Consider the following 57,241-nt stretch of genomic DNA (forward strand, 5'->3'; position numbering starts at 1 on the left):
CGATATCCTTGCCGGGGTAATCCAGACTGCTCAGGAAATGCCGCATACAGGCCAACCGCGCCCGCTTCTTGTCGTTCGACTTGATCACCGTCCACGGCGCATCGGCGGTGTCTGTATAGAAAAACATCGCCTCCTTGGCCTCGGTGTAATCATCCCATTTGTTCAGGCTCGCCTTGTCGATCGGGCTCAGTTTCCACTGCTTGAGTGGGTCCTCCGCGCGGCTGTCAAACCGCCGCTTCTGCTCGTCCTGCGTGACCGAGAACCAGTATTTATAAAGCCGAATACCCGACCGCACCAACATCCGCTCAAGGTCGGGGGTCTGGCGCATGAACTCAAGGTATTCATTGGGCTCGCAAAACCCCATCACCCGCTCGACACCGGCGCGATTATACCACGACCGGTCGTACAAAACGATCTCACCCGCGGTTGGCAGATGGTCGATATAGCGCTGGAAATACCACTGCCCGCGCTCTTCGTCGGTGGGCTTGTTCAAGGCCACCACTCGGGCCGAACGCGGGTTCAGGTGCTCGGTAAAGCGCTTGATCGTGCCGCCCTTGCCGGCGGCATCCCGCCCCTCGAACAGCATAACAAACTTCTGGCCGCTCTCTTGCGACCACAGTTGCACCTTTAACAATTCCGCCTGCAACTGCGCCTTTTGCTCTTCGTAACTCGCCCGGCCCAACTTGTCGCTGTAAGGGTAATCACCGTTCTCAAACCCGCGGCTCACCTCCTCCTGCGCCGACACGCCAGAGGGGAGGCCAGAGGCCTCAGGCGACACAGCCCGCGTCTCCGGGCGAAGGCCAGCAGACCCCTCTTTGGCTGCGGCGGTGGTGTTTGACTTGGTCGCGGGTGCGGTGGCCATGGGCATCTCCTGTGCTTTGATGTTGCACCACCCTTACCACCCCATGCCGCCCCCCGTCTTTGATCGGTATCAATCCGCCAGCCGCTCGTCTCGGCACTTTTCTTCGCCATCAGACTGCTGTAGCTCGCATTATGTTACGTTATAACATGTCTGAATCAACGAAAGGCACATCATGACCAAATTCAACGCACGCGCCGCCGCCCTGCTTGTCGCATCCGGCCTCGCACTGTCGACCGCGCCCGCCATCGCCCAAACCGCAGCCAGCAGCGACACCAAAACCCACAAACACAGCCACGACACCAGCGAACAAGCCAAACAAATCTACAAAGGCTACTTCGAAGACGCCCAAATCGCCCCCCGCGCCCTCACCGACTGGGCCGGCGACTGGCAGTCGATCTACCCGCTGCTCAAAAACGGCGATCTTGACGAGGTCTGGGCCCACAAAGCCGAACACAGCGACAAAACCGCCGAGCAATACCGCGCCTATTACGATATCGGCTATAAAACCGATGTTGACCGCATCATGATCGACGCCACGTCTGTGACCTTCTTCAGACCCACCGGCGCGGTCTCGGCGAATTACGAAAGCGATGGCTACGAGATCCTGAACTACAAAAAAGGCAACCGTGGCGTCCGCTTCAGCTTCCGCAAAACCGGAGGCGACGCCGCCGCGCCCATGTTCATCCAGTTCAGCGACCACCACATCGCGCCCAAAAAAGTCGGCCACTACCACATCTATTGGGGCAATGACCGCGACGCCGTTCTGGCCGAGCTGACAAACTGGCCGACCTACTTCCCGACCAATATGTCGGCCCATGACATCGCCCACGACATGATCGCGCACTAAGCGCGCCACCTGAGGCAAACAAGCTCCTTCGGCGGGGACAGCCCTTCGCGGCTCGCCCCCGCCCCAGCCGGGTACAGGCGCCCCTCTTTCCGGCCCCGCGCGTTTCCGGCCCCACGCGCTCCCTTTACCTTCATCTGACTGAAAATATCCCGGGGGGCGTGGGGGGCTGGCCCCCCACCTGTACCTGTGGCGTGGGGGGCTGGCCCCCACCTTTAACTGTGGTGTGGGGGGCTTTCCCCCGTTTTGAACTGTCAAATGGGGGAGTCGCCCACCCACGAATACAATGCGTCACGCGAAGCTGCCCCACCCCACTCTTCCACTGCGATCTAGAGGGCTGCCCCACCACCCCTACCCGCGCCCCCGCTTCTCCCCGCGACATTCACCCGATGCACAGCCCCCCCAATCGCGCCAACACCCAAAAAAAACCCGCGCCACCACAGCCTCCCCTGCACCACACGCCGCCCCCATACACCGGCACCGCAATCAGCCCCGCAAACGCCCCGCAACGCCACGTCCCGCTTGCCTCTCTGCACGCCACCCCGCACCATGGTCGCTATGCAAAGCCATCACATCCAAATCTCCGGTCAACCGTTCCACTACCTCACATGGGGCACCCCCTCGAACCCGCCGCTCCTTATGCTGCACGGGTTCCCGGAATATTCCGGCGCTTGGGACGAACTCGCCAGCCGCCTGACCGACCGCTACTACTGCATCGCCCCCGACCAACGCGGCTATGGTCAAAGCTGGGCCCCCGCTGATCCCGGCGAATACACCGCGCCTCGGCTGATCGGCGACATGGCCGAACTGATCGACAGCCTCGGCCTCGGCCCGCTTGATGTGCTCGGCCATGACTGGGGCTCGGCGGTGGCCTATGGGCTGGCGATGATGACGCCCGATCTGGTCAAGCGCCTGATCGTGGTGAACGGCGTCCACCCGGCGCCCTTCCAACGCGAACTCGCCCGTGGAGGCGCGCAATCCGAGGCCTCGCAATACATCCTCTTCCTGCGCCGCGACGGCTCCGAAGACATCCTCGCCGAGGATGATTTCGCCAAGCTGATGGCGCTGTTTTCCGCCAAGATGGACCTCGGCTGGATGACCCCGCCCAAGCTTGTAGCCTACAAACACGAATGGTCCCGCCCGGGCCGGTTGCGCGGCATGATCAACTGGTATCGCGCCGACAAGCTGCGCGTCGCCAGCCCCGGCTCGCCGATCACCGGCCTGCCCCCCTTTCCAACCGAACGCTTCACCGTGCAACAGCCCCACCTGCTGATCTGGGCCGAAGGCGACACCGCCCTGCTGCCCGAAACCACCCACGGGCTCGAGGACTACGCCCCCAATCTCACCCGCGTCACCCTGCCCTCGGGCGATCACTGGGTCTGCCACCAGCACCCGGATGATGTGGCCAATGCAATCCTGTCATGGCAAGATAGCTGACCACACATCACCCTCGGAGCCCACCACATGACCCATCCTCGCGCTGCCGCTGTCCTAATGCTTGCCTTCGTGGCCCTCGTCGCGCTCAACACCCGACCCGCACAGGCGCTGACGCAATACCATTGTGTCGTGGAAAACTTCATCGGCTTTAACGACGACACCATCTTCAAGGCCAATAACAAGCGCAAAACCTTCACCCTCCTCGTCAAGCGCGACGAAGTCATCGCCTTCGTCAAATCGCGCGAGTTTCGCGACTACGAGAACACCTATCGCATCACCCGGCGCGGCCTGCTCAACATCTTCGCCATCGGCGATCAGAAAAGCTCCCTCAACACGCTCGCCATGCCCGCCAAACCGCGCAATTCGCTCAACCACAAAGGCTACTTCAAGGCCACGATCGCCACTCAGGCCAACCACTACCTCAACACATGGCTGTTGCGCTGCACCGATTAACGCGCGCACGCCCGTTGGGGCGCGGTCTCCAGGGGCGCGGCCTTCAACCCACCCCCCCTCCACAACATCTTCCCCCCGCCCGTCTCTCTGCCATAATGTCCGCCAAACAAGCAAAATGAGCAGCACATGGCCGACGATCTCCTCTCCCCCGCCTCCGGTGGTGACTACAACGCCGACAGCATCGAAGTCCTCGAAGGCTTGGAACCCGTGCGCAAACGCCCCGGCATGTATATCGGCGGCACCGATGAACGCGCGCTCCACCACATGGTCGCCGAAGTGCTCGACAACTCGATGGACGAAGCCGTCGCCGGCTATGCCAACCGGATCGAGGTTGAACTGCTCGAAGACTACTCCGTCACCATCCGCGACAACGGCCGCGGCATCCCGGTCGATCCGCACCCGAAATTCCCCGACAAATCCGCGCTCGAAGTGATCCTCTGCACGCTGCACGCGGGCGGTAAATTCTCGGGCAAAGCCTATCAAACCTCCGGCGGCCTGCACGGCGTTGGCGCCTCTGTGGTCAATGCCCTGTCGGATTCGATGGTGGTGCAGGTTGCGCGCGACAAGAAGGTGTTCGAACAACGCTTCTCGCGCGGCCTCCCCCTCGGCCCCGTCGCCGAGATCGGCCAGACCCAAAACCGCCGCGGTACCACCGTCACCTTCCACGCAGACGAGCAGATCTTCGGCCACCACCGCTTCAAACCGGCCCGCCTGTTCAAATCCATCCGCTCCAAGGCCTACCTCTTCTCGGGCGTCGAAATCCGCTGGAAATCCGCCATCGACGACGGCGAAACCCCGACCGAGGCCACCTTCCACTTCCCCGGTGGCCTCGCCGACTACCTGCGCGAAACGCTTGGATCGGCCTCGACCTATGCCGAAACGCCCTTCGCAGGCACCGTCGACTTCCAAGAGAAATTCCAAACGCCGGGCAAGGTCGAATGGGCGATCAACTGGACCCCATCGCGCGATGGCTTCATCCAAAGCTACTGTAACACCGTTCCCACCCCCGAAGGCGGCACCCACGTGGCGGGCTTCTGGGCCGCGATCCTCAAAGGCATCAAAGCCTATGGCGAGCTGGCCTCGAACAAAAAGGCCGCCCAGATCACCCGCGAAGACCTCACGTCAGGCGGCTGCGCGCTGGTGTCATGCTTCATTTCCGAACCCGAATTCGTTGGCCAGACCAAAGACCGCCTCGCCACGGTCGAGGCCCAACGCCTCGTTGAGAACGCGGTGCGCGACCACTTCGACAACTGGCTCGCGGGCAATACCAAATCCGCCGGCGCAATCCTCGACTTCCTCGTGCTCCGCGCCGAAGAACGCCTCCGCCGCCGTGAAGAAAAAGAGACCGCGCGCAAAAGCGCCACCAAGAAGCTCCGCCTCCCCGGCAAGCTCACCGATTGTTCCTCCAACGCCCGCGACGGCACCGAGCTTTTCATCGTCGAGGGCGACTCGGCCGGCGGCTCTGCCAAAATGGCCCGTGACCGCAAAACCCAGGCGCTCCTACCCCTGCGCGGTAAAATCCTCAACGTGCTGGGCGCGGCCTCCTCCAAACTTGGCTCCAACGCCGAGATTTCGGACCTCACCCAAGCGATCGGCACCGGCCTCGGGACCAAGTTCAACCTCGAAGATCTGCGCTATGACAAGATCATCATCATGACCGATGCTGATGTTGACGGCGCCCATATCGCCGCGCTTCTGATGACCTTCTTCTTCACCCAGATGCGCCCGATGATCGACGCCGGGCATTTGTATCTCGCCTGCCCGCCTTTGTATCGCCTGACCCAAGGCGCCAAACGCGTCTATGTCGCCGATGATGTGGCCAAGGAAGAGGTGCTGAAAAACGGTCTCGGCGGCAAAGGCAAGATCGACGTGCAACGCTTCAAAGGCTTGGGTGAAATGGACGCCAAGGATTTGAAAGAAACCACGATGGACCCGAAATCACGCACGCTCATTCGGGTGACCATCGACGAGGACGAACCCGGAGAGACCGGCGATCTGGTCGAGCGTCTGATGGGCAAAAAGCCGGAACTGCGCTTTCAGTATATTCAGGAGAATGCGAGGTTTGTGGAGGAGTTGGATGTTTAGATGAAAACGAAATGGATATCGTTAAAGAGACTGAAAATTCACGAATTTGAAACCACCGTTCGCAGAACGCATCCTGATGAACGACAATGGCTTAGGTTACTCGGCGTTCTTGGAGAACTAGAAAACAAAGCAATTACTCAAGTCGGAAAATCTGCCACCAGTCTATTTATTGCATATTTGCTTCTAACCTCGCTTCGCACTGAAAACGCCCTATCGGTTTCAGTCTATGAAATTGAGGCATCGGTTCCCGTTGCGTATTTTCTTTCAGCTATAGGTCTATTGATCCTAATGTTTGCAATGAGAATTAATCACTTGTCAGTTGTTATGTCCCTGAGGATCAAACACGGAAACAAAATTATACTTCCTGGTTTTTCTGTTGAGGTCCTAAGGATGCTAAAAGCCCAGTCCGACAATGCTATGGGAATACCACTATTTTTGAATAGTTTTATAAAAGAGAAATTCCCCATTTCTAGATTGCTAAGCTTGGCTTTGATGGTGACAATGCTCTCTATTTCAGTTCCATATTTTGTTTTCATCGGCTATGTTTTGTTGGAACAATGCGCCATCACAATCGACAGTAAATTCAGCTTTCTTGAAAGAGCATCATGTGGCTTTGGCGCAATTACAGTCGTCATCGCATCCCTCTACATTTTGCTTTTCCACCTTCCGCTACCAATTAAGAAGAACACTCATTCTATTCGGTGGGGTGTATTGCACAACCTTGCCCCAATCGGAGGGCACCCTAGAATTAGAGAGTGGCTTGATGAAGACCAATAGGATTCAAATGAGAAACTCGTTCAATGATTGCTCAGCCCGGGCAGCTTGCTGACCGGGCCGCGCCCGACCCTCCCCCGGGAGGGCGCATTCGCAACCCTCCACCACGCACCACCGTCGCCGACGTAGCACCGCCCCACCCCCAAACACCCGCCCCAAGCGCCCACCCAGGGTCGGGCGCGCCCCTCCGTTGCATACCTCCTCACTGAAAAACCAACCGCCACCCCAAGGGCCAGCGCCTGCCCGTGGGTTGGCGCCTCCAACGCCAATGACCCGCACTTTATCCCCGCCAAATCCGCACATCCCATCAATCATGCACCTATCCTCACCAAAGCGCCTGTATTAACCCGACAGGCGATTTTTCAACGAAAAATCTGCCGAGAGGGGACCGCCGGAACGGGCAGGCGCTGGCCCGGCGGCGCAAGCGCCTTGATTCCGGGCTAGGTGCACCATTTCCCCCCACCGAACGCCCAGTTAACCTAACAAACCGTTAACCCGCGCCCCCATCCACCCGGCAGCCGAAAGTCAGCCGGATGTCAGCCGGGAGTCACCCCCTCAAAAAACCTCCCCCAAACCCGCATTAACCCTCTCGCACGTTGGCGTAACCTCTCCTAAACTCTCCCAATGACTCGCCTCCTGCTCGCCACCCTCCTGATCCTCGCCGCCTGTGGACGCCCCCTGTCCACAAACGAAAAAGCCTTTGCAGATCAACTCTTTGGCGGCACCGCCGACACCAAAATCGCCCGGTTCCACAATGGCGCGGTCATCGGCAAGGTCACCTATAAACGCCAAAAACGCCCCCGCCTCGCCTGTCGCGAGCGGATCTGGCCCGAACCGAAAGAAGAAATCGTCACCGTCGGCCCCGCCGCCGTTGCCATCCACAACAAGGTGTTCTTCTCCAAGCCCTTCTTCTCAAAGGATTATCTGGAGTCCTACCCCAAAGCGATGAACCTCTTCGCCGCCATGCTCTTTGCCCATGAAATGACCCACGTCTGGCAATGGCAAAACCGCGCCAAAACCGGCTATTCCCCGATCAAAGCCGCCAATGAGCACAAGTTCGGAGAAGACCCCTATCTCTATGATATTTCTACGAAAACATCGTTCTACGACTATGGTTACGAGCAACAGGCCAGCATTGTCGAGGAATACGTCTGCTGCGCCACGCTCGACCCCGAAGCCCCCCGCACCGCCCGCCTCCGCGCCCTGCTAAAAGGCGCGTTTCCCATCGCCAAACTGCGCCTCCCCAAGGAGGTCTACATCCCGTGGGAGGGCGTCAAAATCGCCGGAATTTGTCGGTAGTTACAAGAGCTTGGCAACCTCAGCCATGAAATGCTCACCGCGTTTCTCAAAGCTGTCATACTGGTCAAACGACGCCGCCGCAGGGGCCAGCAAAACCACCTCTCCCGCCTCGGCCTCCGCCGCCGCCTTCGCCACAGCCGCCTCCATAGTCCCGCAAACCTCGGCCTCAACCCCTTGAAGTTGCAGCGCAAAATTCGCAGCCTCGCGCCCGATGACATAGGCCTTCACGACCGAGCCGGTTGCCTCCAACAGCCCGCCAAGCCCGCCTTCCTTTTCCAACCCGCCGCAAATCCAGCGGATTTTACCAAATGCTTTCAAGGCCTTGGCCGCCGAATCCACGTTGGTCGCCTTGCTGTCGTTGACAAACCGTACACCAGCCCGCTCTCCCACCACTTGCGAGCGGTGCGGCAACCCGCCAAAGCTTTGAAATCCTTGCTCAATATCCCGCGGACCCAAGCCCAGCGTCCGGCACACCGCATAGGCGGCACAGGCGTTCTGATGGTTGTGCGCCCCCGGCAGCCCCGCCACCGCGCGCAGATCAATCGACGCCACCTGCCGCCCCTTGCGCCACTCCGCCAAAAATCCTTTCTTGGCAAAGACATACCACCCCGGCCCGGCCAGTTTCCGCTCGACCGAAACCGCGATCACCCGGTCATCGGCGGCCCCTTCGGCCATCTGATTGGCAAGGTAACGCCCCTCGTCCTCATCCACCCCGATCACACAGCGATCTGGCCCGCCTTCGGAAAACAGCCGCCGCTTGGCCGCGAAATAGCCGCCCATACCGCCGTGCCGGTCCAGATGATCGGGCGAAAGGTTTGTAAAAACAGCAACATCCGGCGTTAACGCCCGCGCAAGGTCGGTCTGGTAAGACGACAGTTCCAGCACCACGATCCCGCCGTCTCCCGGCGGATCAATGTCCAGAACGCCACGGCCGATGTTTCCGGCCAACTGCGCCTCTTTCCCTGCGTTTTCAAGCAGATGATGGATCAAAGCCGATGTGGTTGATTTGCCGTTCGATCCCGTCACCGCAACCACCCGCGGCATCACGTCATACCCGTTCCACCCCGCCCCGCCGAGCGAGCGGAAAAACAGGCCGATGTCGTTGTCCACCGGCACTCCGGCGTCCCATGCGGCCATCACAACCCGGTTCGCTTGCGGGTAAAGATGCGGGATACCGGGGCTCACGATGAGCGCGGAAACCCCCTCGAACGCGCCCGCCTTCATCAGGTCAACGCATTGAAATCCTTCGGCTTCCGCCACGGCGCGCGCCTGTGCATTGTCGTCCCAACAGAGCGCCTCTGCGCCGCCCTCTCGCAGCGCCCGCGCCGCCGACAGGCCCGACCGCCCCAGTCCCAGAATGGCAACCGTCCGGCCCTCAAATCCACGCGCAACAATCATTGCATTCTCCCCAGGGCGACGCCCGCAAACGCGGGCAACCGGCTCACCGAACCTTCAAAGTTGCCAGCCCGATCATGGCCAGAATAAGCGAGATAATCCAAAAGCGGATCACAATCTGCGGCTCGGCCCAGCCCTTCTTTTCATAGTGGTGATGGATCGGAGCCATCAAAAACACGCGCTTGCCCGTGCGCTTGAAATACAGCACCTGAATGATCACGCTCATCGCTTCCAGCACGAACAAACCGCCGACAATCGCCAGCACGATCTCGTGCTTGGTGGCCACCGCAATCGCGCCCAGAGCACCCCCAAGCGCAAGCGATCCGGTGTCGCCCATAAACACCGCCGCCGGCGGCGCATTGTACCAAAGAAAGCCGAGCCCCCCGCCAAACAACCCGGCGGTAAAGATCAAAATCTCGCCCGTCCCGGCCACGTAATGCACATCAAGGTATTCGGTGAAATCGACCCGCCCGACCGCATAGGAAATTACCCCCAGCGTGCCTGCGGCGATCATCACCGGCATAATCGCCAAGCCGTCCAGCCCGTCGGTCAGGTTCACAGCATTCGCCGCGCCAACGATCACGATGATCCCGAACGGTATGAACAACACCCCGAGGTTCACTAACGTATCCTTGAACACCGGCAACGCCAGACGATATTGCAACGCCTCCGGGTGGTATTGCGCGGCCCAATAGGCGGCGATGCCGGATATGATAAGTCCAAGCAATAACCGTATCTTACCGGAAACGCCGGCGGTGTTCTGCTTGCTCACCTTGGCATAATCATCGGCAAATCCGATCGCGGCAAAGCTCATCGTCACGAACAGAACCAGCCAGACAAACGGGTTGTCCAGCCGCGCCCAAAGCAGGGTCGAGGTCAGCAAAGCGCCAACAATCAACAACCCGCCCATCGTTGGCGTGCCAGCCTTTTCGAAATGGCTCTCCGGTCCGTCATCGCGGATCGGTTGCCCCTTGCCCTGACGGCGGCGCAGCACGTTGATCAACGGTTGGCCAAAGATGAACCCGAAAAGCAGAGCCGTCATGAACGCCCCGCCGGCCCGGAAGGTGATATAGCGAAACAGGTTAAAGATATCGCCGCCATCCGAAAGCAAGGTCAACCAATACAGCATCTACTCGTCCTTTTGTTCTTTTGGCGCCGGATGACCCATTTTGCGGATCGCGTCAACAACTAGGCTCACCTTCGACCCCTTTGACCCTTTGACCAGCACGATATCCCCCGGATGCACCAAGCGACGCACAAGGGCGACCATCTCGGGCGCGGTCTCAACCCATTCACCGCGTTTTTGCGGGTCCAGCACCTCATAAAGATGCTGCATGCGTGGGCCAACCAAATGCAGCTTGTGAATGTCCTTGATCCACTCAAGCGCGGCCAGAGCGGCGTGATCCGCCATCTCGCTCGCGCCCAGCTCAAGCATATCGCCCAGAATGGCGATCCTGCGGCCCCGGCGCTCATCCCCCGGCGTCGCGGCGGCCAGAACTTCCAGCGAAACAGCCATCGACGTCGGATTGGCGTTGAACGCATCGTCAATCAGCGCCAGCTCCGCCTCGGTCTGATCGTCGAGCACCACACGCTCGCGGCTGCCCCGTCCGGCGGGCGGCTGCCAATCGGCAATACCCACCGCCGCCAGCCCAAGGTCCGCGCCCAAAGCCGTTGCGGCCGCCAAGGCGCCAAGGCCATTCATCGCAAAATGCCGCCCCGGCGAGGACAGTTTGAACAACAGCGCCTCCCCGGCGGCGTCGGCCTCGCAAATTGTCGTCTCATCCGCAAGCGTCACGCGTTTGAGGGCGAAATCCCCCTTCCCCGCGCGCGGTCCCGTCCCAAACAGAACCGGTCGCGCGCCCATCTCATGCGCCTTGTCCTGCAAAATCGCCGTGGTTTCGATGTCTGCGTTGATCACCGCCACGCCGCCGGGTTCAAGCCCCTCAAAAATCGCCGCCTTCTCGTGGGCGATGCCTTCGATGCTCTCGAACGCCTCCATATGCGCCGGGGCCACTGTCGTGACCATCGCCACATGCGGGCGCGCCAGCCGTGTCAGCGGTGCAATCTCTCCGGGGTTGCTCATGCCGATCTCGATCACGGCATACTCCGTGTCCTGTGGCATACGCGCCAACGTCAAAGGCACGCCCCAATGGTTGTTATAGCTGGCCTCGGCCGCGTGGGTTTTGCCCTGCCGCCCCAATAGGATACGCAGCATTTCCTTGGTTGAGGTCTTGCCCACCGATCCGGTCACCGCCACCACTTTGGCCTGCGTGCGCTCACGCGCCGCGCGCGCCAAAGCCTCCAGCGCCGGCAGCACATCGTCAACGATCAACAGGGGCGCATCGTCGCTCACGCCCTCGGGCACGCGCGACACCATCGCCGCGCCCGCGCCCGCCGCCAGGGCTTGCGCGACAAACTCATGCCCGTCGCGCAGGTCTTTCAGCGCTACAAACAAATCGCCCGGCTGAATGGTGCGCGTATCAATCGACACGCCCGTCACGGCCCATTTGCCAATACCGCGCCCGCCGGTTGCGGCCTCGGCCTCGGCTTGGGTCCACAGGCTCATGCCAGCCCCCTTCCAATGCCGCCACCGCCACGCTGGCCTGTTCGGCATCGTCAAACGGCAGCACATCATCGCCGACAATCTGCCCGCTTTCATGCCCTTTCCCGGCAATCAACAGCGCATCACCCGGCCCAAGCAAATCCACCCCGCGCAGGATCGCCTCGGCGCGATCGCCCACGTTGTTCGCCTCGGGACAACCCTCCATAACGGCGGCCCGGATCGCGGCCGGCCCTCGCTCCTCGGGTTGTCATCGGTCACAATCACCACGTCGGCATTCTCTGCCGCTGCCTTGCCCATCAAGGGCCGTTTGCTCGCATCCCGATCACCACCCGCACCAACAATGGCAATGATCCGCCCCGCCACATGCGGGCGCATCGCCTTGAGCGCGGTCGCCACCGCATCCGGCGTATGCGCATAATCCACAAACACCGCCGCGCCATTGTTGCGCTTTGCGGCCAACTGCATCCGCCCTCGCACACCGCTCAGACGTCCGAGCGTTTTGAACACCTCGTCAGCAGGCTCTCCCGCGCCAATGACAAGCCCCGCCGCGAGCAAAACATTCTCGGCCTGAAACCCGCCGATCAACGGCAACTCTGCGCGATACCCTACCGACTGATAGGTGAAAAACACCTCTTGCCCGGTGGCCGTGAACCGCTGCGCCGTCAGGTGGATATCCGCGCCTTCGGTCCGCCCCACAGCGATCACCTCTTGCCCGCGCCCGGCAGCAATTGCCGCCATATCCGGCCCGCGCGGATCGTCGATGTTTATCACCGCCACGCCATCCTCTGGCAATACACGCGAGAACAACCCCGCCTTGGCCTCGAAATAGGCGTCGAAATCCTCGTGATAGTCCAGATGATCCTGCGTGAAATTGGTAAACCCGGCGGCTTGCAAAAGCACACCGTCCATACGCTTCTGCGCCAGCCCGTGCGAAGAGGCCTCCATCGCCGCATGTGTCACATGCGCATCGAACGCCGCCGCCAGAATTCGGTGCAGCGTAATCGGCTCCGGCGTTGTGTGGGCAAGAGGCGCACTCCACGCCCCCTCAACCCCGGTCGTGCCAATGTTCACCGCATCCAGATCCAGATCCAGCTCGGTCCAGATCATGCGCGCGAAACTTGCCACCGATGTCTTGCCGTTGGTGCCGGTCACGGCAACCATCGTCTGCGGCTGATGCTTGAACCACAGCGCGGCGGTATAGGCCAAAACCTGCCGTGGGTCCTCGCTGATCACCAATGCGGCGTCACTTGCGTCCAACACATCCTTGGCGATCCGCATGCCCGCCACATCCGTCAGGACCGCACCCGCCCCCATCCGCAGCGCATATTGGATAAACTCCGCCCCATGCACCCGCGTGCCGGGCAGCGCGGCAAACAAAAACCCCTCTTTCACCTCGCGGCTGTCCACCGCCAGACCTGTGATTTTTGTTTCGCGTCCCTGAAGGGCGGTCAGGCCCAAATCCGAAAGCGTCGTCCCCTGCCCAACCATTTGCTCATGCCCTTTGCGGCTAAAAGCGTTGCAGGAGAAACTTGCGACGCATGTTTATCCCCGAAACGCCCACAACATTGATATCGCTTACAGCGTTTCGGGCCCCCTGTATCAAGGTCAAAACCGAAACGCTTTAATTCGATGTGAGCGTTATACCAGCCAATTGTCCCGGCTCAACCTGTGGTCTGAGCCCAAGAAGCGGCGCAACGCGGTTGATCATTTCCGCCGCCACCGGCACAGCCGTCCACCCCGCCGTGCGCCGGGTTTCGCCCAACACATAGGTCTCCGGCTCGTCCAGCGTCACGATCAGCACGTATTTCGGATCATGCGCCGGGAAAACGGCGGCAAAGGTCGCGATCAACTTGTTTTTGTAATAGCCGCCACGCGGCTTGGGCTTGTCCGCCGATCCGGTCTTGCCGCCCACGGCATATCCCGGCACTTCGCCAAAGCTCGCCGTGCCTTCGGTCACCACCCGGCGCAACATATCAAGCGAGGCCGCCGAGACCTGCTTGCTCATCACCCGTGGCCCGTATTGCGGGCCGCTCTGTTTAAGCAACGTTGGCTTGACCCGCGTGCCGCCATTGGCCACCGCGGCATAGGCAGCAGCCAGATGCATCGGGCTCACCGAAATGCCGTGACCATAAGAGATCGTCATCGTCGAAATCTCGGACCAATTCGGCGGCAACAGCGGGGTCGACCCTTTGGCCTCGACAATCTCCACCGGCGTGCGCTCCATCAGACCCAGCTTGGTCAGAAACTCTTTCTGGCGCTTCGCCCCGATCATCTGGGCCAGCCGTGCGGTGCCGATGTTCGAGCTTTTCACGATGATCTTCGCAACCGACAACTCTTTGCCATAGTTATGAAAATCGCAGATCCTGTGGCGGCCCCATTTCAACGGGCCGCGAATGTCGATCATTGTCGACGGGTTCACAAGGCCCAGCTCCATCGCCTGCGCCGTGGTGAAAATCTTGAAGGTCGAGCCCAGCTCGTACACCCCTTGCACCGCGCGGTTGAACAGCGGGCTGTCGTCCGGCGCGCCTTCGGTTGGCGGGCGCGGGCGGGCGTTGGGGTCGAAATCCGGCAGGCTCACAACCGAGATCACCTCGCCGGTGTGGACATCCATCAAAACCGCCGCCGCGCCCTTGGCATTCATCAAGCGCATGCCGCCATAAAGCACCCGCTCGGCCGCGGCCTGCACCGTCACATCCAGCGAAAGCTGTAGCGGCTTGCCGTCCTTGGCCGGGTCGCGCAAATAGTCGTCAAACACCTTCTCGACGCCCGCAACCCCGATCACCTCGGCGGCATCCACGCCTTCCTTGCCAAACGACGCGCCACCCATCACATGCGCGGCCAGCTTGCCATTCGGGTAAAGCCGCATCTCGCGCGGCCCAAACAACAGCCCCGGATCGCCGATGTCATGCACCGCCTGCTTCTGCTCCGGGCTGATCTTCTTCTTGATCCAGACGAATTTGCGCTTGCCAGTGAAGTCCTTGATCAGCCGTTTTTCATCAAGATCGGGGAAAATCTTGACCAAATCCTTGGCTACCTGCTTCGGCTCGATCATCTGCTTGGGGTGGGCATACAAGCTGTGCGTTTCGAAATTGGTGGCCAGAATGCGCCCCTTGCGGTCCACAATATCGGCCCGCTGCGTGACAATCGCGGCGCCGCCGGCGCGGGCGCGCGGCTCTGCCGGCTCCGAACTCGCCATAAGCCCCATGCGGGCGCCGATCACCACATAAGCACAGAGAAACACCACCCCCAGCACCAACAAACGCCCCTCGGCGCGTTGCCGGGCGCGGTCGCGCATGTCCTCGTGCCGGGCGCGGGTGTTCTCGCGCTCGATTATATCGGGGTTTTCGCCCTTGGCGCGGGCATCCAAAATTCGCGCCAGCGGGCGCAGCGGCGTGCGGATCATTGGTCGCCTCCATCGCTGGACACTTCAACCGACTTGTCAATTTTCAACGCTTGATCAACGGGATAGGACACTTGATCAATCCGCCCGAACTGCTCCGGTGCCAGCGGCAACAGCTGCAAGCGCCCGAAGTTGAGATCGGCCAATTCGCGCAGCCGCTCTGGCCGGTTCAAATACGCCCACTCGGCCCGCAGAACGCCCAGACGTCCGCGCTTCAACCCGATCTCACGTTGCAAGGTTTCGGTTTCGTTCAACGCTTCCTGCGTGCGGTAATTCTCGTGATAGGCCCAAAAGGCCAGCCCGATGACCGATAACGCGGTCAATACATACAAAAGGCTTTTCATCGCCCCTTACTCCCCAATTGCGGCATGCCAATTGCCTTGCGATCCACCGGTTCGGGCGCGGCGTCTGTCCGTGTCCCCACCCTCAGCTTCGCGCTCCGGCTACGCGGATTTTCGGCCAATTCCTGATCATCGGGGCCAATGGCCTTGCGCGATGTCACTTCGAACTGCGCCGTGCGGGTGATTTCGGGCGCATAGCGGCTGCCCCCGCCGCCCCCGACCTTCTGCGCGAAAAAGCGTTTCACCATCCGGTCTTCGATCGAATGGAATGTCACCACGGCCAGCTTCCCTCCGGGTTTCAGCGCCCTCTCGGCGGCCTCCAGCCCGGCGACCAGCTCGCCATATTCGTCATTCACCGCAATGCGGATCGCCTGAAAACTCCGCGTCGCTGGATGGCTCTGCCCCGGTTTCGGCCGCGGCAGGGATTTCTCAATGATCTCAGTCAGCTGCAGCGTCGTCTCGATCCGCGCCTCGTCCCGCGCCCGCACGATATTGCGCGCAATCCGGCGGCTCGCCCGCTCTTCCCCGTAATGATAGAGTATATCCGCCAACGCGCCCTCTTCAGCCTCGTTGACAATATCCGCGGCACTCGGCCCGTCTTGGCTCATCCGCATATCCAGCGGCCCGTCGCTCATAAACGAAAACCCGCGCCCCGCCTGATCGAGCTGCATCGAGCTTACCCCAAGATCAAGCACGACCCCGTCCAGCCCCTGCGCCACCTCGTCCAGCTTGGAAAACACCCCCTGAACCAGCTCAAGCCGCGCACCATATGCGCCGGCCCAGCCCTCAGCCATCTTGAAAACATCCGGGTCGCGGTCCACGCCGATCACCTTATCGGCCCCCGCCTCCAACAGCCCCCGCGCATAGCCACCTGCCCCGAACGTCCCGTCCAGCCAGACACCCGTCACCGGGGCCACCGCCTTCAAAAGCGGGCGCAGCAGAACAGGGATATGAGGAGCTTCGGTCTTGGGCGCATTGGCAGCCGCCGCCATCACGCATCCCCTCCCGGTGCTTTGCGCGCCTTATCAAGGAAGATCAGCGGGTCATAATCCTCGGGCAGCTCATCCAGCCACGCCTCGGTTTTCGCCAACTCGTCCTCTTCATAGGTCTCCGGCTTCCAGATCTGGAACGTATCGCCCGCCGCAATGAAAAACGCCTCTTTCTCAAGGTCGATCTTCTGGCGCAGCTTCGCAGGCAGCACCAGCCGCCCGGTCTCGTCCACACTTGTCGGAAAACTCTGGCCGTGAAACAGCCGTTGCAACATTCGCCGCTCCATCGAGCCGCGCGGCAAGTCCTCGATCTGGTCATCGACCTCGTCGATCGCCTGCATCGTATAACATTCAAGGTAATTGCGGCGGTGATCGCCGTAAACGATCACAAGGTTCGGGTTCAGCCCCTCGGTCCAATCCGGGTCGCCCGCTTCAAGCACACGGCGAAAAGAGGCCGGGATAGACACCCTGCCCTTCGCATCCACCTTATGGTGGCTTTCGCCTCTGAACCTGCGGGTCACTGTCCCTGGCCCTCTTTCAAATTCTGGGGCCCGGCGTCCCGATGCCCGTTAAAGAAAACGGCGGATTGATCTGCTGCCACTGATCAATCCGCCGCCCTCGTCCCGCTTTGCGGGGGTGTCCAGCTGCGCGCGCCACCTGGGGGGATGTCTGCTCGCCCGCGCGCCGGATCTCTATGTCGATGAAAGCGGATGCCTGTATGAAACCTGACTTAGGAGTTTTTTAGTTCGGGGTCTTTGTAGCGCCCCTTTCCCGTCCTCATCGTGGTTACAGGGATGCCATGGGAATTCATGGTAATCAATACTTTTTTACGGGAATTCGCTACATCATCTTGTTTCAGCCCCCTTGCAAAACAACATATAGTGGCGTTTTTCCGCAAAATTTCGCATCACCTAGCGGAAATTGACCATATCAAACACTATATCTAGTGGCGCAAAGCCCGCCCCAAAATGTCCCATAATTTCCCGAAAAAAAATGGCGCCGGACCGTCAAAATCGACAATCCGACGCCAAATCACCTGCAAAGACCCGGCGAATCAACCCCGGAAACCCTGCAAAATCAGCTTTTGATTCGAAATTCAGCCGCGAACAGCGCGATCCATCCCATAAATTCCCGCGCCACGCCTCTTTTCATCGCTCCGGCCCATGATTTCCCGGTCACACCCGCAGTTTCACCCATTAAACGGCGCGTGATGCCACCTTACACCACGCCCGCCCCGATCAGCCCCTGTGCCAACTTGCCATAGGCTTCGGCCATCGCGCCCTCGCCCGCGGCCACGGGACGGCCCTCATCGCCGCCCACCCGCGTTTGCAGATCAATCGGCAATTGCGCCAAAAGCGGCACGCCAAGCGATCTGGCTTCATCCGCTACACCGCCATGTCCGAACAGATGTGCCTCGTCTCCGCACTTTGGACAGATGTAAAAGCTCATGTTCTCGACCAGCCCGATGATCGGCACCTCCAGCTTGTTCAGCATGTCGATCCCTTTTCGCGCATCAATCAGCGCAACATCCTGCGGCGTGCTCACCATGATCGCGCCATCCACATGCGCCTTTTGCGCGAGGCTCAGCAACACGTCCCCCGTTCCCGGCGGCAGATCAACGATCAGAACGTCCAGCTCGCCCCACACCACATCGCTCAGGAATTGCTCCAGCGTCCCGATCAACATCGGCCCCCGCCAGACAACCGCCTGCCCCTCTTCCAACATCAACCCGATCGACATCATCTTAAGGCCATGCACCTCGGGCGGGATAATCTTCTTATCGGCGCTTTGCGTGGGCCGGTCATACATACCTGTCATGCGCGGCTGGCTCGGACCATATATATCGGCGTCCAACAGCCCCACCCGTTTGCCCTGCCGCGCCAGCGCTACGGCAAGGTTCAATGACACGGTCGATTTCCCGACCCCGCCCTTGCCCGAACCGACCGCGATGATCCTCCTTATATTAGGCAGCTCGATTTTCGCCCGTGCCCCGGTCGGGTGCCGCCCCAGCTTCAGGTCCGGCGCCGCAGGTTTCGCCGCCGGCTTTTCCGCCGGCCCATGCGCGGTCAGAACCACGCTCACCTCCGTCACCCCCGGCAATTGCCGGATCAGCCCCTCGGCGGCATCCCGAATGGCCCCCATACGCTGTGCGGCGTCCGGGTTCGGCGCTTCAATAACGAATCGCACGCCCCCGTTTTCCACCGAAAGCGCCTTCACCATGCCGCTCGAGGCCAGATTCTTGCCATCGGGCAGTTGCAGACGGCCGAGTTCGGCAAGGATAGTTTCACGGGTTATTTTCATTGGAATTCACCTTCCGGGTGTTGCTCTTTTCGAACCTGTGGGTTTTTGGGCGGAGTTCAAGCGTAAATGCTTATTTCCAAGGCATCTTAAGAAAATACCAGGGTTAACACGTTGTTTTCATGCGATCTTTACCTAGGGTCACGTATGCATATGCTGCATGGCAGCATTGATTATATGAGGGGTTTTTGCAGGTGCAGCATTCACCTATCTTCAATTCAACGACGAAACGAACACGAAACAACAAACCGAAACCGAGGATCAACACAATGGCATTCGCAGACACAGCCAAAAGCTCCCGCGTCGCACATGGCGTGGCCTCCTTCGCCCCGCAGCTCGCTGCTCTGGCTGAGCGTTTCGGCAAATGGCGGCTTTACCACCGCACGATTAGCGAGCTGTCCGACATCTCGCCACGTGATCTTGCCGAACTCGGCCTGTCGCGGTCCAACCTGCGCGCCGCCGCTTACGAAGCGGTCTACGGCACGCGCTAAAGAATTCAAGGATCAGGCACTCCTCTCCTCCTCCCTGGAGTGTCTGTAAGTTAGGCGGCGGAGCCACTCCTCCTCCCGGTTCCGCCGCCGAACATAACTAGATTGCGCCGGGGTCACTCCTCCTCCCGACCTCGCTGCAAAATGAGACGGCGGTACCCTCTCCTCCTCCCTGGGTGCCGCCGTTTTCTTTTCTTAAACCTCTGCCGCACGGTCGGTTAAGGTTTTCCCTCCCCCACAAATTGCGCGCCGACCGACAGCCGGGAGTCAGCCGGATGTCAGCCGGGAGTCACCCCCCTTTTCCGGCACGCTTGGCGCCGTTAACCCGTCTTAGCAAAACCTTAAAATGGGATGTCGTTGGCGCCGGAAACAAACTTGGCAATCACCTTCTTGGTGCCTGCCTTCTCGAACGCGATTTCCAGCTTGTCACCCTCGATCCCGATGATCGCGCCATAGCCGAATTTCTGGTGGAACACCCGCTCACCCACTGTGTGGCTGGACACAGCATCAAGGTCGATGACCTGATTTCTTCTTTCTTTTGGCTGACTTACGGGCCGATCACTGATCCGTCCCTGCATCCTGCGCCACCCAGGAGAGTTATAGACATTGGCCTCGGCCACGCGGCTCTCAATGCCGCCCGCCCGCGGTGCCGCCGCGCCATAGCCACCACCATAAAGCCCCGGCGGAGTCAGCACCTCGACATGCGCCTCGGGCAGCTCATCAATGAATCGCGACGGCATTTGCGACTGCCACTGGCCATAAACCTGCCGGTTGCCCGCAAACGAGATGGTGCACAGTTCCTCGGCCCGTGTAATCCCCACATAGGCCAAGCGCCGTTCTTCCTCTAAGCCCTTGATTCCGCTCTCATCCATCGACCGTTGCGAGGGGAACAACCCGTCCTCCCAACCCGGTAAAAACACCGCCGGAAATTCCAGCCCCTTGGCCGCGTGCAGCGTCATAATCGACACTTTCGCTTCCTCGCCGTCGCTTTCATTATCCATGATCAGACTGACATGCTCCAAAAAACCTCCAAGGTTTTCAAAGCCTTCCAAGGCCTTCACCAGTTCCTTGAGGTTTTCCAGCCGCCCCGGCGCTTCCGGCGTCTTGTCGTTCTGCCACATCCCGGTATAGCCGCTTTCATCGAGGATAATCTCGGCCAACTCAACATGGCTCAAATCCCCGGCGCCCGCCATCCGCGCCCAGCGGTCCAACCCCTCGACCAGCCGCGTCAGCTCAACCGCGCCTTTCCCGCCCAACCCTTTGGTTTCAAGCAGGATTTTCGCGCCCTCAATCAACGACACACCGTTCGACCGCGCCGCCATCTGGATCTTCTTCTGGGCCACATCACCCAGCCCTCGCTTGGGCGTATTCACGATCCGCTCAAAGGCAAGATCATCCTCCGGGCTCACCACCAGCCGGAAGTAGGCCATCGCATCGCGGATCTCCATCCGCTCATAAAACCGTGGCCCGCCGATCACCCGATAGGGCAAACCGATGGTCAAAAACCGATCCTCAAACGCCCGCATCTGATGCGAGGCCCGCACCAGAATTGCCAGATCATCCAATGACATAGGCTGCATGCCGCGGGTCCCGCCCTGCATCGCTTCGATCTCGTCCCCGACCCAGCGCGCCTCTTCTTCACCGTCCCAATGACCGATAAGGCGAACCTTCTCGCCGTCCTCGGCCTCGGTCCAAAGCTCCTTGCCAAGCCGGTTTTCATTGCCCCGGATCACCCCGGCAGCCGCTGCAAGAATATGCGGGGTCGAGCGGTAATTCTGTTCCAGCCGCACCACCTTCGCGCCCGGAAAATCCTTTTCAAACCGCAGGATATTGCCCACCTCGGCGCCCCGCCAGCCATAGATCGACTGATCGTCATCGCCAACGCAGCAAATGTTCTTATGCCCGCCCGCCAACAGACGCAGCCACAAATATTGCGCCACGTTCGTGTCCTGATATTCGTCCACCAGAACGTATTTGAACCACCGCTGATACTGGGCCAAAACGTCGTCGTGCTTCTGGAAAATCGTCACCATGTGCAGCAGCAAATCACCGAAATCCACCGCATTCAGCTCGCGCAGACGCACCTGATATTGCTCATAAATTTCCGTGCCGCGATGGTCATACGCCCCGGCCTCGCTCGCCGGAACGCTCTGCGGCGTCCACGCCCGGTTTTTCCAGTTGTCGATGATCCCCGCCAACATCCGCGCGGGCCAGCGTTTGTCGTCGATATTCGCCGCCGCCACCAACTGTTTCAACAGGCGCAGTTGGTCATCCGTGTCCAGAATGGTGAAATTCGATTTCAACCCGACCAGCTCGGCGTGACGACGCAACAGCTTCACACAGACCGAGTGGAACGTGCCAAGCCACGGCATCCCCTCCACGTCACGCTCCAACATGCGCGCAACGCGCTGTTTCATCTCGCGTGCGGCCTTGTTGGTAAAGGTCACAGCCAAGATTTCGTTGGTCTGCGCCCGCCCGGTGTTCAGCAGATGCACGATCCGCGTGGTCAAGGCCTTGGTCTTGCCCGTTCCCGCCCCGGCCAGCATCAAAACAGGCCCGTCCAGCGCCTCAACCGCGTCGCGCTGAGCCGGGTTCAACCCTTCAAGATAAGGCGTAGGCCGCGCTGCCATCGCCCGCGCGGCAAGAGAGGCCCCTTCAAAGGCGTCGGATTCGTCAAAACTGCTCATGAGCGGCAACTTAACCGCAGAACGTTACGAGATAAAGAGATGTTCTTGCCTTGTTCTGCGCCTTTTCGGTGGACAACCGCACGCCCTGCCGCCTCAATAACCGTCATGGACCTACACGCAAAATTTCCCGGCATCGCCGATCTCAAAACCCGCGCCCGTCGCCGTATCCCGCATTTCGCGTTCGAATACCTCGACAGCGGCACCGGCAACGAAGCCACACTGCATCGCAATCGCGACATGCTCGATCAGGTGCGTTTCATGCCCCAAATCCTGCGCGGCCCGATGACACCCGATCTGAGCGTTAAGCTTTTTGATACCAGTTTGCCGCTACCCTTCGGCATCGCTCCGGTTGGAATGTCCGGTTTGATCTGGCCAAATGCGGAATATCTGCTGGCCAAGGCGGCGGCGCGTTTGGGGATACCCTATTCGCTTTCTACCGTTGCGGCGCAGACGCCCGAACATGTGGCGCCTGTTTTGGGAGAGCAAAGCTGGTTTCAGCTCTACCCACCCAAAGACCCGGATATCCTGCGCGATATCCTGACCCGCGCCAAAAACGCCGGGTTCAAAGCGGTCGCACTGACTGTTGATGTCCCCGTCGCCTCGCGACGCGAACGTCAAACCCGCTCGGGCCTCACCCATCCGCCGCGCACCACGCCACGCATCCTGTGGCAAGTCGCACGCCGCCCCGCTTGGGCCATGGCGATGCGCCCGCATGGCATGCCGCGTCTGCGCACGATTGAAACCTATATGGACAATCGTGGCTCCCTGCCGCCGACCGAACATATCGGCTACCTGCTGCGCACCTCCCCCGATCTCGACTATGTCCGCCGGGTCCGCGAGATCTGGGATGGACCGCTAATGCTCAAAGGCGTGATGAACCCCGAAGAGGCCCAAGGCCTTGAAAAAGAAGGAGTTGACGGTATCTGGCTGTCCAACCACGCCGGGCGGCAGTTCGATGGCGCGCCCAGCACGATTGAGGTTCTGCCCGCCATGCGCGCCGCCACCAAACTGCCGATCATTTTCGACAGCGGCGTCGAAGGCGGCCTCGACATCCTGCGCGCGCTGGCGCTTGGGGCCGATTTCGTGATGCTGGGCCGTGCCTGGCACTATGCCCTCGCCGCCCTCGGCGCGGACGGGCCGGATCACCTCGCTGACATGCTCCAGCGCGATATCGAAGCCAACTTGGGTCAAATCGGCATCGAACGCTTTGCCGATCTGCCAAGCAGGCTAGAGGCGTTGCCCCCGACCTTCGCCCGCTAAACCGCCACTAGCGCACCGTTAGAAAAGACAATTCAAACCCAAAACCCCGGCTCAGCGCAATAAAATAACCCAGATACGTGACTGCACAGAAATTGTTACCAATTCTTTGCAATGCCTTGCCCCAGCCCTTGCGCTGCACTGCGGCAACACGCTAGCAATTTGTGCAAGTTGCACTGAATTGAACCACACCGGGGACACCTGCCAATGCCAGAGTTCGAGAAAATCCTGATTGCCAACCGTGGCGAAATCGCCATCCGCGTGATGCGCGCTGCCAATGAAATGGGCAAACGCACGGTTGCCGTCTTTGCCGAGGAGGACAAGCTCTCCCTACACCGGTTCAAAGCGGATGAGGCCTATCGGATCGGCGCAGGCATGGGGCCGGTCGCGGCGTATCTCAGCATTGAAGAGATCATCCGCGTCGCCCGTGAATGCGGCGCCGATGCCATCCACCCCGGCTATGGCCTCCTGTCGGAAAACCCCGATTTTGTTGATGCATGCGACGCCGCTGGCATCACCTTTATCGGCCCCAAGGCCGAAACCATGCGCGCCCTTGGGGACAAGGCCAGCGCCCGGCGTGTCGCCATCGAAGCCGGCGTTCCCGTGATCCCCGCCACCGAAGTTCTGGGCGATGACATGGCCGCGATCAAAGCCGAAGCGGGCGAAGTCGGCTATCCGCTCATGCTCAAGGCAAGCTGGGGCGGCGGCGGTCGCGGCATGCGCCCGATCCTGTCCGAGGACGAGGTCGAGGAAAAGGTTCTCGAAGGCCGCCGCGAGGCCGAAGCTGCTTTTGGCAACGGCGAAGGCTACCTTGAGAAAATGATCATCCGCGCCCGCCATGTCGAGGTCCAGATCCTCGGCGACAAACACGGCGGCATGTATCACCTGTTTGAGCGCGACTGCTCGGTCCAACGCCGCAACCAAAAGGTGGTCGAGCGCGCCCCTGCGCCCTATCTCACCGACGCGCAGCGGTCCGAGATTTGCGATCTGGGCTACAAGATTTGCAAACACGTCAATTATGAATGCGCCGGCACCGTTGAATTCCTTATGGATATGGATACGAGCCAGTTCTACTTCATCGAAGTGAACCCCCGTGTTCAGGTCGAACACACCGTGACCGAAGAGGTCACTGGCATCGACATCGTGCGCTCGCAAATCCTTATCGCAGAAGGGAAAACCATCGCCGAGGCAACCGGCAAAACTTCGCAGGATCAGATCACGCTCAACGGCCACGCCCTGCAATGCCGGGTCACAACCGAAGATCCGCAAAACAACTTCATCCCCGATTATGGCCGCATCACCGCCTATCGCTCGGCCACGGGCATGGGCATCCGGCTCGACGGTGGCACCGCCTATGCTGGCGGCGTTATCACGCGCTACTATGACAGCCTGCTGACCAAGATCACGGCCAAGGCGCCGACCCCGGAGATGGCCATCGCCCGGATGGACCGCGCCCTGCGCGAATTCCGCATCCGCGGCGTGTCGACCAACATCGCCTTTGTCGAGAACCTGTTGAAACACCCCACCTTCCTCGACAACAGCTACACGACCAAATTCATCGACGACACGCCCGATCTGTTTCAGTTCTCCAAGCGCCTCGACCGCGGCACCAAGGTTCTGACCTATATCGCGGACATCAGCGTTAACGGTCACCCCGAAACCCAAGGCCGCGCCGAGCCGCCTGCCGATCTCAAGCCGCCGCGCCCGCCGCAGGTGACCAAGGGCCACGCGCCCTATGGCACCAAGACCCTGCTCGAAGAGAAGGGCGCGCAAGCCGTCGCCGACTGGATGAAAGCGCAAAAGCAGCTTCTTATCACCGACACCACCATGCGCGACGGGCACCAATCGCTGCTTGCCACGCGGATGCGCTCGATTGACATGATCAAGGTCGCCCCCGCCTATGCTGCCAACCTGTCACAACTTTTCTCGGTCGAATGCTGGGGCGGGGCCACCTTTGATGTGGCCTATCGCTTCTTGCAGGAATGCCCGTGGCAACGCCTGCGCGACCTGCGCGCCGCCATGCCCAACGTGCTGACCCAAATGCTGCTGCGCGCCTCAAACGGCGTCGGTTACACCAATTACCCCGACAACGTGGTGCAGGAATTCGTCCGTCAGGCCGCCGAGACCGGCATCGACGTGTTCCGCGTGTTCGACAGCCTGAATTGGGTTGAAAACATGCGCGTCGCGATGGATGCCGTGGTCGAAAGCGGCAAGATCTGCGAAGGCACGATCTGTTATACCGGCGATGTCCTGAACCCGGATCGCGCGAAATACGATCTGAAATACTATGTCGGCATGGCCAAAGAGCTTGAAGCCGCCGGCGCGCATGTGCTGGGGCTCAAGGATATGGCGGGTCTGATGAAACCCTCCGCCGCCCGTGTGTTGATCAAGGCACTCAAGGAAGAGGTCGCCCTGCCCATCCACTTCCACACCCATGACACCTCCGGCATCGCCGGGGCCACGATCCTTGCTGCGGCCGACGCCGGTGTTGATGCTGTCGATGCCGCGATGGACGCCTTCTCCGGCGGCACCAGTCAGGCCTGCCTCGGCTCCATCGTCGAAGCCCTCGCCCATACCGATCGCGAAACCGGTCTCGACATCGCTGCCATCCGCGAGGTGTCCAACTATTGGGAGCAGGTGCGCGCCCAATATGTCGCGTTCGAATCCGGCCTTCAGGCCCCCGCGTCCGAGGTTTACCTGCATGAAATGCCCGGCGGACAGTTCACCAACCTCAAAGCCCAGGCCCGAAGCCTCGGCCTCGAAGAACGCTGGCACGAAGTGGCACAGACTTATGCCGACGTGAACCAGATGTTCGGTGACATTGTCAAAGTCACACCGTCTTCCAAAGTGGTTGGCGATATGGCCCTGATGATGGTCAGCCAGAACCTCACCCGCGCCGAGGTTGAAAACCCCGAAACCGATGTCGCCTTCCCCGACAGCGTGATCGACATGATGCGCGGCAACCTTGGCCAACCTCCCGGCGGTTTCCCCGACACGATCGTCAACAAGGCGCTCAAAGGCGAAGCTCCCAATACCGAGCGTCCCGGCAAACACCTCCCCGCTGTCGATATCGAAGCCACCCGCGCCGAACTTTCGAGCGAACTCAACGGTTTCGCTGTCGATAACGAAGACCTCAACGGCTACCTTATGTATCCCAAGGTGTTCCTTGATTACATGGGCCGTCACCGCCTCTATGGCCCGGTGCGCAGCCTGCCCACGCGCACCTTCTTTTACGGCATGGAACCCGGCGAGGAGATCGCGGCCGAGATTGACCCCGGCAAGACCCTCGAAATCCGCTGTCAGGCGATTGGCGAAACCGGCGAAGACGGTGAGGTCAAAGTGTTCTTTGAGCTCAACGGTCAGCCCCGCGTGATCCGCGTGCCCAACCGCCTTGTGAAATCGCAAACTGCCCAGCGCCCCAAAGCCGAAGACGGCAACCTTTGCCACATCGGCGCGCCGATGCCCGGCGTGGTGGCCTCGGTCGGTGTCAGCGTCGGCCAGAGCGTGCATGAAGGCGATCTTTTGCTCACCATCGAAGCGATGAAGATGGAAACCGGCATCCACGCTGAACGCGACGCGGTGGTCAAAGCGGTCCACGCCCAGCCCGGCGGTCAGATCGACGCCAAAGACCTGCTGGTCGAGTTTGAAGAGCCCGAAGACAGCAAAGATTGAGCCGTCAAACCGCATTAAATCGCCCCTTTGGGAAAAACTTTCCGAAAGGGGCGATTTTTCTCTTGCGGCTCCGGGCCAGATTTCATATCTCCGCCTCACCCAAGGATGCGGGCGTAGCTCAGGGGTAGAGCATAACCTTGCCAAGGTTAGGGTCGGGCGTTCGAATCGCCTCGCCCGCTCCAATGGGACTTACCGGAAATTGAAATATCTTACCCCTCCGGGGGCCCGCGACACGCGCGCGGCCTGTCCGGCTTGGTGGCGCAAACCGTCTGTGCGACAGCTCGGGCTTGGCTTTTCCCCGTATTGGTTATTTCTGTATTGGTTACCTCTGACGTGCTGGCCAAACGGCCAAGCGCGCGCCTAAAACGCGTTGAACGTCAGAGTGGTCAGCGAGCGTTCGATGCCCGGAATATCAAGCAACCTGTCACTGATAAACTTGCCCACATCCTCATCTCCGGGGATATAAAGCTTCATGATCAGGTCATATTCGCCGCTGGTCGAAAACAGCTCGGAATGCAGCTCTCGCAGCACGATCTGCTCGGCCACCTTATAGGTCGTTCCCGGTTTGCAGCGCAGTTGAATGAAAACACAGGTGGTCATGGCCCGCCTCTTGGTTACCTTGCGGCCAAGCTGTCACGAAGCCTCACCATGTTCAAGCCAGAGTTCAAGCCAGACCTGCGCAGGCTGGACGTGATCAAACCAAATATGTTCAGGCCAAACAAGCTCAAGCCAGATACGCTCAGTCCGCCCCCCGCCAATCCGGCGTCACTCATCGCGCGACGCGACACTTGCGACCTCGGTGGTGATCTTGCGCGCCTTTGACAGCCCGGTCACATCATCCAAAACCATCTGGTTCAACGCGCACCATGTCGCATAGTTCGCCCAGCCCGCGTGCCCCTTGATCGCCGTATCAAGCGCGCGCGCGTTCCAGAACGGGCTGGTCCCCGGTGACACGCTCAACGCGCCGTTGTTGCCTTGCAGGTTCATCCCCTGCCGCCATTGGATCCGTGCCTTGTTCAGCGGTCCGCCGATGTTGGGCTCACTCACTTTGCGCGACCCGTCGCCAAGGTAACTTGTGTCCCAATTCGCCACCGTCCCCCCTTGGGTCCATGTCTCGCGCGTTTCGCGCAACCACCCATCCGCAGGCTGACACCACGACGCCTCCGGGTTGGCTGCATTGCGATAGCGTGACAAATACCGCGCCCGTTTGCCCACCGCCCCTTCCAGCACAGCCACCTCATGCGACGTGCCCTCTGCCGGGCCGCGCAATTCCAGCTGCGAGGCATAATCCGGGGTGTAATGCCCAATCGCCACGATCCGCTCACGCGTCTGCTTCCCTTCGACCTTTTTGGCGAATGGGAAAATCTGACCCGTCGCCGTATCGTGTTTCACTTCGCGGTCCTTGGCCTTCAACGTCCCCCAATTCGCCGCCGATGTGAGCGAGACATAAATCGGGCGCTGATCCAGCGGGTACAACCGATACCACTCGGCCAGCGCCTGCCGTTCGCTCGGCGAACAGGCTTGCGCCGCATCCCCCTCGCGCGCCCAACAGGTCAGCCGGTTGTTGCCGCTCAACTCCGCCTTCGCCCGTTCTGCCCGCTGAATACCCGCCCATGCTGTTGCTTCTGCTGCCGGGTTCAACAGCACGACCAGATCCCCCACAAGCGGCGTCATCTTGCGTCCGGGCACATGCGCGTTGATCTTGGCAACCGCCGGCCCGCGCAGCGCCTCAGACAGCATATTGCCGCCCATGGAATGCCCGAAAATTAGGAACTTATCCGCCCTCGCATCCCCTTGCCTCAAGCGCAATTCGCCCTGCAGCTCCCCTAGAACCATCTGCAATGGCGATTTGAAATTCTTCGACACCGCACCGGCGCAATTGCGCCGCCCGCCACCCAACCGGCATGACACATCCCAACGGTTCCAAAAGGTCAGCCCCGGCGCGATACTTTCCAACCCGGTTGGCGCGCCCGCGTCCGGATTTATATCCGACGGCCCCTCTTTCACCCGCTGCCCGTTCCAGCCGATGAACACCCCCGTCACTGCCGCGTTGCAATAGGTGCCATCCGCCACACAGCGCGTGTTTAACGCCGCCCGCGAATAGGCCAGCATCCGGCGAAACTTGCGAATATCTCCGTCACGCAGCTCGGCGTTGTGGCGCCAACCATGAACATAGGCGACCACGTAATTCTGCACCCCCGCCTTGTCCAAGCGGTCCAAATACCCCTTTACCGCCTTTAACTGCCACGGCAGATCAAGACTGCCATCATCCGCCAGCTCAACAAACGCGAGGTCATATTCGTCGCTGCGCTGCAATGGCCGCGCATTCACATCCGCCAGAGCGGCCCAGTTCTCATCCGGCAAGGGCAAATCCCCCACCGTCACCACGACCGGCTCGCCCGGCGCTGCCCCGGCCCCAGCCGCGGCCTGTGCTTCAGCCCGCGCCGTCGCAATCGCCTGCGCCAGTTCCGCACGCGCCTTGCGCGCCTCTACCGCGCCCGGCAGCAGGTGCTTTTGCAACGCACAGCGGCGTTTTTCGGGGTTGCCGATCTCTTGATTGCCCGCCTGCAAATTATGCGGCTCAGCGCACAGAGGCTCGCTCAAAAGCGTCACCCGAAATGGCCCCTTGGCCGTGGCGCATGCGGTCAATCCGGCAACCAAACACACAGCCGCCCCGAAACGGAGAAGGGAAAATGGCATCTCAAATCACCCTTTTCTTGCGTAATGGCAAAACCCTACACCCGAATCGAAGCGATGCAAAATGTCACGCCACCACAGAAAATCATGGCACAGGCTGCGGCACCGCTTTTAACCTGCGGGCGTGCACCCTATAACGCCCGGCATCACACACCACCGCACGGAACACCCAAATGCGCAGCGCCACGATCACCCGCAAAACTGCGGAAACAGACATTAGCGTCGACATCACCCTCGACGGCACAGGGGCCTATGACAATGAAACCGGCGTCGGCTTCTTTGATCACATGCTCGATCAACTGGCGCGCCACTCGCTGATCGACATGAAAATCCGCTGTTCCGGCGATCTGCACATTGATGACCACCACACCGTCGAAGACGTCGGCATCGCTCTTGGTCAGGCGCTCTCACAGGCGCTTGGCGACAAGAAAGGTATCCGCCGCTATGGCAGCTGCCTCTTGCCGATGGATGACGCGCTGGTGCGTGCGGCGCTTGATCTGTCCGCCCGTCCCTATCTGGTGTGGACGCTCGATTTGCCGACCGCCAAAATTGGCACATTCGACACCGAATTGGTGCGTGAGTTCTTTCAGGCGTTCAGCACCCATGGCGGCATCACCCTGCATGTCGATCAACTGCATGGGCTGAATTCGCACCACATCGCCGAAGCCGCGTTCAAGGCCGTCGCCCGCGCCCTGCGTGATGCGGTCGAAACCGACCCGCGCAAAGCCGATGCAATCCCTTCGACCAAGGGCGCGCTCTGATCGGCTCCCGCTCCGGGCTTACCCCGGAGCCTCTCCCCCTGCCCTTCCCTCACGGCGACGAAAGAGACCAGACCCATGATTACCGCAATCGTTGACTACGAATCCGGCAATCTGCATTCGGCGGAAAAAGCGTTTCAACGTATGGCCGCCGAAACCGATGCCGGCCAGGTGCGCGTCACATCCGACCCCGACGTGATCCGCTCGGCCGACCGCATCGTTTTGCCCGGCGATGGCGCCTTCCCGGCCTGCCGTGCCGCCCTGTTCGATCATCGCGGCGTATTCGAGGCGATCGAAGAAGCGGTCATCACAGGCGGCAAACCCTTTCTCGGCATTTGCATCGGCATGCAAATGATGGCCACGCGCGGCTTGGAATACAGCGAAACGCCCGGCTTTGGCTGGATCGCAGGCGATGTCGACAAAATCACGCCCGCTGACGGCGCGCTCAAGGTGCCGCATATGGGGTGGAACGATCTGGTGATCGAGCATCCTCACCCGGTGTTTGATGGGGTCGAAACCGGCCAACACGCCTATTTCGTGCATTCCTATCACTTCAAAGTGGCCGACCCGGCACATCGCCTCGCCTATGTCGATTACGCCGGTGAAATCACCGCCATCGTCGGGCGCGACAACCTGTTGGGAATGCAATTCCACCCCGAGAAAAGTCAGCAAACCGGCTTGCAGCTGATTGCCAATTTCCTGCGCTGGACGCCTTAACCACGGCCTGACTACTTCAGCCGCGTCCAGACCTGCGACTGGCACAGCTTTTTGACACAGCCTTTGACCGTCATCTTGTTGCCCGCAACGTGGAACACACCATCCACTGTCGCCTTAAGCTGGCTCACCAACATACGCCCGCTATAGTCGCCGCCACCTGTCGGCTTCACATCCCAGATCACGCGCTTGCCGACGTTCTGGGTGATAACGTCTTTACCGGACTTGTCGAATGCCTTGATCACCGTGCCGCACAGGCTCGCACCACAGGGCGCCAGCTTCACGTGACCCACCTGCCCCTTCTTGTCCGGCCCGGTCAGCCACAGCCCTTCGGCCTTGTCCGCCATCACGGGCGATGCCAGCACGGTCAGGAAAAGCCCCGACACCGTAACCGCACGCAATCTGGTGATAAAATCCGCCATCGCATCCTCGACAAAAATGGCCCGCCCGAACCATTCGTTCGGACGGGCAGATTTTATCGTGATTTCGGTCGTTCAGCTATTGCCGGTTTTGCATGGCTCGCAAACCGGCATGTCCCTGCCGAATAGCGCGCTTACTTGAGCCGCGTCCATGTCTGGCTCGAACACAGCAAGCCCCCCGCGACACAGCCCTTAAGCTTGAGCTTGTTGCCACTGACCTGCATCTTGCCGGTGTAAATCTTGTCGTTGGACGGGCGCCACACCTTGCCCGCGTAATAGCCACCGCCCTCGGGCTTCATGCTCCGGACCAACTGCTTGCCCTTGTTGGGCGAGTTGTATTCGCCACTGTTATTGAATGTCTTCGCGATAATGCCACAGACGTTGGACCCGCATTTGCTCATCTTGATATGCGCGTAAGAGCCGTCATCGACCTCGGTCTTCCACATGCCGACCGCCGGGTCCGCCATCGCCGCGCCCGCGCTCATCATTCCAACGGCTGCCAGTATCATGATCTTTTTCATCGTGAACTCTCCTCCCTGAGAATAGCTTCCACTCTGCCCCCTCTCTCGGCTTCCGATCAAGCCTGTCTTAGGGTCAAGTTGCATTTCCCGCGCCCCCGTGCCAAATGGCACCAGCCGTGTTTTGAAGGGAAAACAAGCATGATCCTCTACCCCGCGATTGACCTCAAAGACGGCCGCGCCGTGCGCCTTGTGCATGGCGAAATGGAGCGCGAGACTGTGTTCAACGAAAACCCCGCCGCACAGGCGCTGGAGTTTGTGAAGGCCGGCTGTGAATGGCTGCACCTTGTCGATCTCAACGGCGCTTTCGCAGGTGAGCCGGTGAATGCCGCGCCCGTCGAAGCCATCCTCGCCCAAACCAATGTGCCGGCCCAGCTGGGCGGCGGCATCCGCGATATGGCCACCATCGAACGCTGGATCACCCGCGGCCTCGCCCGCGTGATCCTTGGGACTGTCGCTGTCGAAAACCCCACCCTCGTGCGCGACGCCGCGCGTGAATTCCCCGGCAAGGTTGCCGTCGGCATCGACGCCCGCCACGGCAAAGTCGCCACCAAAGGCTGGGCCGAGGAAACAGACGTAGACGCCACCGACCTCGCCAAAAGCTTCGAAGACGCGGGCGTCGCGGCCATCATCTATACCGACATCCTGCGCGACGGCGCGATGAAAGGCCCCAATATCGAGGCAACAGCCGCGCTCGCCAACGCTGTCTCGATCCCGGTGATCGCCTCTGGCGGCGTATCATCTCTTGACGACCTCAAGGCGCTTAAATCCTGCGGCGCAACGCTCAACGGCGCCATCTCGGGCCGTGCGCTCTATGACGGCGCGATCAATCTGCAAGAGGCGCTGGCGATACTGGCTTAACCGCCCGCCGCCTTCGCCGTCAGCTTGCCCAAGGCGCCGCGCATCTTGGCAATATAGCCCGCATCGTCGTCAATCCCGTCGAGATCATCCAACGTCTCGTCGGGGCCTCATACGCAAGCCAGACTTTGCCATCCGCATCGGCGTAAACCAACACCTTCAGCGGCAGGTAAAGCCCCGCCAACGGGTTATCCTGCATCGCAGGCGTGCCCAGCTTGGGGTTGCCAAAGATCAGCAACTCGGACGCCGCAATCTCCATTCCCACGCTCTTTGCGCCGCCCGCATGATCGACGCGGGCAAACACTGTCGCCCCCGCGCCGGTGACAGCCTCCTGCAGACGATCCATCGTCTCCGCCACGCTTGTGCCTTGCGACTGCACGCGCATGATGTCATCCGCCGCCACCGCTTGAGGCAGCACAGCCGCTCCCATCGTCATCGCCGCCGCCAAAGCCAAAACCGTCTTTTTCATCGCCAATCTCCTGAGTTGCTTGTCACCTGACAGCATCGCGCATCAACCGCGCCAACCCCACAAACAATCTCGTGATCATGCGTCGCAGCCGCCATCATGTAAAAACCGCCCCCGCCCAACAGCAGCCGCCAAACACCATCAGCATCAACAGACCAAAGCCGCCCGTTGCCCTGCCGCCCGTTTCTTGCCATAGAGACGCGAGCTTGCACAATCAGGGCCGCACCATGCTGAAAACCCGTATCATCCCTTGCCTCGACGTGGCCGATGGCCGTGTGGTCAAGGGCGTGAATTTCGTTGATCTGGTGGATGCGGGCGACCCCGTCGAATCCGCCCGTGCCTATGACGCCGCCGGCGCTGATGAACTCTGTTTTCTCGACATTCACGCCACCCATGAAAACCGTGGCGTGATGATGGATGTTGTCACCCGAACAGCAGAGCAATGCTATATCCCGCTCACCGTTGGCGGCGGCGTGCGCACCGCAACCGACGTGCGCAACCTGCTGCTGGCTGGCGCCGACAAGGTCAGCTTCAACTCCGCCGCCGTTGCCAACCCAGATGTCGTGGCCGACGCCGCCGATCAATTCGGCTCGCAATGCATTGTCGTTGCGATTGACGCCAAAACCGTCAGCCCCGGCAAATGGGAGATTTTCACCCACGGCGGGCGCAAATCCACTGGCATCGACGCGGTTGAATTCGCCAAAACCGTCACCGCAAAAGGCGCCGGCGAAATCCTCCTCACCTCGATGGATCGTGACGGCACCCGCGCGGGCTTCAACCTGCCGCTCACCCGCGCCATTTCGGACGCGGTCGATATCCCCGTGATCGCCTCCGGCGGCGTCGGCACACTCGACCACCTCGTTGATGGCGTCACCAAAGGCGGCGCCTCCGCCGTCCTCGCCGCCTCGATCTTTCACTTTGGTGACTACACAATTGGCGAGGCCAAAGCCTATATGGCCCAAGCCGGCATCCCGATGAGGCTGACATGACACTGGAAGAGCTCGAACAGATTATCGCCACCCGCGCCACCGCCTCCCCTGAGGACAGCTGGACCGCGAAACTACTCGCCAAAGGCCCAGAGAAAGTGGCCGAGAAATTCGGCGAAGAATCCATCGAAGCGATCATCGAAGCGGTCAAAGGCGATTCTGTCCGCCTGACGTCCGAGGCGGCAGATGTACTCTTTCACCTGCTGGTCATGCTGAAATCACGCGACGTGTCGCTGGCTCAGGTGATGACAGAACTCGCCCGCCGACAGAACCAATCCGGCCTCGCCGAAAAAGCCGCACGCCCCTCCTGAAACACGGCCACCCCTGCGGGACGGCGGGTGGGGCGCCTTTGCGACAAGCAAACAGCGTCACCCGCCGGTTGTCGCCTCAGAGTTTCGAGGAAATCACCCCGGTGTTGAACCCGCCCATGCGCAGCTCGCCAAACAGGCGTTGATATTCAATTTTGGGACAGCGGTTCATAATCACATCCACGCCCCGCGCCCGCGCAACCTCTGCCGCGCCCGCGTGCTCGACCCCAATCTGCATCCAGATGATCTTGAGGTCGGGAAACGCCTCCAGCGCCTCATCCACGACCGGCGGCACATGTTCGGAGCGTCGGAAAATGTCGACCATATCCACCGGCTCATCAATCTCGCCAAAGGTGCCGCGCACCGTCTCGCCCAGCAACTCTTTGCCCGCGTGAACCGGGTTCACCGGAATCACCCGATAGCCCTTAAGCGCCAGATACCGCGCTACATAAAAACTCGGGCGCACTTCGTTCGTCGACACACCCACCACCGCGATGGTCTTGGTGCCCGACAGGATATCGCGCAAATGCGCGTCTGAATATTCTTCGCTCATACCCCCTCCTTACCCCCCTTCACGGAAAAAAAAGCGCCCGGAGCAAAGCCGGGCGCAAGTCACGGAACGAGGGACAGTGAAGAGAAAGACAGGAGTTCCGTGCCTGCCTTCCTGAGTATCATGTAGAGCCTCAACTCAACTTATGAAGAGGATGTAAGAATATTGTGAAGATCGGGTTAACGCGCGCTTTTCCGCTCATTTGTCCAAAATGCCGGGCCAATGCGCGTCAGCGCGTTTGATATTGCCCGGTATGTCCTCGCTCCATTGGCCGCGCACCACAGTCGAGTAATTGAGGTAAAGCTTGCCCTCATACACCGTCCACGCGTCCGGCGCGGTCTTGGCAATCGCGCCATGCGCCATCGCAAACGCACAATAGCCGCCATACTGCGGCGCATAGGCCTTGGGCGTGTTGGCAAACATCTCGCGTGTCTCGGCGCTCGAAAACAACCACCACGCACCGTTCCAGTCCAACGCATGTTGATCGCTGCCCGCCAGATGGGTTTGCTTGGTGAAGTAAGCGACCGGATCATATCCGTTGATCGCAATGCCCTTGTTGGCAAAGACCGGTGCCGTGGCGGCGCGCGCAACATGGCTGCCAAGAGCTGCCAATGGCAGGGTCGCAGCGGTGACAAGAAGATGACGACGGGTCAGCATGAGGAAGGCTCCTGTTTAAATGCCCCCCAAGACTGCGCAGTCGTTTGCCCGAAGCAAAGCCCCTCAACGGTGATGTGATGGCGCGTGTGCACAGAACCGCGCGGCCACGCTACCTCGGCCTCACCCTACCTTGGTAACGACGCATAGAGCGCCACCGCCGCAGCATTTGACACATTCAACGACCCAAACGCCCCGGCATAGTCGATCTTGACCAGCGAATCGCAGGTCTCGCGCGTTTTCTGACGCAGCCCCGGCCCCTCGGCCCCAAGAACCAGCGCCACAGGTCGGTCCGCCACGCCCTCGATCGCCGCCTCAATACTCTGCTCCGCTTCGCCGTCCAGCCCCAGCACGAGATAGCCCATCGCCTTCAACTCGACCATCGCATCGGACAGGTTGCGCACCCGCAGATAAGGCTGCCGTTCAAGCGCCCCGCTCGCCGTTTTTGCCAATGCACCGGTCTCGGGCGCACTATGATGGCGCGGCGCAATCACCGCACAGGCCCCAAACACCTCGGCCGAGCGTAAAATCGCCCCCACGTTATGCGGATCCGTCACCCGATCCAGCAGCAACACCCGCGGCACCCGCTCAGGAACACCAACACAGCGCTCCGGCAGGCTGCCCCAGTTCAGCGGCTTAACCTCAAGCGCGGCCCCCTGATGCACCGATTGCGCCTCAAGCGGTGCAGCAAATCTGCGCGGGTCCGACATCTCCGGCTCGATTCCCCCCTGCGCAATTGCATCACTCAGCTTGTCAGCGGCGTTTTTGGTCACCACCAGCCGCAGTTTTTGCCGCTCCGGGTTCATCAACGCATCACGCACCGCATGCAGCCCAAAAAGCCACACAGTCTCCGCCGCCTCCTTGCGCCGCGCTTTTTCCTTGTCGATCACCCAGGTTGGCTTCTTCATCACTGCTCCAATCGGGCCCCACATGTCTTCTCGGGCCGCCGTTTCCGCGCCCGCCGCATAACACGGGATTTTCCTGTTGACGACCCTGAGTGCGCACAGTAATCACCCCGACACAGTGGGCGACAGGCCGCAAGGTGTGGCAGGGGACTGTAACTCCCTCGCGGAGACGCACGCCTGGTTCGATTCCAGGGTCGCCCACCACTTTACTCAACATACTGCTTTTTATGGCCGTGAGCTGCTACACCGCACCTCACACTGGCCATATTCGATACGAATGACGTGATTTCGTTACTGTCCGTCGCCACGGTGTCAAGCATCGCCAATGACCGTTTTCGACAAGGAACTGACTCGAAGGTCTTTAGCGCCAAAGCGACAAGGGACACCTTGTGCGATGTTTTTCCAATCGCTTAGCCGTTTTTCCCCGGTGAGAATGATACGCATCGCTTTGATCATGAGAAAGTTGATCGGCCATCAATTCCTGCGCCATTCCGCGAGGCGACACTTGAGTTGGTGAGCAGGTTCATAGGTTGATACCTGCCCGTGGCACAGGCTTGCTTCCTTTCAAAAACCCACCAAGAAGCAGCTTTCACAAAACCTCGAAATTTCTTACATAGCCGTAAGAAAGCCAAGTAGCATTTGGGCATGAACCTATAGGACCATCAAACCGCAGGTGTCGCAGTATGGCTGACAAACTTCGTGTATGGCGTTAATTTCCAACTCTTGCCATACTAGGATCAAGCCGAACTACTTTACAATGAGGATAGATTTCAGGTGTTCGCTCGTTTAAGTCTGATATCAACACATGGCGTGATTCCGCGCTCACTAAAGGTTGCCGCCGTCGTTGGCACTGCGCTAAATCTTATCAACCAATATGACGCAATTTTTGGTGATAGTAGCTTTAGCCTGCTAAAGGCGGGTCTGACATACTGTGTGCCCTTTTGCGTCGCTACATATGGCGCGGTGATGGCGATGGACGTAACGGAGACTTGAGATGCGAGACAATGGTCTGATCAAAATCGGAGATCTGGCGCGGAGCAGTAATCTGAGCGAACGGTCGCTGCGGCATTACGAAGAACTGGGCATCATCACCCCCACCCGAACAAAAGGTGGCACTCGCGCATACTCCGAGCATGATGTTGAAGTTGCGAAACTCGTCCAACGCATGCGTGACATTGGGATCTCCCTCGACCAGATATCGTCAATTGCAACAGCAAGGGCCGATCATGAAACGGGGGCGAAATCTGCCAAGGCCGTGCGTCAGCAACTGTCTAAACTGTCCGAAAACCTGATGAAAATGGCACGTATGGCCATCGAACTGGAAAGCGAAGTCACCGAGGTCATTATGGCCGTGGATGAGTGCCTGTCTTGTGAAAACAAGGCCTCGAGCACAGGATGTCCGACCTGCCCGATGAATGAGGTGTCGAAAGAGTCTTCTTTGGCAGACCTCATCTGGCGGGACTAAGTCGCCAGACCACTTATTCTGCTACGGCAAAAGGGATCGTTTTGCGCGAGCGAACCTGAAAGGGAGACATCCCGTATTCATCCCGAAATGCCTTGGACAGCGAATTTGATGAAGAAAACCCGGTTGCCAGTGCGACCTCCAAAACATCCAACGGGGTCTCCTCGACAAGAGTGCGGGCCCGCTTTAAGCGCAGGTTTTTGTAGAATTTTGCAGGCGTCGCCCCCATGTTTGCTTTGAAAATCCGCTCAAGCTGACGGGTCGAAACGGCGATGCTTTCCGCTATGTCGCTTATCGCCAAAGGCTCTTCTATGGCGTGTTCCATAAGTTTGATGGCCTGACTGAGTTTGCTGTCAAAACGCGGATAGACATTTGCGACTGAATGCGGTTGATCGGCACGAGAGTTCCGTATGGCTGGCAGAACAAGCCGATTGCCAACCTCGGTGATTTCCCAAGAGCTCAGAACATCGGCCAGCAATTCAATGACAAGCTCGGATGTTGAGCCAGCCCCCGCTGACGTAATTATATTCCCGCTCCGCTCGGACAAACGATTGGTAATCTCACACCGGCACCCGCTCTCGCGGAGCATAGCGTGATCGCTCCAATGGGTCGTGACGGTAGAATTTTCGGGTTTGTTCGTTTTGATGTACGCGGTGGCCGCAGAAGACAAAAGCACCACGACACGGCCATCACGGACCATACTGCGCGTCCGGGGCATCCATTCCTGTGGCAGCGGGCCGCTGCCACCAACCACGATCATATGATCAGACAATTTGTGGTCGGCGATAGCAGGTGCTGCACGAATGATCTGTCCCCCCGCTCCTGTTACAAAACCTGGAGTGCTTGAGACAAAGCTCCACTGGCATAAAGGTTCTTCGACAACGCTGTTGATCACCTGAAGCGTATGCGTAATTGCTGACACCTCAAAATCCGAAAAACCGTTTTGCACATAAATTTCAAAGCTCAGCTGTGTCGGGAAATTGGCGCCAGCTAACGCGCGATACTCTTGTGAATTGGTGGCTATCATAAAGACATCGAACCTCACATTATCGGGGGCAGCTAAGTGACTTAAAGGCACGTCCCACCAATGGCCAACTCACCTCAAATGGCTCGTCCAATTGGTATTTCGAGCGGTCAATTTGTGGCAGCGGACTGCCTGCCTCTCTCGCCGACCTCGTTGCACTCAACTCACCGATATGCCGATCAAGATCATCGTAACTCATCTTTTTCTGCATTCTCGCCGCGGGTAAAACTATGGGCCGCCCATTGAAATCCAGATCGCTGTATCCACTCACGACCCAATCTCGTTCGGGCTCCCAATATTTTTCCAATGCCCGAAAGACTGGGGCGTATGTCTCTGCCACCGCGTCTGGCAATTGTAACTCACCCCATGCAAGGGCAACAAACACACCGCCTTGGCGCAAGATGCGACTGGCTTCGTTCAAATGGCCCTCGACATCGAAATGGTGAAGCGCCTGCATAGAAATCACCAAGTCCACCGAATGATCTTCAAACGGAAGGGTCTCGGCCGAGGCAGTTAAATAAGCGTAGCCCGCCTTTTTTGCGGCACGCATAGCCCCGCGTGGAGGCGCAATGTCAGTCGCCGTAACACTATGGAACCGCGGTGCGAGAAAGGCGGAGATCTCTGCCGCACCCGCACCGCACTCCACGCAATGAACTTGCGCATCGCATTGAGAGGTGAGCCAACCGATAAGATCGGCTGGCCCAAGATTTACCATCGGCCTCATGACTGTCAGCCGACAGATTCCAAGAACTTGGCGAGCTCGCCATCATGCATGGTGTGCGAAAGGTCGGGGTTCGGGAATTGCCCACCACTGGCAGCATTGTAATAGGCTGCGTAGGCTTTCTCCATTTCGCCCCACACATCCCCAAACACTTCGCGCTTTGGCGGAATCGGAAAGACCGAACAACCGATGATGTCGCTGGAGACGTGGAAAATACCGTGCGCGTATGGACCCGATCCAAGGCTGGCAACCGCGACGGGCAGATTTTCGTAACAGTATTTTGTCAACTCGACCGACGTATGCTCAAACAACGCCGCAAAGATGCCTGCATCAATCGAGGCATGCACAAGCTCCAGAATGGCCTTGGCATCTTCTGCCGTTCGCCCGGCAGGTGCGTGGCCAGAGTTCATCACAGCCCGCTCGCCCTGCACGCCAAAGTGCCCGACAACGGGAATACCCGCGGCCACAATCGCACGAATATGTTCGACCGTGCCCATTGAGGGTTCAATGTGAACCCCGTCTGCGCCCAACTTCACAACCTTAGCCGCGTTACGAACGGATTCTTCGATCGAGATGCTGGCGGTCGTGTTTGGCATGTTACAAATAATGAAAGGTGACGTTGCCCCCCGCAGAACGCCTTCAAGCATGTAAAGCTGTTCTTCAAAATCTACGGTAGCCATAGATTTGTGCCCCATCAGGCCCATCGGCCCGGGCTGCCACAGCACAAAAGATCCATCCCTAGGTTCTCTGCCATGATCGCACTTGGCGTGTCGTGGCATTCCATGCCGATGATACGCTCTCCCTTTTGAACCTTTTCGGCCAGATGCTTCAGGCGCGTTTTCCTACGTTTAGCCATGTCTTCCTCCCAGAATTAATTGACCGCGACCTCCCGTCGCACATTCATTACCTCACATGAATGTTAGATAATCAACAAAAACTTTCGGCTAACGCTCAATTATTGGGCTGACTATCTGATTTAAATGTTAAATTTTCTGCAGGGGATGCAATTGCTGTTCAAACTCAATACCCTCAGGATTTTCTCATGAAAGCAGCCGCCAAGTTCGGCTTTCTTAAGATGGAATTTCACCCCAAAACCCACATGGAGCTGACTGGCGGATCACAGCAGCCAAACAGTAAACCGCTTTGCGCGCTCTGCGCCTTGCAGGGCCTTCTGCCCGTTGCACGACCCAAAACCGAACTTTCAAACACGAACCCTTGAAGAAAGGCGCCGCCGCGCCCTACGCTGCGTATTGAAAAAACGCATTGGATGGTTCCGCAGACATGAAATGGAAAGAAGCCTACGCAACAGGCGACGCGCTCGTCGACAAACAGCATAAATCGCTTTTTGCCTTCTCCGAAGAGTTCCGCGAGGTGCTCGACCACGCCAATGGCGACAAAACCTATGATCTTTTTCTAGAATTCCTGAACGAATACGCCGAAGTCCATTTCAGCTTTGAAGACAGCTGCATGATGGCCCACCGCTGCCCCATCGCCGACAGGAATCGCAAAGAACACGGCTCTTTCCGGCGGCTGATCGAAACCGAACAGCACGCCTATACCGCTGACGGGTTTGACCGCGCACGCGCTTATGCTCTGCTCGACCAGATCGACCATTGGCTCGACAGCCACATCGCCCGCATCGACGTGCAGCTCAAAGACAGCATCGCCGCAGGGCGGCAATGCTGAAATATGAACCCGACCGCCTTACGGCATAAGGATTTGCTTGCGCTCAAAGCTGGCAGTGTCGCGCGTCAGGTCATCATAGATGATCTCGACCGTCACCGCGCCGATGCTCTGCAATTGGTGCACTTCGTAAATCTTGGCATCCGCCTGAATGGCATTGGGTGCATTGGTGTCGATCTGGCACGGCGGCAAAGGCCAGTCTTTCATCGGCGCGCCATTGATCGAATATTTCACCCCGACCAGACCACAGCGCCAAGACAAAAGATGCGTGAAATAGATCAGATCATTGCCGTCATATTCACGCACGGCCACCCAATTGCCCTTGGTCGCCCCCATGATGGGTTTGATCTCAACCGCAGTGGTGAACTTGCCGGTCGGCACCTGTGGCTCGGCGACATAGCCGCCCGCGACTTGTGCGCTTGGTGCGGGATCTGGCGTTGCGACCTGCGGTGCTGGCGTCGTGGCTTGGGGCGCGGGCTTCGCGGTTTCGTCCGTTCCGGCAAAGAACCCGCCACCATCATCACCGCCATCGTCGCCGCCCCCATCGCCGCCAACATCATCCCCGCTCGCAGGCGGCTGAACCACAGCGCCCGTCACCGCCGGAGGTTGTGTCACCACAGCACCATCGTCGCCCGCCTTGGGGGGCTCGGCGACCACCACGCCACCACTCGACACCGGCGGCGCCTTGTCACTCGGCCCGGCGCCACCCGCCGCGCCAATTCCCATAGCGATCATGATGAAAAAATTGTCCAGCATTGCAAATTCCTTTCGGCCATCTTCTTTGTCTCAAAATCTGTAAACGGCCCTTTGTTGCCGGGCGCGACCCCTCTATAGTACCGCATGAGCAGACAGGGGCAGGTATGATAATGGCCGCAAAGGCAGATAAAAGCCAATCCTTCAACATCGTGGTTGTCGGGCAAAATGGACGACTGCAATACGAGGCGCTGCTTTTCGCAGCCTCTCTGCGCCACTATAGCCCCGGTTTCAAAGGCCGCCTCTTCATCGCCGAGCCCCAGCCCGGCCCGAAATGGTCGCGCGATCCGCGCATCGGCAACGGCGATGTGATCGAAGCCCTCGACGCCCTCGATGCCGAGATTTTACCGTTTGAAAGCGCCCACTTCGGCGAAAGCTACCCTTATGGCAACAAGATCGAAGCCCTCAGCGCCCTCCCCGAGGGCGAACCCTTTGTGTTCTTTGACAGTGATACGTTAATCACCGGCGATCTCACCTCGGTTCCGTTTGACTTTGCGCGCCCGTCGGCCTCCCTGCGGCGCGAAGGCACGTGGCCCAAACAAGAGCTTTACGGCCCCGGCTATTCCGCCACATGGAAATCGCTCTACGACAAATTCGGCCTCGATTTCACAAGCTCGCTCGACCTTTCTCAACCCGATGAATTTTGGCGGCGCTACCTCTATTTCAACGCCGGGTTCTTCTTTTACAAATGCCCAAAGCTATTTGGCGACCGTTTCCTCGAATACGCCCTCGCCATCCGCGATGACGCGCCCGAAGAACTGGTCTGCCAAGAGCTTGATCCATGGCTGGATCAGGTCGCCCTCCCCCTCGTGATCCACGCCTTGGGCGGCGGGCGTGACACCCTGCCCGATGGGATGCTCGACGGCGCGATCTCCTGTCACTATCGGCTCTTCCCGCTGCTTTACGCGCGCGAAGGCGATCACGTAGTCACCGCCCTTGAAACCGTCGCCGCCCCCAACAAGCTCAAGAAAGTGCTCAAGCAATACGAGCCGATCAAGCGGATGGTCTATCAAAGCCGGGGTCAGAAAGTCCGCGCCATGTTCGACCAAAACGACCTCCCCCGCCGGGAACAGGCGATCCGCAACCGGATCAAGAAGGCAGGCTTCTGGATGCGCTGACCGGATCAGCCCCGTTTGGCGCGGAACATTCTCCCAATCCTGAACCGCCCTGTGAAACAGATTCCCTTCCCGCACTCAGGGAGTTGTGAGCGCAGCGCAATTCGCCTACGACTCGCGCAACGCATTCAAACGGGAGGGCCAATCACATGGCATACGGCTTCGATACACTGCAAATCCACGCGGGCGCACGCCCCGATCCGGCAACCGGCGCACGCCAGACACCGATCTATCAGACCACAGGCTACGTGTTCCGCGACGCCGATCACGCCGCGGCACTCTTTAACCTGCAAGAAGTCGGCTTCATCTATTCCCGCCTGACCAACCCCACCGTGGCCGTGCTTCAAGAACGTATCGCCACGCTCGAAGGCGGTCAGGGCGCGGTCTGCTGCTCCTCCGGCCACGCGGCGCAAATCATGGCTCTGTTCCCGCTGATGCAGCCGGGCTGCAATGTTGTTGCCTCGACCCGCCTCTATGGCGGCACGGTCACGCAGTTCAGCCAGACAATCAAACGCTTCGGCTGGTCCGCGAAATTCGTCGACTTCGACGATACCGAAGCTGTCAAAGCCGCAATCGACGAGAACACCCGCGCGGTGTTCTGCGAATCCATCGCCAATCCGGGCGGCTATATCACCGACATCCCGGCCATCGCCGCGATTTCCGACGCCGCGCAGATCCCGCTGATCGTGGATAACACCTCGGCGACGCCTTATCTCTGCAACCCGATTGCCCTCGGCGCGACGCTGGTGGTGCATTCCACCACCAAATACCTCACCGGCAATGGCACGGTCACCGGCGGCTGCATCGTTGATTCCGGCAATTTCGACTGGACCGCATCGGGCAAATTCCCATCGCTGTCCGAGCCTGAGCCCGCCTATCACGGCCTCAAGTTCCACGAAACCTTCGGCCCGCTCGCCTTTACCTTCCACGGCATTGCCATCGGCCTGCGCGACCTTGGCATGACGATGAACCCGCAAGCGGCGCATTACACGCTCATGGGCATCGAAACGCTCAGCCTGCGGATGGAGCGCCACGTCGAAAACGCGCGCAAAGTGGCGGAATGGCTCGAAAACGATGACCGGATCGAAGCGGTCACCTATGCCGGCCTGCCCTCCTCGCCCTATTACTCGCGGATCGAAACGGTTTGCCCCAAAGGCGCCGGCGCGCTCTTCACGGTCAAGCTCAAGGGCGGCTATGACGCCTGCGTCAAGCTGGTCGACAGCCTCGAGCTGTTCTCCCATGTGGCCAACCTTGGCGACACGCGCTCGCTGATCATCCACTCCGCCTCGACCACCCACCGCCAGCTTTCTGCCGAACAACAGGAAGCCGCCGGTGCAGGCGCCAGCGTGGTGCGTATCTCGATCGGTATCGAAAACGCCGAAGACCTGATCGCCGATCTGGACCAAGGCCTCAGCAAAGCAGGCGCCTGAACAGCAAGCGCCTCAGCCATCCAATACGGATGAGCGAAAAAACGCTCCACATCGCCCGGCACCCCACAGGTGTCGGGCTTTTTATTGACCTGACCACGCTCTCCCCCCTATCACCCTATCAGGCTCGCTTCTTTGGCCCGCTTCTTTTGGCCCATTTCGGGAAACCCCTTTGCGCCGGCGGTTTGCTGCGGTAAAATTAACTATCGGTGGGATGAACTCCCATCACGTTTGAAAGAGTGCTAATTCCCCGGCGATGAAACCAAATTTTGCACTTTCGCTCTCGTTTGAGGGCATCGGCCTTCTCCATAGGGCCTTCCCCGGTTGGAACCGGGTGGGTGAGGTTGAGCTGGATTCGCCCGATCTCCCCGGCGCATTGGCCGTTCTTCGCGAGACCGCGTTGCAAATCAACGGTCAGGATCTCGCCTCGAAACTGGTGATTCCAAATGAGCAGATCAAATACATCACGCTCGATCTTGGTCTGGTTGACGAGGCCCAGCGCACCGAGGCGATTTTAAAAGCACTCGATGGCGCCACCCCCTATCCCGTTGATCATTTGGCCTATGACTGGTCGGTCGAAGGCGACAAAACCCAAATCGCCGCCGTCGCTCGTGAAACCCTTGAAGAGGCTGAAAAATTCGCCGACGACCATGGGTTCGGCCCGGTCTGTTTCGTCGCCATTCCGCCGCAGGACGTGTTCTCTGGCGAGCCGTTTTTTGGCCCCACCGCCTATGCCGCAACATTGCTTGGCGATGCCAGCGACGTTCAACGCGACATGGCCCCGATCCGTGTCACCGGCGTGGTACGCCTGCCCGATCCCGGCGACGAAGCCGCAATCGCTGCGGCCCCCGTGGCCGACGCCGCGCCAGACGTGACTGCCGAAGCGCCAACAGCCACGCCTCCTGAGCCAGAGCAAGCCCCCGCGCCCGAGCAGACCCCCGCCGATGTCTCCACCGAAACGCCTACCGACGCCGCCGCCGAACCGCCGGAGTCTGAGGCCGAGGTTGAGCTGCGCCCGAGGTCGAGGTTGAACCCGAATTGGACCAGCCCCCTTGGAGTCGTCAGACCAACTGGCAGACGCCTTGCCTGAGCCTGAAGCACAGCCTGAGCCTGAAGCACAGCCTGAGCCTGAGCCATACGTTGCAGCAGCCCCCGAACCCGCACCGGACCCAATCCCCCACCCCGACTCCGACCCGGTTCAAGAGGCCGCCGCAGCGTCCGAACCTGCAACAGAAGTCGATGCCGCGCCAAGCCTAGACACCGAAGCCGAAACCGAAGCCGAACTCGCCGGCGACCCGCAAACCGAAACGCAAGACGAGAGCGAAGACAGCGGCGAACCCGATCTGCCGGAGGCTCCAGCCGTCTCCGTTCTGTCCGACACGCTGCCCGGCCTTGATGACGACGACGCCGCGGCCCTCTCCTCCGCGGCCCGCTTCACCCCTGTGCTGACAGCCGCCGACACCGAACAAGAAAGCGACGTTGAACCCGCCTTCTCCACCATCCGTGCCGCACATGATGACACACCTTCCGCCGCGCCCTCGCTCAGCGGTGTAAGCCGCACAGATACCCCTGCGGCAACGATCCCGCCCGCTCCGGCATTCGACGCGCCCGACGATACTTGGCCCGACGACAAATGGCCCGACAGCACGTGGGAAGAGCCCGCCGCCCCGATGATCGAGGCCACGCCCGAGACCTACGACGCGCCCGACCCGTCCGAGCATTACACCCCGGATGACGACGCAAGCTCGGCCTATGGCGAAACGGCTTATGACACAGCCGACAACGAGCCGCCGCTAGCCGACCCCACGCTCGATACCGAACCGCGCGAGAAAACCCTGTCGTTCTTCAGCCGTCGTAGCGGCGAAATGGCCTCTGGCCTCGCTGGCAGCCTGCGTGGCACCCTCGCCAACCGCAAGGCCCGCCGCGCCGAAGCCGCCGCTTTGGACCAGCAAACCGCTGATCTCCCAGAGCAATCAGAACAAACAGGCGCCGAATTCAGATCCGAAGCCGAGCGTATGACCGTTTTCGGCGCGCGTCAGTCCGCCCGTGGCAGCGCCGCGGTTGGTGGCAAGCCGCGCTACCTCGGCCTTGTGCTCACCGCGATCCTGCTGATGTTCCTCGCGGGCGTCGCGGCTTGGGCCTCGATCTTTATGGATGACGGGCTCGCCCGCCTCTTTGGCCCGCGCGACACCGAAGTTGCCGTGCTGCCGCCCAACGCCCCGGACGAGATGCGCGTCGAAGGCGCCGAAGCGATGGTGCCCACCGCGCCCCAGCCGCTGACGACCCGGCAAACCGCCGCGCTCGATCCCAAGAACATGCCGACGACCACCACCGTCTCGCCCGTGGCCAAGCCGACGCTGCCTCATGCGCTCACCGCAAAAGAAGCCCAGGCGCGCTATGCGGTGACCGGCGTCTGGCAACGCGCCCCCCAAGCGCCGCAACTGCCCGATCAACTCTCGCTTGATGATCTCTACCTCACTTCAATCGACCCCGGCATCAATGCCCAGGACGCGGTCGCCCTGCCCGCCGCCGCCCTGCTCGATAGCGACATTGCGCTGCCACGTTCCCCGATCACCGCCAAACCCGGTGCGCGCTTTGTGTTTGACGATCGCGGCCTTGTTGTCGCCAGCGCCGCTGGCACGCTCAGCCCCGAAGGCTTCCTCGTCTTTGCCGGGCGTCCACCCAACACCCCCAACACCCTGCCCCAGCGCGCCGAAACACCGGATACGACCGCCAACAACACCGCCGAACAAGCCCGCCTCGCCGCGCGCCGTCCGAAATCCCGCCCCGAAGGGCTGATCGAAGAGAACGAGCGCAGCAATCTCGGCGGGCTGACCCGCAGCGAACTCGCCAACATCCGCCCCAAACTGCGCCCCGCTTCGGCGCAACAACGCGCCGCCGAGCTTCAGGCCCAAGCCAAGGCCGAAGCCGAAGCCGAAGCCGCCAAGCAAGCCGCCGCCGATCAGGCCGCCGTGGAAAAGGCCGTGGCCGATGCCTCCGCCGCCACGATCCCCTTCCAAAACGCCACGGCACAGGCCGTCACGACCTCGCGCAAACCCAAATCGCGGCCTCGGGGTTCTCCTCCATCGTCAAACGCGCCCAAAAGGCGCAAAGCAGCGATACCGGCAGCGTGACCAAAGTCGCCGCCGCCGTGCCGCGCAGCCAGAAAACCGCGCCGCGCATCCCCTCGAAATCCTCGGTCGCCAAGGCCGCGACCGTCCGCAATCAGCTCAACCTGCGCAAGGTCAACCTCATCGGCGTTTACGGCAAACCCTCGTCGCGCCGCGCCCTCGTGCGCCTCGCCAATGGCCGCTATAAAAAGGTCAAAGTCGGAGACCGGATCGACGGCGGGCGCATCTCCTCAATCGGCGACGGCGAATTGCGCTACACCAAAAGCGGGCGCAACGTGATCCTGAAAATGCCTCGCGGCTGAACTGAAAAACCCGGCAGCGCCGCTGCGCCACCGGGTCTTCCTCATGGTCTCATCGCTTTAACGCTAGCAAAGCGGCGCGTTATTCAGCCGCTTCAATCTCGCCATTGTCGATCTGCTCCTGTTCGATCGATTCAAACAGCGCCTTAAAGTTGCCCTCACCGAACCCGTCATCGCCTTTGCGCTGGATGAATTCGAAAAAGATCGGCCCGATCACGGTTTTCGAGAAGATTTGCAGCAAGATGCGGGTTTCCCCGCCGCCCAGCACACCCTCACCGTCGATCAGGATACCGTGCTTCATCATCCGCTCGACCGGCTCTTCGTGGTCCTTCACCCGCTCGAACGACATGTCGTAATAAGCCTTCGGCGGCCCCGGCATAAACTTGACGCCACGCTCGGCAATCGCATCGGTGCTGTCATACAGGTTCTCGGACCCGACCGCGATGTGCTGGATCCCCTCGCCGTTGTATTTCTTGAGATAAGCCACGATCTGCCCGGTCTCGCCGCGATCTTCGTTGATCGGAATACGGATCTTGCCACAGGGCGAGGTCAGCGCGCGGCTGAACAGCCCGGTAAACTTGCCCTGAATGTCAAAGAAACGGATTTCTTTAAAGTTGAACAGGTTGCCGTAAAACCCGAACCACTTGTCCATGTTCCCCTTGAACACATTATGCGTCAGATGGTCGAGGTAATAGAACCCAACCCCATCAGGGTGCGCATTGCTCAGCCATTCGAACTCGGCGTTATAGGCCGAGGTGTCAAAGTAATCTTCGATGAAATAGATCAGGCTGTCACCGATGCCGTAAATCGCCGGCACATCCATGCTCTTGCCGTCGCCCTCATAGGAGCGCGCGCCCATCTTTACCGCATGGTCATGCGCATGTTTGGCGTCGACCACCCGCCAGCCCATCGCCGGGGCACAGGGGCCGTGTTCTTCGATAAACGCCGCCGCATGGCTGTTGGGCTCCATGTTGATCAAATAGCTGACGTCACCTTGCTGCCAAAGCTCGATCTGGCGGGTCTTGTGGTTGGCAACATGGGCGAACCCCATGTTCGAGAACGCCTGTCTCAGCTTCTCTGGCTCCGGGTGGGCGAATTCGACAAACTCGAACCCGTCGGTTCCGGCGGGGTTTTCCTCGGAAATCGTCGCGCGGGGGGCATCATGTGGGAACGGTCCCATGGGCATCTCCTCTTGTCCTGTGCTGGTGATCACTTTACGCGCTATGCTGCGGGGTTTTGGCGCATTATTGGGCCTCTCCCGCTGGATTTTTGCGGAGATTGCGCATATACATCCGAAAAAACGCGGAAAACACGCATATGCTCGACGAAATCGATTCCCGCCTGCTAGCGGCGCTACAGAAAAACGCCCATCTCACCGCGCAGGAGCTTGGCGAGATGCTCAACCTCTCGCCAAGTCAGGCAGGCCGCCGCCGTCAGCGGCTTGAAACCTCCGGCATCGTCCAAGGCTACCGCGCCCGGCTTGATCCGCTAAAACTCGGCCTCGCGGTGCAGGCGTTTGTCCAGATCCAGTTGATCACCCACAATCCCGAGCAAGCCCGCAGCTTCAACCGCCTGATCGAAACCCGACCCGAAGTGATCAGCGGCTGGGCGCTGACAGGGGATGCGGATTTGTTACTTCGCATCTATACCGAAGACCTCGCCGGGCTGAACCGCCTGATTCACGAGGCCCTGCTGCCCCACCCCGCCGTCAGCAGGGTCCACAGTCAGATCGTCATGGATCAGGTCAAACCCGACGCTGTTTTGCCGGTGTAAGGAGCGCACGCCACAATGGATGGCTTTCTGTTTCAGGCCACGATCTATCTCGCCGCCGCCGTGATCGCGGTCCCGATTTCCGCGCGGCTCGGCTTTGGCTCGGTGCTGGGCTACCTCGCTGCGGGCATCCTGATCGGACAAATCCCCGGCATCGGCTCGGAAACGCAGGGCCTTCAACATTTTGCCGAATTCGGCGTGGTGATGATGCTGTTCCTGATCGGGCTAGAGCTGGAACCAAACGCGCTCTGGAACATGCGCCACCGGCTGATCGGGCTGGGCGGGTTACAGGTGGTCGGAACGGGGGTGGCGATCGCCCTGCTGGCGATGGCGCTCGGCCTTGATTTACAGGGCGCAATTGCCATCGGCATGATCCTCTCCCTGTCCTCGACCGCGATCGTGCTGCAAACCCTGTCCGAGAAGGGGCTGATGCAAACCCACGGCGGGCGCTCGTCCTTTTCCGTGCTGCTGACGCAGGACATTGCCGTCATCCCGATGCTCGCCATCCTGCCGCTGCTGGCCGTCGCCGCGCCGGTGACCCTCAAACCCGATGGGTCGCTCGAACTGGCCAGCGAACACGCCCACCACGGCCCCTCCCTTGTCGAAGGGCTGCCCGGTTGGGGCGTCACGCTCGTCACCATCGGCATGGTCGCCGCGATCATCCTTGCGGGCATCTACCTCACCCGCCCGGTGTTTCGCTTTATCCACGCCGCCCGCCTGCGCGAGATGTATACCGCGCTGGCGCTCCTCATCGTGATCGGCATTTCCTTTGGCATGACGCTCGTGGGCCTCTCGCCCGCGCTCGGCGCTTTCCTCGCCGGGGTGGTGCTTGCCAACTCCGAATTCCGTCATGAGCTTGAAAGCGATCTGCAACCGTTCAAAGGTCTGCTGCTCGGCCTCTTTTTCATCACCGTTGGCGCGGGGATCGACTTTGTTGCCTTCCTCAGCCGTCCGGCCAACATCCTCGGGCTGACCCTCTCGCTCATCCTGATCAAGGGCAGCCTGCTCTACCTGATCGGGCGCATCTTTGGCCTGCGCAAACGCGACCTCTGGCTGTTTACCCTGTCGCTGGCACAGGCCGGTGAATTCGGCTTTGTGCTGATCTCCTTCTCGCTGCAACAGGGCGTCATCCTGCCCAACCTTGGGGAAAAACTGCTGCTCATCGTGGCGATGTCGATGCTTGCGACCCCGCTGCTTTTCATCGCTTATGAGTTTCTGTCAAAACGCAGCAAATCCACCGCCGATGACCTCCCCGCAGACGAGATCGACGACCAAGGGCCGGTGATCATCGCCGGGATTGGCCGCTTTGGTCAAACTGTCAACCGGCTGGTCCGCTCCAGCGGGCTGAAAACCGTGGTGCTGGATCACGACCTCAACACGATCCAGACGCTGCGCAAATTCGGCTACAAGGGCTTCTTCGGCGACCCCACGCGCCCCGACCTTTTGCACGCCGCCGGCCTGCGCGATGCGCGCATCCTTGTCGTCGCGCTGGATGATCCAGAGGCCGCCGTGCGCCTCGTCACCTTCGCGCGCCGCGAACGCCCCGACCTGCACATCATCGCCCGCGGACGCGACCGCAACCACGTCTTTCGCCTGTTCCACGCCGGCGCCAATGACATCGTGCGCGAGATGTTTGACAGCTCCCTGCGCGCCGGGCGCTATGTGCTGGAAAACTCCGGCCTCACCGAATACGAGGCCGCCGTCTCGGAACAGGCCTTCTATGCCCACGACCGTCAGGCCCTGCTTGATCTGGCCGAGGTTTGGGGACCCCAACATTCCCAGCCTGCAGAACAAGGCCTATATCGACAAGCTGCGCGCGCTGGAGAAGGAGCTTGAAATCAACCTCGCCAACCTGATCGAGGCCCGCAGCGAAGAGGCAAAAACCGAAGAGGGGTAAGCCCGCCCTCTTACGCCCAGCCGCCTCACGCCCTGCCCCTTCACGCCCCGCCAGTAAGGCGCAGCAATTCCCCCTCGGGCAGTTCCAACAGCGCGAGCAAACGGGTCACCCGAGCGCGGCACATCGCGCCGGCCCACTGCTGCCCCATCAATGCTTCCGCCGCCGCGCCGTGGCGCAACACCAGCCGCCGCCACTGGTGCAACGCCACCAGCCGCAGAACGGCCCGCGCCATCACCCCTTCGGGCGGCTCAACCTTCAGCGCCGCGTCCAACGCCGGAAGCAACGCGCCATAGGCCGCGCTCAATTCTTCATCAACCAAGGCGCTCTTGACCCACCCCGGCATCGCCCCCGGCTCTGCGGCCCACGCCAAGACCCCCTCCGGGACATCCGCGGTAACGTCTGCCAACAATCCGGTGCGCGGGCTGATCGGCAGCAATTCAGGGTGATCCACGGCCTGCAACGCTTCGGCATTTTGCGCCACCACGATCAGCCATTTCTTTGGCAGCTCCGGCGCCGCGCCATAAACCCGGTGAAACACCGATTTGGTCAGCGTCCGCCCGTGATCGCTCAACCCATAAAGCGATGTGCGCCCTTCGCGCTCGGACACCAGCCAGCCATCGCGCCGCAGCCGGTGAATCGCCACGCGAAGCGCCTCCGGCTTCAGCCCCATAGGCTCGGTCAACTGCGTCAGAGCGGGCCCCGACACCCGCGCCCCCTTCTCCGCCGCCAAATCGCCAAGAATGGTCACGATCAACGACCACGCCTTGATCTGCCCACAGGCCATAAGCTGCTCCAGAACGGCTTGATAAGGCAAAGGTTTTGCTTCTTTCATGCCGCCTATCATAGCAAGTTTACGGCCCTGCGGGTAGAGTGGCGTGCTTAAAACGCGTTCATCGTCAAAAGCTCGTATTCCGCCACCTTGTCACCGTCCTGATTGCTCAGCGTCACATGCCAGCGCACCTCGCCATACTCGGCATTGCGCGGGGTTTTCGCCTTAACAGTCAATCGCACGGCAATCGTGTCACCGGCCTCAACCGGCTTCATGAACCGCAGATTATCAAGGCCCGTGTTGGCCAAAACCGGCCCCTCGTTGGGCTCCACAAACATCCCCGCCGCAAAACTCAACAGCAGATACCCATGCGCCACGCGACCGGGGAAAAACGGGTTCCGCTTGGCCGCCGCATCATCCATATGGGCATAGAATGTGTCGCCGGTGAACTGCGCAAACTGCTCGATATCCGCCAGCGTGATTTCGCGCGGCGCGGTGTGCAATGTCTCACCAATCGCCAGCGCGCCAAACTTGCGCGTAAACGGATGCGCCGGCCCCTTCACCTCGCGCGCGCCGGGCACCCATCGCCCGCCAACTGCGCTCAAAATGTCGGGGCTGCCCTGCACGGCGGTGCGCTGCATGTAATGCATCACGCCGCGCACCCCGCCCAGCTCTTCTCCGCCACCGGCGCGCCCCGGCCCGCCATGCACCATATGCGGCATCGGGCTGCCGTGACCGGTGCTTTCGGCCATGCTCTCGGCGTTGTTGATGTAAATCCGTCCGTGCCACGCACCGGCGCCCAGCACCACCTGCCGCGCCACATCCCCGTCGCGCGTAATCAAAGAGGTCACAAGGCTCCCGCCACCGCGATTGACCAACGCAACAGCATGATCCAGATCGCGATACCCCATCACAGTCGACACCGGGCCAAACGCCTCGGTGTCATGCACCCGTTCGGCCTTGTCCGGGTCGGCGCAATGAAACAGCATCGGCGCGATGAACCCGCCCTTGCCGCCCATCGGCAATTCATCCGTGCCATAAACCCGTTCGGCCTCCGCCCCGATCAAACCGGCCTTTTGCAAAACATCGCGCTTCTGGCTCTCCGACACCAACGCCCCCATGCGGGTCGCCTCCTCCCTCGGATCGCCAATCACCACTTTTTCAAGCCGCGCCGAAATCGCTTCAATCACCGGCTGAACCAGCGCCTCGGGCGCAATAATCCGTCGGATCGCGGTGCATTTCTGCCCCGCCTTGGCGGTCATCTCTCGCGTCGCTTCCTTGACGAACAGATCAAATTCCGCGCTCCCCGCCACCACATCCGGCCCAAGGATCGACCCGTTCAAACTGTCCTGCTCGGCGGCAAAGCGCACCGAATTCTGCAAAATCGCCGGCGTGCTGAGCAGCAGCAATGCCGTATCCGCCGAGCCGGTAAAAGCAACAACATCCTGCGCCCCCAAATGGTCCAGCATATCGCCCAAACCACCGGCCACGAATTGCAACGCGCCTTTCGGCAATATCCCACTGTCCAGCATCATGCGCACGCATAACTCGGTCACATAACAGGTCGCCGTCGCCGGTTTCACAATCGCCGGAACCCCGGCCAAAATCGTAGGCGCCAGCTTCTCCAACATCCCCCAAACCGGGAAATTGAACGCATTGATATGTACCGCAACCCCTTGCAACGGCGTGCAAACATGCTGCCCCATAAACGCACCCGTCCGCCCCAGTTGCTCCAGATCACCATCCAGATAAACCTGCGCATCCGGCAATTCCCGCCGCCCTTTTGAGGCATAGACAAACAGCGTCCCGATCCCGCCATCCACGTCGATCATATGGTCGCTCTGCGTCGCGCCGGTCTCAAACGACAGATCATACAGCGCCTGCTTGCGCTCGTTCAGATAAAGCGCCAGCGCCTTCAGCATCTTCGCCCGCTGATGAAAACTCATCGCCCGCAAAGCCGCCCCACCATACGCGCGCGCATGGTCCAACATCGCGCCAGTGTTCAACGCATCATTGCCCGCTTGCGCAATCACCTCCCCGGTGATCGCACTGGCAATCGCCCGCGCCCCACTGCCCGGCGCAACCCAATCGCCCGCCACGAAACTTTCAACACCCTGAACCGTCATCGCCCTCTCCTCCCAAATATTAGCGCGCCCGCCCCTTCATCTGACCGGAAATATCCCGGGCGTCTGGGGCTGGCCCCCAGCATCGCCCATAACGAGATCGCGCAACGCGCCTCTTTTATTGACCAACCGTTCGGTTTATGCAAGACCTACACCATACCGCATAAAATGGAGGGGAGGCCATGAGCGATACAATCCTAGTCAAAGACCATGGAAACTGGGCTGAAATCACGCTGAACCGTGCTGACAAGCTCAATTCCTTCAATTCCGAAATGCACCTCGCCCTGCGCGCCGCGCTCGAATCGTGCCGCGATACCGGCAAACGCGCGGTCCTGCTCACCGGGGCCGGGCGCGGCTTTTGTGCCGGGCAGGATCTCGGTGATCGCGACCCGCGCAAGATGGACGGCCCGCCTGATCTGGGCGCGACCGTGCGCACATATTGGGCCCCGCTTGTGCGCCTGATCCGCGCGCTCGACATGCCGGTCATCTGCGCCGTCAACGGCGTCGCGGCGGGGGCTGGCTCCTCTGTGGCGCTCGCCTGTGACATTGTTCTGGCCAGCGAAAAGGCCAAGTTCATCCAGTCGTTTTCCAAGGTTGGCCTGATCCCCGATACCGGTGGCTCATGGCACCTCACCAAACTCTTGGGCGAAGCCCGCGCCAAAGCGCTCGCCCTCACAGCCGAGCCGCTGATGGCCAGCACCGCCGCGGATTGGGGCCTGATCTGGAAAGCCCTGCCAGAAGATCAACTGATGGACGAAGCCCGCGCCCTCGCCGCCCGTTTCGCCTCCGGCCCCACCTTCGGATACGCCAGCACCAAACGCGCCATCCACGCGGCGGCCACCAACACGTTCGAGGACCACCTCGACCTCGAAGCCGACCTGATGAAAGCTTGCGGCGAAAGCGCCGATTACGCCGAAGGCGTCGGCGCCTTCCTCGACAAACGCGCACCGGAGTTCACTGGCAAATGAGCCTCACTCCGAAACAACGCGCCGAAAAATCCGCGGCCAGCATGTGGGAGAGCGACAACGCCTCCAAATGGGCCGGCTTCGAGATCACCGAAATCGACGAAGGCCGCGCCACGCTCGAACTCACTGTGCAGCCGCATCATTGCAACGGCCACGGCATCTGTCACGGCGGCATCACCTTCATGCTCGCCGACAGCGCCTTTGCCTTCGCCTGCAACAGCCGCAATCAATCGACCGTGGCACAGCATAACACGATCAATTTCATCGCCCCCGGACGCGCCGGTGACCGTCTGCGCGCCACGGCCCGCGAGGTGTCGCTGACCGGCCGCTCCGGCCTTTATGATGTGCGCGTCACCACCCAAACCGGCACCGTCATTGCCGAATTTCGCGGCATGTCCCGTGCGATCAAAGGCACGCTTTTCGACGAAACCTAAGCGGCCCCAAAAGCACACCGGATTACAGCCTCAATACTGGCCGAAATACAGGCCGACCCAGAACCAAGACACACCCAAGGGAGGACCACATGAAAGACCTCAGCCCGAAGAAATCCGATCTCGACCCGATCGAAATCGCCTCGCTTGACGAGATCCGCACCCTTCAGCTTGAGCGCCTGAAATGGTCGCTCCGTCACGCCTATGACAATGTGGCGATGTTTCGCGAGCGGTTCGATGCGGCAGGCGTCCACCCCGACGACATGCAAAGCCTCGAAGACCTCGCCAAGTTTCCCTTCACCTACAAGAACGACCTGCGCGACAACTACCCGTTCGGCCTCTTTGCGGTCCCGCGCGAACAAATCGCCCGCGTTCATGCCTCTTCCGGCACCACCGGCAAACCCACCGTGGTTGGCTATACCGCCAATGACATTTCCAACTGGGCCGATCTGGTGGCCCGCTCGCTGCGCGCCTCCGGCCTGCGCGCCGGCAACATGGTGCATAACGCCTATGGCTATGGCCTCTTCACCGGCGGGCTCGGCGCGCATTTCGGCATCGAACGCCTCGGCGCGACCGTGGTGCCCATGGGCGGTGGCCAGACCGAAAAGCAAGTCGGCCTGATCGAAGATTTCCGCCCCGATGGCATCATGGTCACGCCCTCCTACATGCTCAACATCCTTGAGCAATACCACCGCCAGGGGCTTGACCCCCGCGACACATCGCTTGCTGTCGGCATCTTCGGCGCCGAACCCTGGACCGACGCGATGCGCAAAGAGGTCGAACAGGCCTTCGATATGCATGCCGTTGATATCTATGGTCTTTCCGAAGTCATGGGGCCGGGCGTGGCGAATGAATGCGTCGAAACCAAAGACGGGCCGGTCATTTGGGAGGACCATTTCTATCCCGAAATCATTGACCCCCAAACCGGCGAGGCCCTGCCCGATGGCGAAATGGGAGAGCTGGTCTTTACCACCCTCACCAAAGAGGGCCTGCC

At 60.3% G+C, this 57,241-nt stretch carries 51 protein-coding genes, 2 tRNA genes and 3 pseudogenes (2 of these 56 running past the window's edge); 29 read left to right on the top strand and 27 right to left on the bottom strand.

The genetic code is table 11. The features are described 5' to 3' along the window. Positions 1-862, bottom strand: the 5' portion of a protein-coding gene (gene ppk2 / locus N4R57_13265) for a polyphosphate kinase 2 (protein ID UYV36007.1). 110 nt of this gene lie to the left of the window's left edge; 862 of the gene's 972 nt are visible here — the first part of the coding sequence; its start codon is at positions 860-862; its stop codon lies off the left edge, out of view. Positions 863-1,034: 172 nt separating this feature from the next. On the opposite strand from ppk2, the gene N4R57_13270 reads away from it, so the two are divergent. The 6 genes from N4R57_13270 (at position 1,035) to N4R57_13295 (ending at position 7,754) form a co-directional block, all read left to right on the top strand. Continuing rightward, positions 1,035-1,709 (top strand): metal-binding protein ZinT, encoded by a 675-nt coding sequence (locus N4R57_13270; GenBank protein ID UYV36008.1) that lies wholly within the window; start codon positions 1,035-1,037, stop codon positions 1,707-1,709. Positions 1,710-2,255: 546 nt separating this feature from the next. Beyond that, positions 2,256-3,143, top strand: coding sequence for an alpha/beta hydrolase (locus tag N4R57_13275; GenBank protein UYV36009.1), 888 nt, complete (start codon positions 2,256-2,258; stop codon positions 3,141-3,143). Between the two features lie 27 nt (positions 3,144-3,170). Next, positions 3,171-3,596, top strand: coding sequence for a hypothetical protein (locus tag N4R57_13280; GenBank protein ID UYV36010.1), 426 nt, complete (start codon positions 3,171-3,173; stop codon positions 3,594-3,596). A 126-nt stretch (positions 3,597-3,722) separates the two neighbouring features. Then, on the top strand, positions 3,723-5,681 hold the full coding sequence (parE, locus tag N4R57_13285; protein ID UYV36011.1) for a DNA topoisomerase IV subunit B: 1,959 nt from the start codon (positions 3,723-3,725) through the stop codon (positions 5,679-5,681). Then, positions 5,682-6,458: a hypothetical protein gene (locus tag N4R57_13290; protein ID UYV36012.1), complete on the top strand. Its 777-nt coding sequence runs from the start codon at positions 5,682-5,684 to the stop codon at positions 6,456-6,458. Positions 6,459-7,079: 621 nt separating this feature from the next. After that, entirely contained in the window at positions 7,080-7,754 is a 675-nt protein-coding gene (locus N4R57_13295; GenBank protein UYV36013.1) for a hypothetical protein, read from the top strand. Here the strand turns inward: N4R57_13295 and murD are convergent, their stop codons facing one another. The 9 genes and pseudogenes from murD to N4R57_13340 form a co-directional block, all read right to left on the bottom strand. Then, complete coding sequence (gene murD / locus N4R57_13300) at positions 7,755-9,152, bottom strand: UDP-N-acetylmuramoyl-L-alanine--D-glutamate ligase (protein ID UYV36014.1); 1,398 nt, start codon at positions 9,150-9,152, stop codon at positions 7,755-7,757. Between the two features lie 43 nt (positions 9,153-9,195). Beyond that, the gene (mraY, locus tag N4R57_13305) at positions 9,196-10,278 is read right to left on the bottom strand and encodes a phospho-N-acetylmuramoyl-pentapeptide-transferase (GenBank protein ID UYV36015.1); all 1,083 of its coding nucleotides are present in this window, start codon (positions 10,276-10,278) and stop codon (positions 9,196-9,198) included. Continuing rightward, positions 10,279-11,715, bottom strand: coding sequence for a UDP-N-acetylmuramoyl-tripeptide--D-alanyl-D-alanine ligase (gene murF / locus N4R57_13310; GenBank protein UYV36016.1), 1,437 nt, complete (start codon positions 11,713-11,715; stop codon positions 10,279-10,281). It lies immediately after the preceding gene. A gap of 7 nt (positions 11,716-11,722) precedes the next feature. Then, positions 11,723-13,200, bottom strand: a pseudogene (locus N4R57_13315) (UDP-N-acetylmuramoyl-L-alanyl-D-glutamate--2,6-diaminopimelate ligase). A 133-nt stretch (positions 13,201-13,333) separates the two neighbouring features. Beyond that, positions 13,334-15,115 (bottom strand): penicillin-binding protein 2, encoded by a 1,782-nt coding sequence (locus tag N4R57_13320; GenBank protein ID UYV36017.1) that lies wholly within the window; start codon positions 15,113-15,115, stop codon positions 13,334-13,336. Continuing rightward, positions 15,112-15,456 carry a cell division protein FtsL gene (locus N4R57_13325; GenBank protein UYV36018.1) on the bottom strand — a complete coding sequence of 115 codons (345 nt, stop codon included), beginning with the start codon at positions 15,454-15,456 and terminating at the stop codon, positions 15,112-15,114. The genes N4R57_13320 and N4R57_13325 overlap by 4 nt, the downstream gene beginning before the upstream one ends. After that, entirely contained in the window at positions 15,453-16,445 is a 993-nt protein-coding gene (rsmH, locus tag N4R57_13330; GenBank protein ID UYV36019.1) for a 16S rRNA (cytosine(1402)-N(4))-methyltransferase RsmH, read from the bottom strand. The genes N4R57_13325 and rsmH overlap by 4 nt, the downstream gene beginning before the upstream one ends. Then, positions 16,445-16,963: a division/cell wall cluster transcriptional repressor MraZ gene (mraZ, locus tag N4R57_13335; protein ID UYV36020.1), complete on the bottom strand. Its 519-nt coding sequence runs from the start codon at positions 16,961-16,963 to the stop codon at positions 16,445-16,447. The genes rsmH and mraZ overlap by 1 nt, the downstream gene beginning before the upstream one ends. A gap of 697 nt (positions 16,964-17,660) precedes the next feature. Beyond that, entirely contained in the window at positions 17,661-18,743 is a 1,083-nt protein-coding gene (locus N4R57_13340; protein ID UYV36021.1) for an Mrp/NBP35 family ATP-binding protein, read from the bottom strand. Positions 18,744-19,009: 266 nt separating this feature from the next. Here N4R57_13340 and N4R57_13345 point away from each other — a divergent pair, with 266 nt between their 5' ends. Then, entirely contained in the window at positions 19,010-19,231 is a 222-nt protein-coding gene (locus N4R57_13345) for a DUF1127 domain-containing protein (GenBank protein ID UYV36022.1), read from the top strand. 338 nt (positions 19,232-19,569) lie between these two features. Here the strand turns inward: N4R57_13345 and N4R57_13350 are convergent, their stop codons facing one another. After that, positions 19,570-21,915 (bottom strand): UvrD-helicase domain-containing protein, encoded by a 2,346-nt coding sequence (locus N4R57_13350; GenBank protein ID UYV36023.1) that lies wholly within the window; start codon positions 21,913-21,915, stop codon positions 19,570-19,572. A gap of 105 nt (positions 21,916-22,020) precedes the next feature. Here N4R57_13350 and N4R57_13355 point away from each other — a divergent pair, with 105 nt between their 5' ends. The 3 genes from N4R57_13355 to N4R57_13365 all read left to right on the top strand — a co-directional run bounded on the left by N4R57_13355 (position 22,021) and on the right by N4R57_13365 (position 27,026). Continuing rightward, entirely contained in the window at positions 22,021-23,175 is a 1,155-nt protein-coding gene (locus N4R57_13355; GenBank protein UYV36024.1) for an alpha-hydroxy-acid oxidizing protein, read from the top strand. Between the two features lie 204 nt (positions 23,176-23,379). After that, positions 23,380-26,844, top strand: coding sequence for a pyruvate carboxylase (locus tag N4R57_13360; GenBank protein UYV36025.1), 3,465 nt, complete (start codon positions 23,380-23,382; stop codon positions 26,842-26,844). 107 nt (positions 26,845-26,951) lie between these two features. After that, a tRNA-Gly gene (locus tag N4R57_13365) sits at positions 26,952-27,026 on the top strand. 178 nt (positions 27,027-27,204) lie between these two features. Here the strand turns inward: N4R57_13365 and N4R57_13370 are convergent. Continuing rightward, on the bottom strand, positions 27,205-27,444 hold the full coding sequence (locus N4R57_13370; GenBank protein UYV36026.1) for an Lrp/AsnC family transcriptional regulator: 240 nt from the start codon (positions 27,442-27,444) through the stop codon (positions 27,205-27,207). Positions 27,445-27,609: 165 nt separating this feature from the next. Next, on the bottom strand, positions 27,610-29,544 hold the full coding sequence (locus N4R57_13375; GenBank protein ID UYV36027.1) for a hypothetical protein: 1,935 nt from the start codon (positions 29,542-29,544) through the stop codon (positions 27,610-27,612). A 170-nt stretch (positions 29,545-29,714) separates the two neighbouring features. Here N4R57_13375 and hisB point away from each other — a divergent pair, with 170 nt between their 5' ends. Beyond that, the gene (gene hisB / locus N4R57_13380) at positions 29,715-30,302 is read left to right on the top strand and encodes an imidazoleglycerol-phosphate dehydratase HisB (protein ID UYV36028.1); all 588 of its coding nucleotides are present in this window, start codon (positions 29,715-29,717) and stop codon (positions 30,300-30,302) included. Between the two features lie 75 nt (positions 30,303-30,377). Continuing rightward, positions 30,378-31,016, top strand: a complete 639-nt coding sequence (gene hisH / locus N4R57_13385) for an imidazole glycerol phosphate synthase subunit HisH (GenBank protein UYV36029.1) — start codon at positions 30,378-30,380, stop codon at positions 31,014-31,016. A gap of 11 nt (positions 31,017-31,027) precedes the next feature. Here the strand turns inward: hisH and N4R57_13390 are convergent, their stop codons facing one another. Beyond that, positions 31,028-31,435, bottom strand: a complete 408-nt coding sequence (locus tag N4R57_13390; GenBank protein ID UYV36030.1) for a DUF2147 domain-containing protein — start codon at positions 31,433-31,435, stop codon at positions 31,028-31,030. A 131-nt stretch (positions 31,436-31,566) separates the two neighbouring features. After that, positions 31,567-31,953, bottom strand: coding sequence for a DUF2147 domain-containing protein (locus N4R57_13395; GenBank protein UYV36031.1), 387 nt, complete (start codon positions 31,951-31,953; stop codon positions 31,567-31,569). Positions 31,954-32,091: 138 nt separating this feature from the next. On the opposite strand from N4R57_13395, the gene hisA reads away from it, so the two are divergent. After that, a complete protein-coding gene (gene hisA, locus N4R57_13400) occupies positions 32,092-32,811 on the top strand; it encodes a 1-(5-phosphoribosyl)-5-[(5-phosphoribosylamino)methylideneamino]imidazole-4-carboxamide isomerase (GenBank protein ID UYV36032.1) in 720 nt (239 codons plus the stop codon). Here the strand turns inward: hisA and N4R57_13405 are convergent. Further along, positions 32,808-33,277: pseudogene (locus N4R57_13405) on the bottom strand (DUF302 domain-containing protein). The gene hisA and the pseudogene N4R57_13405 overlap by 4 nt on opposite strands. Positions 33,278-33,501: 224 nt before the next feature. Between N4R57_13405 and hisF the strand changes: the two are divergent. Then, a complete protein-coding gene (gene hisF / locus N4R57_13410) occupies positions 33,502-34,263 on the top strand; it encodes an imidazole glycerol phosphate synthase subunit HisF (protein UYV36033.1) in 762 nt (253 codons plus the stop codon). Then, complete coding sequence (locus N4R57_13415; protein ID UYV36034.1) at positions 34,260-34,571, top strand: phosphoribosyl-ATP diphosphatase; 312 nt, start codon at positions 34,260-34,262, stop codon at positions 34,569-34,571. Before hisF ends, N4R57_13415 begins: the two co-directional genes overlap by 4 nt. Positions 34,572-34,647: 76 nt before the next feature. Here the strand turns inward: N4R57_13415 and N4R57_13420 are convergent, their stop codons facing one another. The 3 genes from N4R57_13420 to rlmB all read right to left on the bottom strand — a co-directional run bounded on the left by N4R57_13420 (position 34,648) and on the right by rlmB (position 36,680). Beyond that, positions 34,648-35,121, bottom strand: coding sequence for a CoA-binding protein (locus tag N4R57_13420; GenBank protein UYV36035.1), 474 nt, complete (start codon positions 35,119-35,121; stop codon positions 34,648-34,650). Between the two features lie 195 nt (positions 35,122-35,316). Further along, positions 35,317-35,775, bottom strand: a complete 459-nt coding sequence (locus tag N4R57_13425; GenBank protein ID UYV36036.1) for a YHS domain protein — start codon at positions 35,773-35,775, stop codon at positions 35,317-35,319. Between the two features lie 125 nt (positions 35,776-35,900). Then, positions 35,901-36,680 carry a 23S rRNA (guanosine(2251)-2'-O)-methyltransferase RlmB gene (gene rlmB / locus N4R57_13430; protein ID UYV36037.1) on the bottom strand — a complete coding sequence of 260 codons (780 nt, stop codon included), beginning with the start codon at positions 36,678-36,680 and terminating at the stop codon, positions 35,901-35,903. Between the two features lie 117 nt (positions 36,681-36,797). Between rlmB and N4R57_13435 the strand changes: the two genes are divergently transcribed. Together N4R57_13435 and N4R57_13440 are read left to right on the top strand one after the other, a co-directional pair. Continuing rightward, positions 36,798-36,881: transfer RNA gene (locus N4R57_13435), tRNA-Tyr, on the top strand. Between the two features lie 790 nt (positions 36,882-37,671). Continuing rightward, positions 37,672-38,142, top strand: coding sequence for a MerR family transcriptional regulator (locus tag N4R57_13440; GenBank protein ID UYV36038.1), 471 nt, complete (start codon positions 37,672-37,674; stop codon positions 38,140-38,142). 13 nt (positions 38,143-38,155) lie between these two features. Here N4R57_13440 and N4R57_13445 read toward each other — a convergent pair whose 3' ends face one another. From N4R57_13445 to N4R57_13460, 4 genes are read right to left on the bottom strand one after another with little or no spacing between them, the layout of a single operon-like run. After that, a complete protein-coding gene (locus N4R57_13445) occupies positions 38,156-39,166 on the bottom strand; it encodes a helix-turn-helix domain-containing protein (GenBank protein UYV36039.1) in 1,011 nt (336 codons plus the stop codon). A gap of 19 nt (positions 39,167-39,185) precedes the next feature. Next, on the bottom strand, positions 39,186-39,878 hold the full coding sequence (locus tag N4R57_13450) for a class I SAM-dependent methyltransferase (protein UYV39581.1): 693 nt from the start codon (positions 39,876-39,878) through the stop codon (positions 39,186-39,188). Between the two features lie 14 nt (positions 39,879-39,892). Continuing rightward, positions 39,893-40,564, bottom strand: coding sequence for a 3-methyl-2-oxobutanoate hydroxymethyltransferase (locus N4R57_13455; GenBank protein ID UYV36040.1), 672 nt, complete (start codon positions 40,562-40,564; stop codon positions 39,893-39,895). Between the two features lie 14 nt (positions 40,565-40,578). Beyond that, positions 40,579-40,740 (bottom strand): hypothetical protein, encoded by a 162-nt coding sequence (locus tag N4R57_13460; GenBank protein ID UYV36041.1) that lies wholly within the window; start codon positions 40,738-40,740, stop codon positions 40,579-40,581. Between the two features lie 186 nt (positions 40,741-40,926). Here N4R57_13460 and N4R57_13465 point away from each other — a divergent pair, with 186 nt between their 5' ends. Together N4R57_13465 and N4R57_13470 are read left to right on the top strand one after the other, a co-directional pair. Then, on the top strand, positions 40,927-41,103 hold the full coding sequence (locus N4R57_13465; protein ID UYV36042.1) for a hypothetical protein: 177 nt from the start codon (positions 40,927-40,929) through the stop codon (positions 41,101-41,103). Positions 41,104-41,165: 62 nt separating this feature from the next. Continuing rightward, complete coding sequence (locus tag N4R57_13470) at positions 41,166-41,570, top strand: hemerythrin domain-containing protein (GenBank protein UYV36043.1); 405 nt, start codon at positions 41,166-41,168, stop codon at positions 41,568-41,570. An 18-nt stretch (positions 41,571-41,588) separates the two neighbouring features. On the opposite strand, the gene N4R57_13475 is transcribed toward N4R57_13470, so the two are convergent. Then, on the bottom strand, positions 41,589-42,323 hold the full coding sequence (locus N4R57_13475; protein UYV36044.1) for a hypothetical protein: 735 nt from the start codon (positions 42,321-42,323) through the stop codon (positions 41,589-41,591). Positions 42,324-42,433: 110 nt separating this feature from the next. On the opposite strand from N4R57_13475, the gene N4R57_13480 reads away from it, so the two are divergent. The 5 genes from N4R57_13480 (at position 42,434) to N4R57_13500 (ending at position 48,295) form a co-directional block, all read left to right on the top strand. Further along, positions 42,434-43,438 carry a hypothetical protein gene (locus N4R57_13480; protein UYV36045.1) on the top strand — a complete coding sequence of 335 codons (1,005 nt, stop codon included), beginning with the start codon at positions 42,434-42,436 and terminating at the stop codon, positions 43,436-43,438. A gap of 146 nt (positions 43,439-43,584) precedes the next feature. Continuing rightward, a complete protein-coding gene (locus tag N4R57_13485) occupies positions 43,585-44,865 on the top strand; it encodes an O-acetylhomoserine aminocarboxypropyltransferase/cysteine synthase (protein UYV36046.1) in 1,281 nt (426 codons plus the stop codon). 253 nt (positions 44,866-45,118) lie between these two features. After that, a complete protein-coding gene (locus N4R57_13490) occupies positions 45,119-45,952 on the top strand; it encodes a hypothetical protein (protein UYV36047.1) in 834 nt (277 codons plus the stop codon). Continuing rightward, the gene (locus N4R57_13495) at positions 45,915-47,996 is read left to right on the top strand and encodes a hypothetical protein (GenBank protein ID UYV36048.1); all 2,082 of its coding nucleotides are present in this window, start codon (positions 45,915-45,917) and stop codon (positions 47,994-47,996) included. The genes N4R57_13490 and N4R57_13495 overlap by 38 nt, the downstream gene beginning before the upstream one ends. Then, on the top strand, positions 47,993-48,295 hold the full coding sequence (locus N4R57_13500; protein ID UYV36049.1) for a hypothetical protein: 303 nt from the start codon (positions 47,993-47,995) through the stop codon (positions 48,293-48,295). The genes N4R57_13495 and N4R57_13500 overlap by 4 nt, the downstream gene beginning before the upstream one ends. A gap of 79 nt (positions 48,296-48,374) precedes the next feature. On the opposite strand, the gene hppD is transcribed toward N4R57_13500, so the two are convergent. Then, a complete protein-coding gene (gene hppD / locus N4R57_13505) occupies positions 48,375-49,472 on the bottom strand; it encodes a 4-hydroxyphenylpyruvate dioxygenase (protein ID UYV36050.1) in 1,098 nt (365 codons plus the stop codon). A 137-nt stretch (positions 49,473-49,609) separates the two neighbouring features. Here hppD and N4R57_13510 point away from each other — a divergent pair, with 137 nt between their 5' ends. Further along, the gene (locus tag N4R57_13510) at positions 49,610-50,065 is read left to right on the top strand and encodes an Lrp/AsnC family transcriptional regulator (GenBank protein UYV36051.1); all 456 of its coding nucleotides are present in this window, start codon (positions 49,610-49,612) and stop codon (positions 50,063-50,065) included. A 15-nt stretch (positions 50,066-50,080) separates the two neighbouring features. Continuing rightward, positions 50,081-51,959 (top strand): annotated as a pseudogene (locus N4R57_13515) (monovalent cation:proton antiporter-2 (CPA2) family protein). 40 nt (positions 51,960-51,999) lie between these two features. Here N4R57_13515 and N4R57_13520 read toward each other — a convergent pair. Beyond that, on the bottom strand, positions 52,000-52,791 hold the full coding sequence (locus N4R57_13520) for a PaaX family transcriptional regulator (GenBank protein ID UYV36052.1): 792 nt from the start codon (positions 52,789-52,791) through the stop codon (positions 52,000-52,002). A 47-nt stretch (positions 52,792-52,838) separates the two neighbouring features. Continuing rightward, positions 52,839-54,854: a phenylacetic acid degradation bifunctional protein PaaZ gene (paaZ, locus tag N4R57_13525; GenBank protein ID UYV36053.1), complete on the bottom strand. Its 2,016-nt coding sequence runs from the start codon at positions 54,852-54,854 to the stop codon at positions 52,839-52,841. Between the two features lie 179 nt (positions 54,855-55,033). Between paaZ and paaG the strand changes: the two genes are divergently transcribed. The 3 genes from paaG to paaF all read left to right on the top strand — a co-directional run. Beyond that, entirely contained in the window at positions 55,034-55,819 is a 786-nt protein-coding gene (gene paaG / locus N4R57_13530; GenBank protein ID UYV36054.1) for a 2-(1,2-epoxy-1,2-dihydrophenyl)acetyl-CoA isomerase PaaG, read from the top strand. Then, positions 55,816-56,250 (top strand): hydroxyphenylacetyl-CoA thioesterase PaaI, encoded by a 435-nt coding sequence (gene paaI / locus N4R57_13535; GenBank protein ID UYV36055.1) that lies wholly within the window; start codon positions 55,816-55,818, stop codon positions 56,248-56,250. The genes paaG and paaI overlap by 4 nt, the downstream gene beginning before the upstream one ends. Before the next feature lie 89 nt (positions 56,251-56,339). After that, a protein-coding gene (paaF, locus tag N4R57_13540; protein ID UYV36056.1) for a phenylacetate--CoA ligase crosses the window boundary here: on the top strand, positions 56,340-57,241 show its 5' portion. The gene runs 409 nt beyond the window's last position; 902 of the gene's 1,311 nt are visible here — the first part of the coding sequence; it begins with the start codon at positions 56,340-56,342; its stop codon lies beyond the right edge, outside the window.

The organism is Rhodobacteraceae bacterium D3-12 (assembly GCA_025916135.1).
Classification (GTDB): Bacteria; Pseudomonadota; Alphaproteobacteria; order Rhodobacterales; family Rhodobacteraceae; genus JAKGBX01.

Coding starts and splice junctions, on each gene's coding strand:
- N4R57_13270 (UYV36008.1), top strand. CDS start 1,035: ATGACCAAATTCAACGCACGCGCCGCCGCCCTGCTTGTCGCATCCGGC.
- N4R57_13275 (UYV36009.1), top strand. CDS start 2,256: ATGGTCGCTATGCAAAGCCATCACATCCAAATCTCCGGTCAACCGTTC.
- N4R57_13280 (UYV36010.1), top strand. CDS start 3,171: ATGACCCATCCTCGCGCTGCCGCTGTCCTAATGCTTGCCTTCGTGGCC.
- parE (UYV36011.1), top strand. CDS start 3,723: ATGGCCGACGATCTCCTCTCCCCCGCCTCCGGTGGTGACTACAACGCC.
- N4R57_13290 (UYV36012.1), top strand. CDS start 5,682: ATGAAAACGAAATGGATATCGTTAAAGAGACTGAAAATTCACGAATTT.
- N4R57_13295 (UYV36013.1), top strand. CDS start 7,080: ATGACTCGCCTCCTGCTCGCCACCCTCCTGATCCTCGCCGCCTGTGGA.
- murD (UYV36014.1), bottom strand. CDS start 9,152: ATGATTGTTGCGCGTGGATTTGAGGGCCGGACGGTTGCCATTCTGGGA.
- mraY (UYV36015.1), bottom strand. CDS start 10,278: ATGCTGTATTGGTTGACCTTGCTTTCGGATGGCGGCGATATCTTTAAC.
- murF (UYV36016.1), bottom strand. CDS start 11,715: ATGAGCCTGTGGACCCAAGCCGAGGCCGAGGCCGCAACCGGCGGGCGC.
- N4R57_13320 (UYV36017.1), bottom strand. CDS start 15,115: ATGATCCGCACGCCGCTGCGCCCGCTGGCGCGAATTTTGGATGCCCGC.
- N4R57_13325 (UYV36018.1), bottom strand. CDS start 15,456: ATGAAAAGCCTTTTGTATGTATTGACCGCGTTATCGGTCATCGGGCTG.
- rsmH (UYV36019.1), bottom strand. CDS start 16,445: ATGGCGGCGGCTGCCAATGCGCCCAAGACCGAAGCTCCTCATATCCCT.
- N4R57_13340 (UYV36021.1), bottom strand. CDS start 18,743: ATGAAAATAACCCGTGAAACTATCCTTGCCGAACTCGGCCGTCTGCAA.
- N4R57_13345 (UYV36022.1), top strand. CDS start 19,010: ATGGCATTCGCAGACACAGCCAAAAGCTCCCGCGTCGCACATGGCGTG.
- N4R57_13350 (UYV36023.1), bottom strand. CDS start 21,915: ATGAGCAGTTTTGACGAATCCGACGCCTTTGAAGGGGCCTCTCTTGCC.
- N4R57_13355 (UYV36024.1), top strand. CDS start 22,021: ATGGACCTACACGCAAAATTTCCCGGCATCGCCGATCTCAAAACCCGC.
- N4R57_13360 (UYV36025.1), top strand. CDS start 23,380: ATGCCAGAGTTCGAGAAAATCCTGATTGCCAACCGTGGCGAAATCGCC.
- N4R57_13370 (UYV36026.1), bottom strand. CDS start 27,444: ATGACCACCTGTGTTTTCATTCAACTGCGCTGCAAACCGGGAACGACC.
- N4R57_13375 (UYV36027.1), bottom strand. CDS start 29,544: ATGCCATTTTCCCTTCTCCGTTTCGGGGCGGCTGTGTGTTTGGTTGCC.
- hisB (UYV36028.1), top strand. CDS start 29,715: ATGCGCAGCGCCACGATCACCCGCAAAACTGCGGAAACAGACATTAGC.
- hisH (UYV36029.1), top strand. CDS start 30,378: ATGATTACCGCAATCGTTGACTACGAATCCGGCAATCTGCATTCGGCG.
- N4R57_13390 (UYV36030.1), bottom strand. CDS start 31,435: ATGGCGGATTTTATCACCAGATTGCGTGCGGTTACGGTGTCGGGGCTT.
- N4R57_13395 (UYV36031.1), bottom strand. CDS start 31,953: ATGAAAAAGATCATGATACTGGCAGCCGTTGGAATGATGAGCGCGGGC.
- hisA (UYV36032.1), top strand. CDS start 32,092: ATGATCCTCTACCCCGCGATTGACCTCAAAGACGGCCGCGCCGTGCGC.
- hisF (UYV36033.1), top strand. CDS start 33,502: ATGCTGAAAACCCGTATCATCCCTTGCCTCGACGTGGCCGATGGCCGT.
- N4R57_13415 (UYV36034.1), top strand. CDS start 34,260: ATGACACTGGAAGAGCTCGAACAGATTATCGCCACCCGCGCCACCGCC.
- N4R57_13420 (UYV36035.1), bottom strand. CDS start 35,121: ATGAGCGAAGAATATTCAGACGCGCATTTGCGCGATATCCTGTCGGGC.
- N4R57_13425 (UYV36036.1), bottom strand. CDS start 35,775: ATGCTGACCCGTCGTCATCTTCTTGTCACCGCTGCGACCCTGCCATTG.
- rlmB (UYV36037.1), bottom strand. CDS start 36,680: ATGAAGAAGCCAACCTGGGTGATCGACAAGGAAAAAGCGCGGCGCAAG.
- N4R57_13440 (UYV36038.1), top strand. CDS start 37,672: ATGCGAGACAATGGTCTGATCAAAATCGGAGATCTGGCGCGGAGCAGT.
- N4R57_13445 (UYV36039.1), bottom strand. CDS start 39,166: ATGATAGCCACCAATTCACAAGAGTATCGCGCGTTAGCTGGCGCCAAT.
- N4R57_13450 (UYV39581.1), bottom strand. CDS start 39,878: ATGGTAAATCTTGGGCCAGCCGATCTTATCGGTTGGCTCACCTCTCAA.
- N4R57_13455 (UYV36040.1), bottom strand. CDS start 40,564: ATGGCTACCGTAGATTTTGAAGAACAGCTTTACATGCTTGAAGGCGTT.
- N4R57_13460 (UYV36041.1), bottom strand. CDS start 40,740: ATGGCTAAACGTAGGAAAACGCGCCTGAAGCATCTGGCCGAAAAGGTT.
- N4R57_13465 (UYV36042.1), top strand. CDS start 40,927: ATGAAAGCAGCCGCCAAGTTCGGCTTTCTTAAGATGGAATTTCACCCC.
- N4R57_13470 (UYV36043.1), top strand. CDS start 41,166: ATGAAATGGAAAGAAGCCTACGCAACAGGCGACGCGCTCGTCGACAAA.
- N4R57_13475 (UYV36044.1), bottom strand. CDS start 42,323: ATGCTGGACAATTTTTTCATCATGATCGCTATGGGAATTGGCGCGGCG.
- N4R57_13480 (UYV36045.1), top strand. CDS start 42,434: ATGGCCGCAAAGGCAGATAAAAGCCAATCCTTCAACATCGTGGTTGTC.
- N4R57_13485 (UYV36046.1), top strand. CDS start 43,585: ATGGCATACGGCTTCGATACACTGCAAATCCACGCGGGCGCACGCCCC.
- N4R57_13490 (UYV36047.1), top strand. CDS start 45,119: ATGAAACCAAATTTTGCACTTTCGCTCTCGTTTGAGGGCATCGGCCTT.
- hppD (UYV36050.1), bottom strand. CDS start 49,472: ATGGGACCGTTCCCACATGATGCCCCCCGCGCGACGATTTCCGAGGAA.
- N4R57_13510 (UYV36051.1), top strand. CDS start 49,610: ATGCTCGACGAAATCGATTCCCGCCTGCTAGCGGCGCTACAGAAAAAC.
- N4R57_13520 (UYV36052.1), bottom strand. CDS start 52,791: ATGAAAGAAGCAAAACCTTTGCCTTATCAAGCCGTTCTGGAGCAGCTT.
- paaZ (UYV36053.1), bottom strand. CDS start 54,854: ATGACGGTTCAGGGTGTTGAAAGTTTCGTGGCGGGCGATTGGGTTGCG.
- paaG (UYV36054.1), top strand. CDS start 55,034: ATGAGCGATACAATCCTAGTCAAAGACCATGGAAACTGGGCTGAAATC.
- paaI (UYV36055.1), top strand. CDS start 55,816: ATGAGCCTCACTCCGAAACAACGCGCCGAAAAATCCGCGGCCAGCATG.